The organism is Acetobacteraceae bacterium (genome assembly GCA_004843345.1).
GTDB lineage: Bacteria > Pseudomonadota > Alphaproteobacteria > Acetobacterales > Acetobacteraceae.
In genome coordinates, this window is sequence record CP039460.1 from 1,270,001 (window position 1) to 1,327,671 (window position 57,671).

Sequence of the window (57,671 nt, forward strand, 5' to 3'; positions counted from 1 at the left end):
AAGACGGGGATGAACTGTGGCTAGGGGTGAAAGGCCAATCAAACCCGGAGATAGCTGGTTCTCCGCGAAATCTATTGAGGTAGAGCGTTATGTATTACTAGAGGAGGTAGAGCACTGAATGAGCTAGGGGGACTCACCGTCTTACCAAACTCAATCAAACTTCGAATGCCTTTAAGTAGAGCATAGCAGACACACAGTGGGTGCTAAGGTCCATTGTGGAGAGGGAAACAGCCCTGACCGCCGTCTAAGGTCCCCAAATCGCAACTAAGTGTGAAAGGAAGTGGGAACTCCAGGACAGCCAGGAGGTTGGCTTAGAAGCAGCCATCCTTTAAAGAAAGCGTAATAGCTCACTGGTCTAAATAAGAGTTCCTGCGCCGAAAATGTAACGGGGCTAAAGTTGTGTACCGAAGACGCGGATGTATATGATTTATCATGGTCATATACGTGGTAGCGGAGCGTTCCATAGGCTGATGAAGGTAGATTGTGAGATCTATTGGAGGTATTGGAAGTGCGAATGCTGACATGAGTAGCGATAAAAAGTGTGAGAGACACTTTCGCCGAAAGTCCAAGGTTTCCTGCGCCAGGTTAATCCGCGCAGGGTGAGCCGGCCCCTAAGGTGAGGGCGAAAGCCGTAATCGATGGGAATCAGGTTAATATTCCTGAGCCTGCTAGAAGTGACGGATCTGAAATGTTGTTTATTCTTAATGGATTGAATAGGCTTTTTGAGGATTCCAGGAAATAGCTCTAGCGTATAGACCGTACTCTAAACCGACACAGGTGGACAGGTAGAGCATACCAAGGCGCTTGAGAGAACGATGCTGAAGGAACTAGGCAAAATGCTTGCGTAACTTCGGAAGAAGCAAGGCCATTTTAAGGGAAACCTTAAGGTGGTGGCACAGACCAGGGGGTAGCGACTGTTTAGTAAAAACACAGGGCTCTGCGAAATTGAGAAATGACGTATAGGGCCTGACGCCTGCCCGGTGCCGGAAGGTTAAGAGGAGATGTTAGCGCATTGAATTGAAGCCCCGGTAAACGGCGGCCGTAACTATAACGGTCCTAAGGTAGCGAAATTCCTTGTCGGGTAAGTTCCGACCTGCACGAATGGCGTAACGACTTCCCCGCTGTCTCCAGCATCGACTCAGCGAAATTGAATTCCCCGTGAAGATGCGGGGTACCCGCGGTCAGACGGAAAGACCCTATGAACCTTTACTGCAGCTTTGCAGTGGCACCAGGAAGATTTTGTGTAGGATAGGTGGGAGACAATGAACTTAGGGCGCCAGCTTTAAGGGAGTCACTGTTGAAATACCACCCTGAATGTTTCTGTTGTCTAACTGAGCCTGTTTAGCACGGGCCAGGACCCTGCATGGTGGGCAGTTTGACTGGGGCGGTCGCCTCCCAAAATGTAACGGAGGCGCGCGATGGTAGGCTCAGTCCGGTTGGAAATCGGATTTTGAGTGCAATGGCATAAGCCTGCCTGACTGTGAGAGTGACAGCTCGAGCAGAGACGAAAGTCGGCCATAGTGATCCGGTGGTTCCTTGTGGAAGGGCCATCGCTCAACGGATAAAAGGTACTCTAGGGATAACAGGCTGATCTCCCCCAAGAGTTCACATCGACGGGGAGGTTTGGCACCTCGATGTCGGCTCATCACATCCCGGGGCTGAAGCAGGTCCCAAGGGTTCGGCTGTTCGCCGATTAAAGTGGTACGTGAGCTGGGTTTAGAACGTCGTGAGACAGTTCGGTCCCTATCTGCCGTGGGCGTTAAGACTTGAAAGGATTTGTTCCTAGTACGAGAGGACCGGAATGAACGAACCTCTGGTGCACCAGTTGTCACGCCAGTGGCATGGCTGGGTAGCCAAGTTCGGAATGGATAACCGCTGAAAGCATCTAAGCGGGAAACCAGCCTTAAGATAAGGTCTTTTTGGGGCGTTGAAGACCACAACGTTAATAGGTCTGGTGTGAAAGTCCAGCAATGGATGAAGCTTACAGATACTAATCCCCCAGACCTCTCCAGCTTTGTATTCAATACAAACCAAACGCATCTCTTAATAACTTCTTCAATCTTACTTCTCTTCTATAACAATCCCTATCAGATGTGCCTCAGCGGCGGGGGGTTATGGCGAGGGTCCCAAACCCGATCCCATCCCGAACTCGATGGTTAAACCCCTCAGCGCCAATGATACTTCGTCTCAAGACGCGGAAAAGTAGGTCGCCCCCCGCTACTAAGGCACATCTCTTAAAACAAACCCCCCACTCAATTAACGCAAGTGGGGGGTTTGCTTTGCAAAAAAAGAATTAAGGGGGAGCTAGCACAAGTAGACCTTTAGTTCTTGTCTGCTCACTCAAAGAGTTTGGAAGACTATTGGGAAAAGTAACAAGAAAAAGGAAGCTGGGATTTATTCAAGATTGAAAAAACAATCCCGTACCGCAATTAATCCTTCAGATAGAAGAGATTTTGCTGAGGTTTCCAGATAATCATAAAATACTCTTAGAAGAACTTGTTTCTCTTCAGTAAAGTAATTCGGATATTTGCGGTAGAGGCGTAACAGCTCAGAAGGGAAGCGTTTCTTTTTCCCTTCTAAAATTGTATGCAAAACACCATTCATCAGGCTCCAAGCCTGATAGTAAGGAGTTCTGTATTTTACGATAAAGTTATTTTGATCTTCGAAAATATATCCAGCATCCTCGCTGCTTTCAGCTTTTTTGAGAAAGTGGAGGAACTCTTCTTTTGTTTTTAGCGTCGCTATTCTTTTTGAATAAGGGAGTCCTAAAAATTCTGCAATTTCAGGAAGCGCTTCATAAGGAAGTTTTTTAAAAGCTTCTTCTCGGTAAATGATATCTAAAAGAAGGAGCTGAGGGTGATCATATTTAATGATATTTGGAAACTGATCTGGATCAATGACTTCAAACAGGCAAGACACGCCAAAAGTTTCATTGAGTGTGAGAATCTTATTTCCGAGATCTTCTGTGACTTTTTCAGCAAAATTTTCTGCAAAAGGACCTGTGAGATAATTGCGTGAAGCCAGGAGAAGGTGGTTATCACCGTCACAACCTGTAAGTCCTATAAAGCCGTTTTCTTTACGCCTTACAGAGACAGGGTACGCAAACCGTTGTGTCATTTTTTCTAAGGATTGCTTACCACCAATATGCGTAAATTTATTATAGGAGCGTGCAAGAATAATATTTGTCTTTTGATTTAAAAAGAGACCTTGAGGTTTTAGAGGAGTAACTTTCTCTTTTTCATTATTTTTTTTAAGACGTAATGAAATAATATCCTGCCAGCCTTTTTGCGGTGTAACTTGGACATTTTTTTCGGCTTTTAATTCTTCAAAAAAAGCAGCATCACAATGTGGGCAGGATTGTTCCGTGAAAAGTGCTTTGATGTTTTCCGGAACAGGGACAATATCGTATTTTTGCTGCGTGCTTTCAATGAGGACACTTGCTGAAAAAGGCATGAAATCGTTTTCAGTATGGCGTATTGCTCGCAACTCTCCACCGAACTCTACTTTTCCAACGAGATTAAAAGAGATATTTGTAGCGAGGGTTGGATAGTTTAGCGCATTGCGGTGACCATGAATTTGGTAGATCTCTCTCCCAGTCATATTTTTGGAAAAGATCCGATCAATATCTGTATCGTGATTTCCCCATCCTTTTTCAAAATCTTTTGCAGATATTTTCCAAAGAGATTCAATTAAAGCAGGAACACCTGCATGGGATAGAAATACTTTTTTTTCATGGAATTTATAGCAAAAACAGGAAGAAAGAGATTTTAAGAAAATCTTGAACTTATCTGTCGAGGGATGCCAGTTGCTTTTTAAAAGCTCTGGGCGCGTTCTTCCTGTAAATTCATCACTGTCGAGTTTTTCATTGTTTAACCAAGCTTGTAAATAGCGTTCATGGTTTCCTGCCAGCAGAATAACATTGGATTTTCGGACGTTTTGCTGAAAACAATTTTGCCAAAGCCAATTCATCACGCCTGCATTGTCGTAACCACGATCTAAGTAATCTCCGACAAAGATGTAGAATTTATTCTCTTCAATTCCATTCGGAAGGAGTTTTTCTAAATGTTGCCGGCAGCCGTGAATATCCCCGATAGAGATAATTTCTTGATAGGCGTTTAGGTCAGTGACTTTGAGAGAAAAATCTTTTTCAAGTGAAAAGGTGTCTGGCGCTTCAAAGCGTAAATATTTTTTGAGATTCTCTCGAGATGTTTGCGCCACATTCCAGAGATGTGTCACCTTCTCAGCTGGAAGGTAGGAAAGTGTTCCCCGACGATTTTCATTTCGTTCAAGACATGTTTGCAGCGCTGTTGTGAAATCTAGGACAAGAATTTTATAATGATAGAGGCGTGCAAGATTTGCCCAAGTGAGAATTTCACGATTGCTTGCAGTTGAATCAATAACCGTCGTTTCCCCCTTTTTTAGGCGCTCTAGAAGCTGTTTTTCGAGAAAGGAAGAAAGATGGCTCGAAATGCTATGATCGATCGCAAGCGTCCCATCTTCTTGAAAAGTGGGATTGGAGAATTGCAAGTTAATTTGCTCTGCTGAAAGCGTATAAGGCTGAAGGCCCCGTTGCGCAATCCAGCTGGACTTTCCACAGGAGGGAGGTCCTCTCATAATGAGCAAAATTCTCATGAATATTTCCGTTTCCTTTAGGTTACGCTTTTAACTTAATCTAATTTAGTATTTTAAGACTATTGCGGTACTTTTAATATCTATAAATGATTTATGTTGTCTTAAAGGGATAGGCTAGTTTTTATTTTATGAATATTTTTAAAAAATCTGTTTTTCTTGGGGGTTTAGCTTTTTCTGGTTTCTACGCTTTTTCCAGTTTGCCTACAAAGGCAGCTGAAATGCCTTCCAGTTGTGATAATAAGGCTTTCCTAAGGGCAGAAGGCGCAAATGAACAGAGTTACCGTAGAGCGCCAGATATGCCAGTGCATGTTTGCGGTGATGTCACAAGGACATTTCGTGCGAAAAAGACACGCAGCGGTCTTCATTTTTATTTTTTGTTAAATGTTGCGCCCCATCAGGATATTCGCATTGTCGTGAATTTAGATGAGCTTCAAGGACACCATCCTTATATTCGTGTTGGCGACAAGGTAGAGGTGCAGGGACGCTATTATTATGACAATCCACGCAGCCAAGGGATTGATTGGACACACCATGGCAAGAGTCAAAAATGGCCGTGGGAAGGTTTTGTAACCGTCAATGGTCAACGTTTTGCTTAAGAGAACGTTAAGCCGCTATTAAACCGATTATAAAAAAGGAGGCTTTAAAAGCCTCCTTTTTTAGTTATTTTTTTGTAGTGGTTTTCTTTTTTACAGAAACCTTTTTCTTAGAAACTGTTTTTTTCACCGAGGCTGCTTTTCTCGGTGGCTTCTTTTTAGGAGAAGGTTTTGGTGAATAGCTGAAATCAAGTACTTTTTTGCCTTTCCCATCGTCTTTTAAAGCAATTTTAGCAGATTGTCCGGCAACAAGATTTCTAAATGCCATCGCTTCAGCAAGAGGAAGTTTTAACTCTTTTTGAATGAGGCGACTCAATGGACGTGCGCCCATTTTAATGTCAAAGCTTTTTTTCGTAAGCCAGCTTGCCAGATTAGAAGCAAAATCCAGTTTAATCTCTTTTGCCAGTAATTCGTCTTTTAGTTCGGAAAGGAGCTTTTTGGCAATTTTTTCCAAAGCTTCTTGAGTCATAAGATTAAAAGGAATGACAGCATCTAAACGATTTCTAAATTCAGGCGTAAAGAGCCGTTTTAAACTTTCATTTTCCTCTTCTGAATCGGGTAGTTTTGAAAGGAAGCCAATAGATTCTTTTGTGAGTTCTTCAGCCCCTTCGTTTGTTGTCATGATGAGGGCAACATTTCTGAAATCAACGGTTTTTCCATTGCGATCTGTAAGTTTCCCATAATCCATGATCTGCAAAAGCAAACTAAAGAGATTAGGATGCGCCTTTTCAATCTCATCTAATAATAGAATGGCGTGTGGATTTTGGGCGATTTTTTCGGTTAAAGCACCACCTGTTTCAAATCCGACATAGCCAGGAGGGGCACCAATAAGACTCGAAGCTGCGTGGGCTTCCCGATATTCAGACATATCAAAACGAATTAACGGGACATCCATAGAATCGGCCAGCTGGCGGGCTAAGGCTGTTTTTCCGACACCTGTTGGTCCTGAAAAGAGATAGGAGCCAATGGGTTTTTCGGGATCTCGTAAGCCAGAACGACTCAGCACAACGGCTGAAAGTAACGTTTCAATCGCTTTCTCTTGTCCAAAGATGTTTTTGTGAAGGTTGTTTTTAAGATCTTTTAACCGTTCAGGTTCATCTCGGCGCAGGCGTGGAACAGGAATGTTCGCAATAATGGCTAAAACATCTTCAATTTCTTTTGTTGCAATTTTGCTAGGTGTTTTTCGGTTGGCAGGGCGTTTCAAGCGGCTTGCAGCCCCAGCTTCATCTAAAAGATCAATTGCTTTGTCTGGCAATTGGCGCTGATGAAGATGCCGGACAGAGAGCGCAACAGCACTTTCTAGAGCATCTTCTGAATAAAGAACTTTATGGAAACATTCGAGTTTGGGTTTTAATCCCTTTAGAATTTCGAGCGTTTCAGCCTCTGTTGGTTCTTTAATGTCAATTTTTTGGAAGCGTCTGCCTAGAGCAGGATCCCTTTCAAAAGAGTGACGGTATTCCTGATAGGTTGTTGCGGCGATACAGCGAAGCCTTCCTCCAGCAAGAGCAGGTTTTAACAGGTTGGCAGCATCTGTGCCACTGTTATTGCTGGATCCTGCTCCCATCAGGACGTGAGCCTCATCAATAAAGAGAAGGGCATTTTTATTGTCTTCAAGAGCCTCAAGAAGAGCGGTAATGCGTTCTTCGAAATCACCACGGTAGCGCGTCCCTGCGACAATAGCACCTGTATTGAGAGCAAAAATCTCAAGATTTTTAAGAATTTCTGGAACTTTTCCTTGAACGATTCGTTTGGCAAGCCCTTCTGCAATGGCTGTTTTTCCGACCCCAGGATTTCCGACAAGAAGGGGATTGTTTTTATGCCGGCGACATAGGATTTGAACGGTGCGGAAAAGTTCTTTTTCACGGCCAATAAGAGGATCAAGCCGGCCTTCTTTTGCCTCTTCGGTCAGGTTTCGGCAATAGAGCAAAAGCGGATTTTCATCAAGCTCATCACCTAGTTCATCATGATCGTGGAAAGGATTGCGTCCAGCCATCTTAGCCGTCTTCGACTGGCTTGAATTTGATTTGCGTCCTGTGATTTCAAGGGCTTCGAGGCGTGTAAAATCCCGTCTCATCAGCGTGTGAAGCGCAAAGCTTTCCTTTTCGCTAAAAAGAGAGACCAAGAGATCCATGCCAGAGACGGTATTTTCATTTTCTGCCTGCATGCGAATGATTGCACGCTGAATCACACGTTGAAAGGCAAGCGTTGGTGTTGGCGGAATTGCAAGCTCGCCTTTTGACGTTGGCACAGCAGAGGTTTTTAGAAACTCTCTGAGTTCTGAGCGCAGCTCATCAATCGAAATTTCTTTCTTTTGGAGTGCTTCTGCTGTTTCTTCATCTTCTGTAAGGGCGAGAAGTAAATGCTCCAGTGTTAAATATTCACTGAGCGTTTTTTCAGCTTCAATGAGCGCACGGCGTAAAGTTTTATCAAGCGCAGGGGAGAGCATTTGGAAATCTTTCCTTTGAACGTAATCTTTATATTAAAGTCAGGTAAAATCAGGCGTTAAGCCGTTCGAGGGTACATTGCAAAGGATAGCGTCCTTTACGGGCACTTTTACTGACTTGATCCATTTTTGTTTCGGCGACCTCATAACTGTAAACACCCCCGACACCAGAACCTTTGTTCTGAATTTCATTAATGAGTGCTTTGCTATCTTCTTCGCCATGTCCAAAACAATTTTGTAAAACAGCAAGGACAAAAGCCTCTGGCGTAAAGTCATCATTGAGAAGGATTACGCGGTAGAGAGAAGGCGGCTTTTTCATGGAGAGGTTTTGTGGGCCGAGAATCTTTGCTTTCAAAGATTGCGCATCCGCCACCCCTTTGACGTCTTCAGATGTTGCGGATGACCTGTTGCCTTCTTCTTGTGAGGCGCTCGCAGCTTGGGCATTTCCAGAAATGCGAGGGGTTTTTGGTTCGTCAGCGTGCATATTGTTCGTCATATTATTTTCAACTGGAGTGAATAGAGAAAGACTAATGATCGTCTATATGTATAGCATAATATTCTTTTGAAGGGGATTTTAGAAATTTATGGTTGCATTTCCCTTCATAGGTACTAAGGATATTTGGGGATACTTATGGGGAGCTGCAAGGGGGATTTGATATTTCACTGGCGCTTTTTACTTTTTTCTTTGAAAGAAGGTGCTTATAATATCCCTAAAACATACTATTCCTAAAGAGATTAAGAGTGAAGTAACATGGGGACTGCTGGGTGCTGACGGGAAGCTATTTTCAACGATTGCTTTTTATATTTTCTGCATTTTTAATGATAAATGCATGTTTTGTAAGAAGTGCTTCTGCTCAGTATGTGGGACAGATGTCCACCTTTGTCGCCAATGTGAAAACTGGGAAAGTTATTCGGGCAAGTAATCCTGATCTGCCACGTTATCCGGCCTCATTGACCAAATTAATGACACTTTACCTTGCTTTTGATGCCCTTAAGGCGGGTCGTTTGCAGCTTAATCAAAGGATTCCTGTTTCTCAAAATGCAGCGCATCAAGAGCCTTCCCGTTTAGGACTCTATCCTGGAAGTTATTTAACGGTTCAGCAAGCCATTTACGGCATTACGGTTAAATCTGCCAATGACGCGGCAGCTGCTTTGGGAGAGTATCTTGGTGGGGGAAGTGAAAAGCAGTTTGCCAAGATGATGACCGCTCAGGCGCATCAGCTTGGCATGTGGAGCACTTATTTTAAAAATGCTTCGGGGTTGCCTGATCCAGATCAGATAACGACAGCCCGTGATATGGCTCGTTTAGGGCAATGTTTACTTTCTCAATTCCCAGAATATTATCGTTATTTATCTGCGCCAGCTTTCACATTTCATCGGCATATTATTCAGAATCATAATCCGATCTTGAGCCTTTATGCTGGAGCTGACGGCGGTAAGACGGGTTATACGGTAGATGCAGGCCATAATTTGGTAACAACAGCCAATCGTCAAGGTGTTCGGGTGGTTGGGGTTGTTATGGGGGCTGCCACCAATGGCATTCGGACTCAAGAGATGATTTCTCTGCTGAATGCTGCCTATGAAAGTGCGGGGCAGGAGGCTTTACCGCTCGTTGTGAGGACGGCTCCGGCACGTCCAGCCCGTAAATATACGCCAGCGCGCCGGGTTCGCCATCGTCAACCACATCTCATTTTGGCCTCTTATCACAAAAAAGGTGCTGGGAAAAAGATTGTTCATGCTGCACCTAAGAAAAGCAGCGGACGCTTGCTTTCTGTGAAACGGGCATTGCATCTTAATCAGAAGCCTAAAGCAAAGAAATGAACAGAACAAACATTGAAGGGCCTTAGTTTCTAATGGTTAAAAGAAATAATAATTCTTGGTATCCTCAAAGCGATTTTCCAAAACTACATGCTGCAGGCCTTTTGGCCGCAAAAACGCTTGATATGATTGGGGAACATGTGCGTCCAGGGATTACAACTGGCGAATTAGACCAGATTGTTGCGGATTTTATTAAGGATAACGGTGGGACGTCTGCGCCTTTAAATTATCGTGGATTTCCAAAATCCTGCTGTATTTCCATTAACCATGTGGTCTGCCATGGGATTCCTGGAGAAAAGCAATTGCAGGAAGGCGATATTCTTAATATCGATGTGACACCGATTTTAGACGGCTGGTATGGAGATTCTTCTCGTATGTATGTCGCAGGAAAGGCTTCTCGAAGGGCCGCGAAGCTTATTGATGAGACTTACGAGGCATTGATGCGCGGGATCGAGGTTGTAAAACCTGGTGCAACGACGGGGGACATTGGGCATGCGATTGAGACATTTGCAAAGTCTAAGCGTCTTGGAGTTGTTGAAGATTTCTGCGGACATGGCATTGGAACAGTCTTTCATTCAGAGCCAAATATTTTGCATTATGGACAGCCGGGGACAGGCGTAACGCTTGAGGCAGGAATGGTTTTTACGATTGAGCCAATGTTGAATCTTGGGACACCTCGTGTCAAAATTCTAGATGATGGTTGGACAGCCGTAACGAGAGACCGCAAGCTTTCTGCTCAATTTGAGCATATGCTTGGGGTGACAGATAGGGGGTATGAAATTTTTACCCTGTCGCCAACAGGTCAGAACAAACCTATTTTCGAATAGGTTTTGAAGCAATTTTCTTCCAGAATAGCGTAATATGTCCTTTTTAAAATATTTGACCTGTCTCTCCTTAGGCGGATGTTTGTTCCTTTCTTCAGGGAAGGCTTTCGCAGGCTCTCATATTGCTTATGATCCTTTGCTTGTTGGGCCAGCGAAGCCAGATAAAGCGAAGCTCGTTAAAGGGCAAAAAGGGATGGTTGTTACAGCACAGCATCTCGCTTCTGATGTTGGTGCGCAAATTTTAAGAGACGGCGGGAATGCGGTCGATGCCGCCGTTGCCGTTGGCTATGCCATGTCGGTGGTTTATCCTGCCGCGGCGAGCTTGGGTGGTGGAGGCTTTGCAACGATTTATTTGCCTTCTTCTGGTGGAAATCGGCAAAATCCAAAGGCTTTTTTTGTAGATTATCGTGAGCGTGCGCCTTTAAAATCGACAGAGAAAATGTTTCTTGATAGTGCAGGCAATCCCAGTGAAACAGATTCAAAGACGGGTTGGAAATCCGTTGCGACGCCTGGTGTCGTTGCTGGCCTTGAAGAAATGCGGCAAAAATGGGGAACATTTTCTCGTGAAAAATTGATGGCGCCGGCGATAAAGCTTGCGCGTGAAGGCTTTGTTTTAGAGCAGGGTGATATTGATTTGTTTGAAACTTCCTTGGTGGCCTTTCGTAGAAATGAGGCCGCTAAAGGTGTTTTTCTTGATAAAATGGGAGCGCCTCTAAAGGTTGGTGATCGCTTGATTCAGACGCAGCTTGCCGAAACGCTGGAACGGATTGCGGAAAAAGGGAGAGAGGGCTTTTATAAAGGGAAGGTTGCAGATTCAATTGTAGAAGACAGTCAAAAATCTGGTGGTGTTCTCTCCAAAAAAGATTTTGAGCAATATCGTGTTCGCGAATTTTCGCCACTTCATTGTCGCTATCGTGGAAATGACATTTATACGGCGCCTTTACCAAGTGCTGGGGGTGTCGCTCTGTGCGAAATTTTTGGGATTTTGGATCATTATGATCTGGGGAAGTCAGGTCTTCATTCTGAAAAATCGCTTCAGTTACAGATTGAGGCTATGCGTCAGGCTTATTGGGATCGCCGCTCTTTAGGGGATGGGGTTGCGCCTGAAGTTATTCAGCATTTTCTTAATCCCATTTATTTAAAGAATATTGCTGATCATTTGCCACAGGAAGCACCCAAGGATTTATCTGCTTTCAAACAGGCCTCGTCTGAAAAACAGGAAACGACGCATTACTCTGTTATCGATTCGAAGGGAATGGCGGTTTCTATTACGGTCACTTTAGATGGCTGGTTTGGTGGGGGTGTTTTGGGCGGAAACACAGGCGTCTGGATGAATGATGAAATGGATGATTTTAGCTTAAAGGCAGGCGCTCCAAATATGTTCGGCATTCCTGGCGCAAAAGCCAATGCGATTGCGCCAGGGAAAACTCCCTTATCTTCTATGGCCCCAACAATTGCGGTTAATCCGAATCACAAAGCTATTTTGATCACAGGAAGCCGTGGAGGCGCACGCATTCCAACGATTGCGCTTTCTGTTTTGACAGGTGTTTTCGATTATAAAATGGATATTGCGAGTGCTGTTTCTCTGCCCCGTTTTCATGAGCAGTGGGCGCCAGATGTGGTGGAGATGGAACCTAAGGCGATTTCAAAATCCATTCAGAAAAAATTAGAAAAAAAAGGATATTCTTTCGCAGAGCGCCATCCTTGGGGCGGTGCGGCAAGTATTTTTGTCTCTCCGTCTTCTCTGGAAAGGCATGAGAAGGGATCGAAAAATGTCCGTAAGGTTTTTGGCGCAGCAGATGCGCGGAGTCTTGGTGGGAGCGCTGTTGCAGAATAAATTTTCCTTTTTCGGAGCTTTTTGATTGGCTATTTGGAGTGAAACTGCTAAAAGAATCTCCGGAAGGCGCCTTTGGACGCTGTTCTCTGTGAACCCGGTCAGATCCGGAAGGAAGCAGCCGTGACAGATGGGTTGCGGGTCAGAGTGTGTCTTCCACTTTATTTAGTCTCTCTCCGCTTCTCCTGTATTTGAAAGGGGATTAAACAGCGTTATGGATGAGGATGAAATCCCCATTCCCCCAACAGAAGAGAGTTTTTCCTTGCTTTTAGACGAGGAAGATTCGTCCACATCTGAAATGTTGGAAACTTCCGCACAAGCTGAAGAAGCGCAGGATGAGGCCTATCAGGTTTTAGCCCGAAAATATCGACCAAGAGAGTTTTCTGATCTCATAGGTCAAGAGACAATGGTGCGTATTTTAAGACGCTCCTTTGAATTGAATCGCGTTGCCCATGGCTTTATGTTGACAGGCGTTCGTGGGGTCGGGAAGACAACAACAGCAAGAATTATTGCTAGGGCTTTAAATTGTATTGGTCCAGATGGTAAAGGCGGACCAACAGCAGATCCTTGTGGTGTGTGTCCTGAATGCCAAGCTATTTTAGCAGATCGCCATCCAGATGTTTTAGAGTTAGACGCCGCCTCCCGAACAGGGGTGGATGATATGCGTGAAATAATTGAAAGTACCCGATTTCGTCCGATGCAAGGGCGTATGAAAGTTTTTGTGATTGACGAGGTACACATGCTTTCAAGGGCAGCCTTTAATGCCTTGCTGAAAACGCTTGAAGAGCCTCCGCCACAAGTTACTTTTGTTTTTGCCACAACAGAACTCCGAAAAGTGCCTGTAACGGTTCTTTCACGTTGCCAGAAATTTAATTTAAGGCGTGTCCCTGAAAAATTGTTGGCACAGCATCTGACAAAAATTGCAGGGAAGGAAAAAGTTTCCTTTGCGCCAGATGCGATTACCCTTTTAGCGAGAGCTGCAGAAGGATCTGTGCGTGATGGGCTTTCTTTACTGGATCAGGCCATTGCGCAAGGTGCTTCCGATGCCAAGCAGATGGAAGAAATGCTGGGTCTTACAGGGCAGACACAGCTTTATGAGTTGTTGGAATATATTCTTCTAGGGAATATGGAGGGTATTTTAGAGCTTTCTGCTAAGCTTTATGCCTTGGGGGTAGAAGCAAGGGCATTGATTGCCGATTTGATGGAAGCCATTCATCAAATTTCACGAATGAAAGCCATTCCAAGCCTTTTAGAAGAAAGCGAGTTTTCTCAAATTGAGAAAGAGCGTGGTGGCGCTTTGGCAGAACAGCTTTCGGATGCGGTTTTAGGGAGGGCTTGGCAGATTTTGCGTCAAGGTCTTGATGAAGTTGAGGGAGCTCCTGATAGCCATCAAGCGCTTGAGATGCTCCTTATTCGTCTTACCTATGCAAGTTCTCTTCCGACGCCCGATCGCTTAGCAAGAATGATGCAGGCAAAGGCGCAACTTGAGAAGAATTCGCCGCCGCAAGCCTCTTCTTCTATCCCTCCACCTGAACCGAAGCATTCAGGAGGAGAGGGAGCAGGAAAAAAATCCTCTCCTGAGCCAGTCGTTTCTCCTGCGCCGGCTTTAGGAAAAATAGAGGAGAAACCTTCTTTTCCACCGACATGGAAGGCTTTTGTTGAACGTGTACGGGAAGAAGATGCAGAAAAAGATATTTGGCTAAGAACAAAACTTAGCTGCGATGGGCGAGTGGTTGAATATGCGCCTCCTTATCTCTGTATTCAAATGGATGTTTCTGATTCAGCTATCCGCCAACGTCTTGAGGATGGGTTGCGTCGTGTTGTACACCAATTATGGCCAGATCAAAAATGGGAATTATGCTTTGTTACTGCTGGTGGCGGCGCTACTTTAGACGAGCAGAAAGCTGAAGCAGACCGTCAGGAACTCGAGGTAATGGCAAAAGACCCTTTAGTGGCGCAATGTCTTGAAGCTTGGCCGGGGGCAAAGTTAAAAAAATGGATTGAGCCAGAAAAGGAAGAGTCTGACTCATCGGTGGAATGATCTCTTTTAAGAGATTGTTATAGAGGGTATTGTCGCTCTCTAAAAATATAAAAAAGGAAAAAGAATACGTGAAAAACCTAGCAAATTTAATGAAGCAAGCAGGGCAGATGCAATCCCGTATGAAAGAAGCCCAAGAAAAGCTTAAAGGGATGGAAGTCTCTGGTGAGGCTGGCTCTGGCTTGGTTTCTTTAACGCTTACAGGCAAAATGGAAATTAAAGATCTTAAAATTGATCCGAAACTGGCAGATCCAGAGGATATGGAAACGCTGCAAGACTTGATTGTGGAAGCGTATGAATCTGCGCGCAATAAAGTGCAAGGCGCAAGTCAGGAAGAAATGAGGAAAGTGACAGGTGGCATGCCATTGCCTCCAGGAATGGGAGATATGCCTTTCGGCATGTAAGTTACCTTGTCAGAAACAAGTCCAGAAATTCGGGAGCTGCAATTCCGCCTTGCAAAATTGCCAAGTTTAGGCCCTCGTTCGGCACGGCGGATTTTATTATCTTTGCTTGAAAATCCAGAGGCAAAGCTTTGGCCGTTGATTCATGCGCTTCAAGATGCGGCGGAAAAGATAAAAACATGTGCTTCCTGTGGAAATTTGGATACGCAGGATCCGTGTTACATTTGTCAGAATCCAAAACGGGATTCGAGTATTATTTGTGTCGTGGAATCTGTGGGGGATTTGTGGACTTTTGAACGGACTGGGCTGCATAAAGGCCTTTATCAGGTCATAGGAGGCTGTCTCTCCGCTTTGGGCGGGAGGCGGCCTCAGGATCTGAATTTAAAAGGTTTGTTGGATCGGATCGCCCGTCATGAAGTAAAAGAGATTATTTTAGCGCTTCCTGCGACTTTAGAGGGAGGCAATACGGTACACTGGCTGCACCATCAGGTTAAAGATACGGATATTCGTGTCACCCGTTTAGGGCAGGGTGTTCCAGCAGGCGGTTCTGTTGAAATTTTGGATGATGGGACGCTGGCTTCGGCACTTTTATCTCGTTGTCAGATTGAGAACCGTTCTCGCAATGATAAAGAATAAGGAAGCGTTACCAAAGGTTGCCTTGGTAACAGGGGGCGCAAAACGAATTGGGCGTGCCTTAGTCCGACGCCTTGTCGATGAAAAATTTGCAGTTGCAATTCATTATCACCACTCCCATGAAGCAGCGGAGAAACTTCTCAAAGAAATTCATCAAAAAGGTGGAAAAGCATGCCTTCTGCAAGGGGATTTGTCTCAGAAAGGGATTGCTGAACAACTGATAAAAGAGGCGTGTCAGCATCTTGGAGAAGTGGGGTTGCTGGTAAATAATGCTTCTGTTTTTGAAGGAGATCTTATTGAAACGGTAAGTGAGGAGACGTGGGAGAAACATTTAAGGCCAAATGTGACCACGCCTTTGTTTTTAACACAAGCTTTTGCGAAACAGCTTACAAAAGGTAAAAAAGGAATGGTCTTAAATTTACTAGATCATTCTATTTTGAAATTGCCAGCCGATTTTATCAGTTATACGGTTTCGAAATCGGCTTTATGGACATTGACGCAAACGCTGGCTTTGGCTTTGGCGCCGTCTATTCGGGTGAACGGAATTGCGCCAGGCGCTGTATTAATTGCACCTCGCCAAACAAAAGAACATTTTGAAAAAATGTGGAAAACTGCGCCTTTGGAATCTAAAACAACGCCAGAAGAAATCGCAGAGGCGATGATGGCTTTTTTGAATCTGCCTTCTGTTACAGGGCAGGTTTTGGTACTAGATGGCGGACAGCATTTAAAGTAAGGATAAAAAAAGGCCTCGTTTTATGAGGCCTTTTCTATTTTAAGATTTAAGTGAGAAATTATTCGTCACCGTCATCTTCTGGTTTTGCAGAACGTGGCGCAACGTCAATATCCTGGCTGATGTCATCATCGTCGTCGTCAAGATCATCGTCGAGATCGTCATCATCAGCGAGCAAGTCATCCTCATCCGAATCGGTATCAGGATCTGCAACATCAAAAGAAGAGGCCTTAGAAAGGGACTGTTCTTCTGTTTTGCGTTTGAGACGGGAAACAGGCTCTTGCAGAATAGCGCCACAAGAAGGACAGGTAATAGGGGTGCGGTTAAAGTCATAGAAACGGGCACTGCACTCTGTGCAGATATGTTTGTGACCGAGTTCAGCGTCTGCCATAAAGTGTAAACCCTTTACATCACTCGAAGAAGATGGAGTGAACAATATAGTACAAAATGATTATTCAGAATTTGAGTAGGTTGAAAAATGCCAGTGGATGCGCATAGGGTCAAGTCGGCTTTAGATAGTTTTATATAATCCGACAGTGAATGTGCTAATTTTAATCGAATTTAAAGATTTTTGTTAGAGGTTTTAAGAAAAGAAAAATGCAACAGCTTCTAAAAATTGCAATTGATGGCCCAGCAGGCGCAGGAAAAGGAACATTGGCTAAGAAGCTGGCTTCTGCTTTGTCTTTGCCTTATTTGGATACAGGTCTGCTTTATCGTGCTGTGGCACGTTTAGCCCTAGATGATGGAGCCAACCCTGAAAAAGAGGGAAGTTATTATATAGAGGCTCTTTCCCAAGAGTCATTTAAACGGACAGATTTAAGGACTGCAGAGGTTGATGAAGCAGCCTCTTTGGTGGCAAAGGATCCACTGGTGCGACAGGGACTTGTTGCGTATCAAAGGACGTTCGTTGAAAAAAATGGCGGCGTTTTAGATGGGAGAGATATTGGCACGGTGATTTTGCCAGAAGCAGATGTAAAATTTTTTATTACGGCAGATTCTAATATCCGTGCTTTCAGACGTTTTCTCCAAAGGGAAGGGCGAAGGCCTTCTGAAACAGAGTTAATAAGAGAAACGCAGCGGATAGAGGCTCGCGATCAAGGAGATTCTCAAAGAAAAACAGCGCCCTTACAGAAGGCGGAAGATGCGATTGAAATTTCCAGTAATACTTTAAGCGCTGAAGAAATGCTTGTGCTTGCCTTGGAACATATCAAAAGAACTTGTCAGGAATCGTAAAAATCTCTTGACAGAAAGCGTCTAGTGATGTGTTGCTGATATTTCATAATACTATTGTGTGCGGGTGGTTTCGGTAAAACACGCACAGGAGATTCCTAGGAGTAGGAATTTCTAAATAGAATTTTATTTTAGAGCCCTTATTTTGCCGAAATAGGGTAGTCGTGAACACGAGGCCGAATTTTAATGGCCCTGTTGAGCGCAAAGTCTTAAGCGGCTGTTTTCTGTCTTATTATTGCATTGGCAGTCGTTTTAAAATAATTGGAATTATACTACATGACAAAAATTTCTGAGGTTGACGCCAAGGCCCCAGCTTCTCTTGAGGAAGATTTTGCAGCACTCCTAGATGAATCTCTAGGTGCGGATGAAGGCTTTGAAGGTTCTGTTGTAACCGGTCAGGTCATTCGGATTCTTGATGATGTCGCACTTATTGATGTTGGATTGAAAAGTGAAGGGCGTGTTTCCCTTCGTGAATTCGGTGATTCTGAAATAAAGCCTGGCGATTTCGTTGAACTTTATATCGAACGCTATGAAGACCGTGATGGCGCTGTTGTTCTTTCTCGTGAGAAGGCACGTCGTGAGGAAGCATGGACAGCTCTTGAACGTGCATTTGCAAATAATCAGCGCGTTACAGGTTCTATTTCCAGCCGTGTTAAAGGTGGCTTTACCGTTGATCTCGGTGGTGCAATGGCCTTCTTGCCAGGTAGCCAGGTTGACATTCGCCCTGTAAGAGACCTCGGTCCTCTTATGAATCAGCCACAGCCTTTCCAAATCTTGAAAATGGATCGTGCTCGTGGAAATATCGTTGTCTCCCGCAGGGCCGTTCTTGAAGAAACAAGAGCAGAACAGCGTTCTGAGCTGATTAAAGGTCTAAAAGAAGGTATGATTTTGGACGGTGTTGTCAAAAATCTAACCGATTACGGTGCCTTTGTTGACCTCGGTGGGGTTGATGGTCTGTTGCATGTTACAGATATTGCTTGGAAGCGTATCAATCATCCTTCCGAAGCCCTTACTATTGGACAGCAGGTTCGTGTTCAGGTCATCCGTTTTAACTCTGATACACAACGTATCAGCCTTGGTATGAAACAGCTTGAGGCTGATCCATGGGAAAATGTTGCGGTTAAATATCCTGTTGGCGGGCGTTTCAATGGCCGTGTGACAAATATTACAGATTACGGTGCCTTTGTTGAGCTTGAAGCTGGAATCGAAGGGCTTGTCCACGTTTCCGAAATGTCTTGGACAAAGAAAAACGTTCATCCAGCGAAAATGGTTTCAACTTCTCAAGAAGTCGAAGTCATGGTTTTGGATATGGACAGCGTCAAACGCCGTATTTCCTTAGGTCTCAAGCAGACTCATCGCAACCCATGGGAACAGTTTGAGGAAGAACACAAAGTTGGTTCTGAACTCGAAGGTGAAATCCGTAATATTACAGAATTCGGCCTCTTTGTTGGTCTTTCTGCTGATATTGATGGCATGGTGCATATGTCAGACCTTTCATGGGATCTGGCTGGCGAAGCTGCCTTGGCAACATACGAAAAAGGTCAGACGGTTAAAGTCAAAGTCCTTGATGTCGATGTCGCAAAAGAACGCATCAGCCTTGGCATTAAGCAGTTGGAAGAAGATCCAGCGGCTGGCTTGCTCGCCAATGTGAGTGTTGGAGATGTTGTGACATGCGTTGTTACATCTATCCAGACGAATGGGATCGAAGTTAAAGTTGACGATGCGTTAACAGGCTTTATCCGCCGTGCCGAACTCGCTCGTGAGAAAAATGATCAGCGCACAGACCGATTCGCTGTTGGTGAAAAAGTGGATGCGAAAATCGTTGGTATTGATCGTTCTTCCCGTAAACTGAACTTGACCATTCGTGGCCGTGAAGTTGAAGAAGACCGTCAGGCGATTAATGAGTACGGTTCTTCTGATGCCGGGGCTTCTCTGGGAGATATTCTTGGAGCTGCTATTCGTAAGCGCCAGGGTGAAGATGATACAGAAGAAGCTTAATTGAAGTTTTTGGACTTCATCTGTTTCTCTCTTGAAATCGCAGAAAAGGGCATTCTTCGGAATGCCCTTTTTGTATTTAAAAATCCAGCTAGAGATTAAGACATTAACAGTCTATGATGTCGTAGCTCAGGGCTTTCCGCTGGCAGGTTAACATTCATTAAGAAGGGTGTAAGGAAATGGAAAAAATCGTTCCAACAAAGCAACAGCCGACTATTCCTCAAAATGTAACGGGGGATGCTTTGAAAAAAGCTATTTTCCTGATTGTAACAATTCAGGAGGGCCAGAAGAATCTTAAAAAAGTTAAATCTTTTTTGTCAGGCGTCTCCGCATTACAACGTGCCATCGGTTTTCGTGATCCCGCAGCTCAGTTGACCTGTGTTACAGGTATTGGCCGTAAAGCTTGGGATCTCCTTTTTGGTGCGCCACGTCCGCATCATCTTGAAGTTTTTAAAGAAATTAAGGGTGCAAAGCACACAGCGCCGGCAACACCAGGGGATTTGCTTTTTCATATTCGTTCAGATCGCCAGGACCTTTGTTTTGATTTCGCATTGCAAATTCTCAAGGCTTTAGGGGATTCTGTTAAAGTTGAGCATGAAATTCATGGTTTCCGTTACCATGATGATCGTGATCTTTTGGGATTTGTGGACGGTACAGAAAATCCAGCGACGAAAAAAGATCGTAAAGTGGCTGTGGTGGTTGATGAAGAGCAGGATGCTGAGTTTGCGGGCGGAAGCTATGTGATTACCCAGAAATATCTTCATGATTTGGAAGGCTGGGAGAAGCTTAAAGTTGAGCATCAGGAAAAAATTATTGGCCGGACAAAGCTAGAGGATATTGAATTGCCAGAAGATCAGAAGCTTTCTGTCGATGGAAAGCCTTCTTGTGCGCATAATTCACTCAATTCTATTGAAGTGGATGGCGTGGAAATGGATATTTTGCGTGACAATATGCCATTTGGAAATGTGAGTGAGAAAGAGTTTGGCACTTTCTTTATTGGTTATGCCGCACAGCCCGCTGTAACGCTTCAAATGCTCCATAATATGTTTATTGGACGGCCTGAAGGCAATTATGACCATATTTTGGATTACAGTGTTGCAAAATCTGGTAATCTATTTTTCTGCCCTACCCAAACTTTCTTGGATGAGATAGAGGATTAATCTCTATTCGTTCTAGCAAACAGTGTTGAAAAAGAATGTTCCGAGCATAGGATTATAAAATAAAGGCTTATGCTTGGGGCATCTTTTATTTATAAAACGAAAATACATCTCTATTCTCAGAGAATATTAAATATTTTAGCTTTGGTGAATAATTTCTATGGTTGTCCTCTATAATTCAAATGATACACATAATCCCAATGCTTATATTACATTAGGAATAAATTGGGCGGCCCAAGAGGTTTTCTCAAAAGAGAATGTTGTTCTTGCAGATACCCATACGCTCGCAAAGATTGCGGCTCAGGGAAGGCATTCCACGTTAATTGTTCTCGATGGCCAGCGATTAGACCGTGCTTTGATTCGTCGCATTAAGCCTGCTTTTTCCACATTGATTTTATGGACTTTTGAAGATCCTTTTATGCAGGACTTCAATCTTGAAAATGCCGGTCTATTTGATTTTATTTTTTCAAATGATCCAGAATCTGCATTGGCTTACGGAAATAAAGGTCATTATTTGCCTTTAGCGGCTTCGACAAAACTTCATACCCGTGCGATTAAAAATGCTTCTGAACTTGATTATGATATCTTTTTTGCAGGTACAATGTGGCCAAACCGCACCCGCACACTGACGGAAATTATTGATGCTTTTCCAGATGCACGCTTAAAGCTTATTTGTCCGGTTAATCCTTATTTGCCACCGCTGACGGATAAAATTTCGTCTTTGGCGCTTCAAAGACCGATCAGCCATGAGGCTTTTGTTGATTTTGCCAATTCCAGTGCTGTGACGCTCACTTTGTTTAGAGATTATGCCAGTCATGGAGATGTTGGCCAAGCAACAGCGCCGGGCCCCCGTTTTTTTGAGCTTGCTTTAGCAGGTACAGCCCAGGTGGTTGAATCTGTTCCTAAAATGAATAGGGAATATTTGGATGTCTTAGAGGGCGTTCAGCTTGCAGATAATACTTCAGATTTAATAGAAGAAATCCGTAAAATCTTGGAGAATAATGCCCACCGAAAACGTCTGGCAAAAAAATCTCAAAAATCTGCAGAAAAGCTTCATCTCTATGAGCATCGTCTGCAACAGATTGCTGAAATCAGCCGCGCTAATTTTAAAGTTAAATCTGAAAACGAAGTTGTTCCTTTAGTTCGCCGTCGTCGTTTACGTGTCTTGCTTTGCACGCATTCAACGATTTATGAAGCCGATTGGGGTGGTGTTGAGGTTTATCAGCAGACAATTTGCGGGCTTTTGGGACGTGAAGTTGAATTTTTCTACTGGTTGCGCCGCAATGGTGCTTGCCGTTTAGTCGATGCCTCTGGTGTTGATGTTGATCGTTTTGATCTTGCAGATGCAACCCCTTGGGATGATGTTCTTTGTGATGCGGCTGAAGAGCGTCTTTTTTCAGGTGTGATTTCCCAATTTAACATTGACGTGGTGCATTTTCAGCATTTGGGGCATCATGCGCTGTCATTACCGATGATTGCCAAGGCTTCTGGCGCTGGTGTTGTTTTTAGTATGCATGATTATTGGCTGATTTCGGCACGTTATAATCTGCTTAATCCAGAAATTCGTCATAATGAGGAAGAGTTTAAATCTGTCCTCTCCATGGATATGATGCATCATCGTGCCGAAAAAATTCCACCGGGAGCAGAGCAAACACGAAGAGCATTTATTTCCCGTATGATTCATGATGTGGATGCTTTTTTGTTTGGAACAGAGATTTCAAAAAGACTGCTTTTAGATGTCTATCCGATGGCTGGTGAGAAGATTTTAGAGGTAAATGGCATTCCAGCGCCAGAAGGCACTTTGTTGCCCCCCCGTAAAGTTTTTGAGCCTTTGAATGGCCGTCCGCTTAAAGTTGTTATTCTTGGAAACTTTTTACGCTCTAAAGGCGCAGATGCTGTCCTTTCGTTACTTGAGATGGCAAATCCACGACATTTTGAATTTCACATTTTGGGATTTGTGCATCCTGAATATGAGGGGGTTCTTCGGGAAATTAAAAAAGAAAATCTTCATATTTGGGGACGCTATGATGTGGGAGATATGCAGGCGTTAAAAGAAGCAGATGTGATGCTTGCCCTCTCAATTTGGCCGGAAACCTATTGCATTTCACTTTCTGAGGCATGGCAATATGGGCTTATTCCATTTGTCAGTGATATTGGAGCTTTGGCTGACCGTGTTGAGGAAGGGGTTACAGGCTTCAAAATCCCTGTTGCTCGTCCAGATGTGTTGGTTCAAAAGTTAGAGTATTTGCGGAGTAATGATGTTTTAAGAAAGAAAATCCTTGAAGGACTTTCTTCCAAATTGTGGGTTGATAGTACGCAATATGCGACAGGTTTGCTAGCATTGTATCAACAGGTTGCGCCACGCACCGAAATGGGCGCTGCGGAAATGGCTTTGGATATGGGAAGGCTTCATTACTTGCCACATCCCTCATGGCGTCGCCAGGCACCGCCACGGCATATTTTTGATCCTCCAGTAACGAGAGATATTGGTCTAGATTTGCCAATTACGGTAACGGATTGGCAAGGGATTCAGGGCTCGGAATGTTATTTGGATGATATTTGTCATCAGCTGACAGACAGTGAGAGTTTAGAAGAGTTTAAACCTGCAGAATCTTTCCATATTCGGGGATGGTTTTTTACGCCAAGCGTTGGATCAGCGGGGCGCTTGTTTGTAGTCTTACTTCCAGAAAATCAAATAGATTTCCCTATTTTTATGGAAACGGCAAGAGAAGTGCGTGGGGATATTTCTAAAATTTTTGCAGAAGCTCCAAGACGTTCGGGATTTTCGGGAGAATGGGCTTTAAGGGGAAAATGGTGTGAAGGAACACATCGTATTGCCGTTGTGAATGTGGTGAATGGGCGTGCTTCTTATCAACTTTTCCCATTTAAAATTAAAGTGAAAGAAGGCAAGGTCGCCGCAGCTTCTTATCAACGTTGTTCAAATGAAGAGGTTTCCCGCAGCTTTGAACGCATTTCTCAGTGCAATGGGATTAGTCGATCTATTCGTTTACCTCATTTGCCAGGAGAAGAGCATTATCTGAGATCAGGGCTTTCGCCGATGTATTTTATTGATGATTTCTCTGTTGTTACGCCAGAGGAAACCGATGAAAAAGCACAAGAATCTGGTCAGTTATTCTTGCGAGGATGGGTCTGTTTCAACGGGCTTGATCGGGCAGGAGATTTTTTTGCCACGCTTGTGAATGAAGAAACGGAAGAGGTTGCGTTTATTGCATTGAACAGAACCCCTCGAGGGGACGTTCGGGTTATCCATACCGAAGCGCCTCTTTGCTGTGGTTTTGAAGGCTATATTAAAGGCTGGAGAGGGTGTGAAGGCAGCCAAAAAGCGCTTAATGGTAAATATCGTCTTGTCTTGTTGACTCTTGTCGGGGAGGGATATGCTTTTGTCCCAACGGAATTGACCGTTGATTTTGCGGAAGGGCGTGCTTCCCAAACTGAAAAATCTGCAGGAGATGCTGGAAAAATTGGGGAACTGATTTTGAAAGCGGTTGATAAGAAACAAGAAACATTGCCAGCGGCTTTTCTAGATCAATCTGGAGACTTGGATTCTAGCGCTGAGTAAACATTCCGTTCGGGGAGGCGGTTTCGTATGGGCGGAAAAATTTTTCTTTCTTTAAATTTTTCCGAGGATACCACACCGTCTCCTTGGCGCTATTTTGACGTTGAATGGTATGCGCAACATTACGATGGCATTCAAGAAGCGATGCTTGCGCACGGTTATCAGGAAGATGATTACGTTCGCTTTTATCAAGAGATAGGGGCGGGATGGGGACATTCTCCAAATGTTTTTTTTGATGAAATCTGGTTTCGCTCTTCTTTACCAGAGGAAAAATTAGAAACGGAAGAGGGAAGGGCTCTTTCTGGCTTTGCGTTTTATTGTCAAAAAAAAGGTCAGGAGCAATCACCTCATTGGCTTTTTGATGAAAATCTTTATACAAAAAGAGCTTTTGTTTCAGGTGGGGTGAATTTCCAAGCGCTCGGATTTGAAAATGGCTGGGCGCATTATTTAAAAAATGGAGAACAAGAGGGGCTTTCTCCAAGTCCTTTTTTTGATTTACAGCTCGTTGGAAGACTTGCCCGTCTTTTCCCTGCTTATTTTAAGGGGCGGGGACTTCTTGAGGGTTGGTTAAATCTTCCAGCAAAAATTTCAGATTTATATCGTGTCTCTTGGTATTTTGATCCCTGCTTTTATTTGGAGTATTATCCAGAAGCCGCCCAAGAGATTGCGTCTGGCAAATATATCAATGCGTTGCATCGTTATCTTTCCCTCGCACCTTTTAAAAAAGATAATCCTTCTTCAGATTTTGATGAGATTTACTATCGGGAGGCTAATCCAGATATTGTTCCTTTTATTAAAAGAGGAAATTTCCGTAATGGGTTTGATCATTTTTTGCGTTGTGGCGCTCGGGAAGGGCGTTCCCCTTTAAAAGATGTTTCCCTTCGGGCTTATGGCGCATTGCCGATTGTACGCTCTCAATGTGAAAGTGGCGCTTGGGATTCTATTTTTGCCCGTTTTGTTGCTGAGAAAAATGGCTATGCCGCAGAAAGTGGCTTTTTCAGTTCAGAGTTTTCTGAAAATCAAACGAAAACTTATTTTCGGGAAACGGCCGAAGAAGTCTCTAAAAATTTGCTTTTAACGGCTTTTGAAGGCGTTAAAATATTAGATTTTTCTGTGAGAGAAGCGCCTGCTGTCAGCGTTCTGATTGTTGCGCACAATCAAGTTTCTTTGACATTGCAAACGCTTCTTTCTTTACGGAAAAATTATCAGGGCGCAATGGAGGTTATTCTCGTTAATAGCGGATCTGATGATTTCATTAAGGAGATTTCAATTCTTCTTAAAGGCGTTAGAATTGTACATTATGAAGAGAATATAGGTTACCTAAGAGCCTGTAATGAGGCTTATAAACTGGCAAAAGCGCCAAAAATTCTGTTGTTAAATAATGATATTCGTTTTTTTCCGAAAGCTGTGGAAAACGCTTTAGAAATTATGGAAAAAGAGCCTTTGGCTGGCGCTATTTGCGCACGTTTGGTTCGTACGCATATGATGTTGCAGGAAGCTGGATCTATTCTGTGGGAGGATGGTTCGGCTTATGGTTATCGCCGAGAAGATGAGGCGAATGTGCCAGAAGCACTTTTCCAACGGGAAGCTGATTATGGTTCGGCGGCCTTTTTGCTGCTCTCCCGCTATTGGATAGATAAAGCAGGAGAGACACTTTTTGAAACGCTTTATCTTCCAGCCTATTTTGAAGATACAGATTTATGTACGCGGCTTCGAAAAGCTGGTGCAAAAGTTATTTATTCGCCTTCTTGCCTCGTCGAACATTTAGAATTTGGGACGTCAGGCAATAATGATTCGCATATTCTGATTCAGATGAATCTTAGAAAATTTATTGCGCAGCATCGGGAATGGCTTTCGGAGCGTCCGACAAGAAGTGTTTTAAATGCGTCGAAAAGCAGAGATCCAAGCCTTTTTGGAAAAAAAGGGAAAGAACGCCGGCAAATTCTCTTTATTGAAGATTATGTGCCACTGCATCGTTTAGGTTCTGGTTATGGGCGATCAGCAGATATTATTGGGGAAATGGCGACACTTGGCTGGCAGGTAACTATTTTTCCTATTTTTAAAACGACAGAACCTGTTTGGCGGTTTCAGGATGCTTTCCCTGAAACGGTCGAAATTATGTCAGAATGTGGCTTGGAGGACTTGGCGCAGTTTTTAGAAGAACGTGCCGAAATCTATGATCTTGTTTGGGTTGGGCGGACACATAATTGGCATCGTGTTCAGCCTTTCTTTAAACAACAGAATTTAACGATTGCAGCTTTACCTGTTATTTTAGACACAGAGGTGATTGCAGCGCCACGTTTGCTGGCTTATGAAAATTTATATAAGCAAAATTTTGGAAAATCATTCTCAATTTCGGAAATGCGGGATGTAAAAAATCCTCGTTTATTAGAAGAATTAGAAAGAGAATTGCAAGTAACACATCATTGCACAGAAATTGTTTGTGTGAATGCAAAAGATGCAAAACTTGCTGAAGAGGTTGCATGGCCGCCTGTCAAAATATTGGGGCATTTAATGCCGCATTTAGATGTCGGGGGATCTTTCGAATCACGAGAGGGAATTTTATTTTTTGGCGCATTGCATAGCGAGGATTCTCCAAATTATGATTCCCTGTTATGGTTGACTCAAGAGATTTTACCCCTTTTAGATGAGATGAACGGTGGTGTGCCTTTACCTGTGACAATTGCAGGTTTTGTTGCTGAAGGGGTAGATTTGCGTCCGTTGAGTGGACGGAAAAACTTACGTTTTCTCGGCGCTGTTGAGAATCCTGAGTCACTTTTTAACCAACATCGGGTTTTTGTTGCGCCAACAAGATATGCGGGAGGGCTTCCTTATAAATTACATGAGGCCGCTGCGCGGGGCTTGCCGATTGTTGCAACAGATATGCTTGCAGCGCAATTGGGCTGGAAAGATGGGGAGGAACTTTTAGCTGCACCCATTGGTGATAGTCAGAGATTTGCAAAATTAACTTTAGTCCTGAGTCAGGATTCTGTATTGTGGGAAAAATTAAGACAAAAAAGTTTAGAAGCCGTACGTCAAGATTGTGATGTAAAGAAATTTCAACAGGCCTTAGAGGATATTCTCAAGGCAGCTTTAGACGAAAATTGAGTAGATAATTATGGGCGATACGCGACCAAAAGTTAAAGTTCTTATTTGCTGTGGCGGACATTTTGAAAGTCAGGCGAACCGTCAGGTGCGCGAAGCAATGCAAAGCGGGTTTGAAGATGTCTTGGGTGAAGAGCAAGTCATTGCGGTTGATATTTCAGGGGCTGCTTTTGCTATTTCCTCGTGGAAACCTGATCTTGTTTTTGCAACGGGTTCTTATTTGCCAGAAAGTACCTATTTTGGAGAGGTTTCCAGAACAGCGCGTGCGTGTGGTGCGGTAACTGTTTTTTGGGCAACAGAAGATCCTTATGAGCAAGATGCCCATTATCAAATCGCAGATGATTTTGATGTAATTTTTTCTTGCGATCGCTGGGGACATCACTTTTATCAGAGAGATCGTGTTTTCCATCTTCCATTAGCGGCAAGTCCAACCTTGCATTATGGAGAAATTGATTCTTCTGTTGAAAAAACAGTGGATGTGTTCTTCTGCGGGGTGGCGTTTAGCTGCCGAAAAGAAGTTGTGCGCTCGCTGATGCCTGAATTGCAAAAGGTCAAGGTTCGTTTTGTTGGGCCTGGATGGGGAGAATTTGGACCGGGATTCTCTGATGCACGTATTGAAAAGACTCAATTGATTGAACTTTACCGCAGGGCACGTATCGTATTGAATTTGGGGCGTTCGCTTCATTTTGAAAATAAGCGCTTTATGATTGCACCATCGACCCCCGGGCCACGTACATTTGAGACAGCTTTGGCTGGCGCTTTTCAGCTTTTTCATGAGGAAACTTATGAAATGCGGCGCTATTATGATGCCGATGAAATTCCTGTTTTTAACAACCGTCATGATTTCGCTAAATTATTAAAAACCTATTTGGGAAATCCTGAAAAACGTCAGGAGATGGCACGAAAAGCCCAGAAAAGAACGCTTGAAAATCATTTATACCGTCATCGGATTGAGACGATTATGCAGGTTCTTCGAGATGAAAATCTTTTAAAATCTTGAGATAAGTTCTTAAAGAAAATAAGCCCCCATCTTTTTTAAGATGGGGGCTTTTGTTATCCGCCTTATTTTTTAGTTATTTTGCTGACAGATTTTTGTTTAGGCGCAGGTCCTAAGGTAATCCTTGCGAGGTTTTCTGGATGAATCCAACGCTTAAAGGCCGTTTGCACCTGTTCAGGAGTCATGCCTTCAATCGCTTTCATTCTCTCATTCGGCGTATCCATTGGGAGGTCCAGGTCATTCAAAGACATCCAAAGACCTGCAATGCCACTAAAGCTTGCACGGCCAATAAGTGCTGAGCGCAGCAGGGCATCTTTTGCAAGATTGAGTTCATGCTCTGTGGGGGGGGCTTCTTGAAGCTGTTTTAAATCTTTTATGGCATATTTTTCTGCATTTATTGCCTTTTCTGGATCAGAACCAAATGCCATTAGGAAGTTTGCACGGGTCCGTGAATATTGGATAGCGCTGCCAGCACTATAGGCAAAGCCTGTTTTAACACGCAGGTCTTGCAGTAAGCGGGAGGAGAAGCCGCCAGCACCTAGGATTTGGTTTCCAACGGCTAAAGCATGCCGTTCAGGATTATGCACATCAATTTCAAGGTTTTCGACAAGTTTCACTTCATCTTGTGAGCGTCCAGGATCGAGGATTCTGGCCTGGGAAGCTTTGTTCAAGGGGAGTTTCGGTAAATCAATCTTTGGGGTATCACCTTCTTTTTCCCAATTTCCAAAATTTTTCAGAATTTCTTGATAGGCTTCATCTGGATCAATATTTCCGATGATGAAAATCGTTGTTAAGTCAGGACGATAGGCTTTTTTATAAAAATCTTTGATCTGTTGAAGTTGGATTTTTTTGATGGTTTCAGGGGTCGCCTCTCTGAGAGTTGGATCATTGGCAGGAACAAGGGCTTTACGAACAGCTCTGCCAAAATGATAGGCAGGGGATTTCATTTCACCTCTGCGGGCTTCTGCCGCTTCTGCCCGTGTTTTGGTGAATCCAGTTAAAGGGAAGGCAGGTGTAAGTTCATGTTCTGTCAAAAGTGAGAGCGCTTTATCAAAATCTGGCTTACGGGCAGATAGGCTAAAACTGCTCCCTGCGCTTTCAGAAGCGCAAAGCGCATCAAATTCTGTCGCAAGGGCTTTTTGGTCATGTTTCGTGCTGCCATAGAGGAAGAGAGCATCTGTTAAGCTGGAAACGCCTTCTTGACCTTTAGGTTCTTGAAGGGCGGCATTTTGACGGATATCGCCGTAAAGCTCAATGGTATTGCTTACTTTTTCGGGTTGAACGAAGAGTTTGAGACCATTTGGCAGAATATATGTTTTTGGAGGAGTCATTGTGGCTGGCGCATGCGCATGGCCTAAGGCTTTTTCAGCCCATTCTGGTAAAGTGACATCTTCTGCGCTGTCTGAAAGAAGATTTTCTGTCCCTCCAAAGCCTTGAGCCGCAATGGCATGGCCTTTTTCTGAGGGTACAAGAGAAGCTGTCACAACAGTTTGCGTATTGAGCCATTCGTGCAGAAGATCATCAACGTCTTTTTTTGTGACTTTCTCGAAAGCTTTAGAAAGATCGGTGGGGCTATTTAGATGTTGAACCGCTAAAGCCTCGGACCAGCTTTCTGCAAGGCCAGAGATAGAGTTTGCTCTAAACGCAAGGTTAGCAATTTCATTCTTCTTAGAGGCTTCGATTAACTCTTCAGGAATCCCGTTTTTACGATAATTGTTTAAAATAGTTGTGAGTTTGTTTTTTATTTTTTCTCTGGCTTGTCCTTTGGGATAGGCAATGAAGGCGAGGCCCATGCCGCCTTGCGCTTCTGCTTGGTAAGAGAAGCTGGATTCAAGGGCTTCTCCAGCAGGAACAAGGGCAAAAAGGTCTCCCCGTTCGCTGGAGAGCGCATCGGCAAGGATTTGCGCGGCCGCATAGTGAGGATCACGCATTCCTGGCATGCGCCATGCTTGAATTTCAAAAGAAACGGGATAATCCGTTGGGAGGACAATATCTTGCTGTTTAACTTTTTGTGGCTGGATTTCAGGCGCTTCAGGTAAACGTTTTGGTGTAAGATCCTCAAAATGTTTCTTTACCAATTCTAAGGTCTTATCTGGATCAATATCTCCGACAATGACAAGAAGCGCATTATTGGGCGCATACCATGTTCTATAAAATTTGTGGAGATCTTCAGCAGTTGTTTTGTCAAAGGAAGCGCGGTCACCAAGCGCATCACGCTCATAAGGGGTATTTTTAAAGAGAATGGCTCTAAGTTGACTGAGATAACGATAGGCAGGGTTGGAGAGATCCCTTGAAACTTCTTGCTCAATAGCCCCTTTTTCATGTGCCCATTCTTTTGAATCGAGAGAGATGTCTTTCATGCGGTCCGCTTCTATTTTAAGCAGAACTTCTAGATTTTCCGCAGGCGCTTCAAAATAATATTGTGTGACGTCAGAGGTGGTATCGGCATTATTCTGGTTACCGAGTCTGGAGCTGATGGCTGTGAGTTGTTTTTGGCTGATATTCGGTGTGCCGTTAAACATCATATGCTCAAGCGCATGTGCATTCCCCGGGAAATTTTTAGGCGCATTGGCCGATCCGACCGCATAATTGACCATCGTTTGGACAACGGGCGCAAGAGGATCTTGCACAATCGCAACACGCAAACCATTTGGAAGTGTATAGCGGAGTGCAGGTGTGTTGATTGTGTTAGAGGAGACGGCAGAGGTGTCTTTGTCTTGCGTTGTCGCCGCAGCGGGTGCTTGAGAGGGCTGTGATTCTTCTGCATTGACTGTACTGGTAATAAGAGCGGTCGCCATTAAAAATGCAGAAAGAATAGAAGAGCTTTTTAGCAAGGATTGGAATGAAATTTTTGTTGAGAGAGAAAAATGAGTCATAGGGCGTTAAAAGAACTTTCCTTGCTATAAAGGGAAGAATAAATAAAGAAATCTTTAAAGGGCAAATATACTAACGAGCTTTCTTTTTAGTAAAGCCAAGCTTTGTGAAAACTTCTGAGAAATTTTGGTGTTTAACCTAAGAAAAAGTCTTGAGGTGCTTCTCTAAGGCGCTAAAACAAGGCAATGTGGCGCAAGTCGTAAGAAAATGAAGAATTATTTAAGCGTTATGACGTTTAAGGAGACTGAAAGTAAGCATGGATAGAGATGAATTTGCACGAAAAGTTGGCGAATTTGTGCGAAACGGGGCGCAGAAAGCCGGCGAATTTGCGCATAAGGTTGATGATGGCCTGATTGACGGTGTTTTTCAGCCTATTATGGACAGGTTGCTTCCAGGAAAATCTCCATGGCGTTTAGGGCTTAATTTTCAGCTAGGTTCTTTGGTTTTTCTAGGATTTGCCTTTTTTATTTTGCTGATTATTGGGGCCGTTTCTTTAGCGCTTAACTTTTATAATCTTCTTTCTTTTGTGTTCGGACTTGTGCTTTTTCTTGGATTTTCGAGAATGCATATTGTGGAGAGATCCGGCATGGGAAACCCGATGCGTCCAGCACTTTTTGTTTGGCGCGTGCTTTTTTTGATCTCTTCTTTTTATGATGTTTATCAAATTTTATATGATAGAAGTCTTTTAGCGCTCCCCAATGATTTGCAATATATGAGTGATATTGCCTTTGGAATTGGCCTTTATTTCATGGCCTGCCGTGTTGCGCCGCCACGTCAAAAACGGAGAACAATAGAAGCCTATAGTTGGCAGGAAAGTCAGTAAATTCTTTTTCTAAGAACGCTTGGAAGAGAAAATTTTTAGTGATAGCTTAGCGTGCTTAGGGGATACGCTCCAGAAAATTTCTGCTGTGCGAACCATGGATGTTTAGCATCGCCCAGATTTACTGGATGATAAAAAGGTTAAAATGATGATTATTTCTTCCCCTAAAGATTATGAAAAAGTTGCTAAAAATGTCCTTCCACCCTTTCTCTTTGAGTATATTGCCGGGGGAGCAGGGAATGAAACAACCTTGCGCAGTAATCAAAGAGATTTAGCAAGAGTTGCTTTTCGACAGCGAATTCTCAGTGAAGCTGGCAACGTGGATCTCTCGACAACTTTATGGAATCAAAAGCTTTCTTTACCTTTGGTTTTAGCACCTGTTGGCTTAACAGGGATGTATGGAAGGTACGGCGAGGTGGCTGCGGCGCATGCTGCGAAAAAAAAGAATATTCCTTTCACGCTTTCGACAGTAGGGGTTTCACCTGTTGCTAAGCTTGCTAAAAAAGTGGGCCCAAGTCATTTATGGTTTCAACTTTATGTTTTAAAAGATCACGCTTTTATGCGTGATGTTTTGCAACGTGCTTGGAATTCTGGGGTTAGAACCTTGGTTTTTACGGTGGATATGCCAATTCCTGGAGCACGTTACCGAGATAGGCATTCTGGCTTAGAAGGTAATTATGCATGGTTTCACCGGGCCTATCAAATTGCAACTCACTGGAAATGGGCCATTTCTGTTGGGCTTTTAGGAGGGCCACATGATCTAGGCAATATTTCCACCTATATGGGAAAATCAGTCGGTTTGCTCGACTATATGGGCTATCTCAATAAGAATTTTGATCCGTCTATCGGTTGGAAAGATTTGGAATGGATTCGTTCTTTTTGGAAAGGAAAAATGATTCTTAAAGGCATTCTGGATAAGAAAGATGCCAAAGAAGCCGTGCAGTTCGGAGCAGATGGAATTGTTGTTTCCAATCATGGCGGAAGGCAATTAGATGGTGCAATTTCGACTGCAAGGGCACTGCCTGCGATCGCCGATGAGGTTAAGGGACAGATTAAAATTTTAGCCGATTCAGGTATTCGCTCTGGTTTAGATGTGATGCGTATGATTGCGCTTGGGGCAGATGCCGCAATGATTGGACGTTCTTATATCTATGCCTTGGCGAGTGCGGGGGAGGCTGGCGTCACAAACCTTCTCAATATTTATGAAAGAGAAATGCGGATTTGTATGACTTTAACAGGTCAGAAAAGTCTTAAAACGCTAGATCGAAATTGTTTGGCAGCATTGTCTTAAAAATAAAGTAAAAGATTTTGAGATAGAGACGGCGCTTTAAAAAGCGCCGTTTTTTGAGAATTAAAGAAGGAATTTAATGGCGTAGCTTGCGAACAAGCCAGTTCCCTGTCCATTGAATGATGCAGACCATCAAAATAAGCACCGCAACAACCCAGAGCATGACGGTCGTATTAAAACGCTGATAACCATAGCGAATAGCTAAATCACCGAGGCCGCCAGCGCCAATTGTGCCCGCAATAGCAGAGGCACCGACCATTGTAATCAGGGTGACTGTAAGACCCGCAATCAGGGAAGGAAGGGCTTCTGGAATAATCACATGTCGAATAATCGTCAGGCGTGTTCCGCCAATAGCCCGAACAGCTTCGACTAATCCGGTATCGACTTCTGCCATGGAAACCTCTGCAATACGTGCAAAATAGGGAATAGCGGCAATGGAAAGAGGCACAATCGCGGCCTCTGTTCCTAAAGACGTTCCCGCAATAAGGCGTGTGGTTGGAATCAGCAAGACAAGAAGGACGATAAAAGGAATGGCTCTAACAGCGTCAACAAAAAGTTCTACAATTCGAGGCACAACAGGCAGTTTCCAAAGTTTCGCAGGTCCTGTTCCAACAAGGAAGAGGGCAATAGGCCCTCCAAGAAGCACCGCAATAGCCGTTGAGGCGAAAACCATTTCTAAGGTTTGAAGCGTACCAATCCAAATGAGATGTAAAATTATGGGTGACATAACCATCCTAACACCCTGTACGCTTGGGCTCTTTGTGCAATCAATTGAATGGCTTCATCACATTTTTCACCAGTGATGCTGACAATGACGTCGCAGACGGATTCCTCTCCAAGTTCGCTCACGCCTCCCTGTAAAAGGCGTGTTTGTGTTCCAAATTTAATCGCAAGCTCTGAAAAGAGGGGATCTGTAATATGTTTCCCTTCAAGATAAATTCTTAAAACAGCTTCGTTGCATCCTTGTTGACGCATAGGCTGCAATTTTTGCAGCAGATTATCTGGAAGCTGTGGCTGAATTTCTGCGAGGAGCGGTTTTAGAGCAGGGTGATCTGGCTCATTACGTGCAAACTGGCTGAGCGTGCAGTCTTGAATCAGATTCCCATGATCCAGCACAAGAATACGTTTTGCAAAGCGTTTGATGACTTCCATCTCATGCGTAATCAGTAAAATGGTTAGCCCAAATTCTTTGTTAATATCGCTAAGTAATTTCAGAATAGACGCTGTTGATTCAGGATCGAGCGCAGAGGTTGCCTCATCTGAAAGTAAAACGTCAGGATTTGTCGCTAGGGCGCGTGCAATTCCAACCCTTTGCTTTTGACCGCCAGAAAGCTGATGTGGGTATTTTTTCTCTAATCCTCCGAGCCCCACCATTTCAATAAGGTCTTTAACACGTTTTCGAATTTCAGTGCGAGGAGTGCCTGCAATTTGCAGAGGCAGAGAAATATTGCCTTCGACAGTTCGGGAGGTTAGGAGATTAAAATGCTGGAAAATCAGCCCAATTTTACGGCGGACTTTGATTAAACCAGATTCTGGTAAGCCTGTAATATTCGTGCCGTTGACAATGATGTCACCAGCTCCTGGGCGTTCTAAGGCACAGAGGCAACGGATAAGCGTTGATTTTCCTGCACCAGAGCGACCAATTAAGCCAACAATCTCTCCTGTTTTAACAGAAAAGTTAATATCATTTAGCGCAGCCTGAGAGTTAAACCAATGCGAGAGGTGTCTAACCTCTAGCACGGTTTTTTGTTCTACAGCACCACGCAAAGCGGTGGTGGAATGAGTCATGCAGAAAAGGCCGGAATGGTTACGTCATGATAGGCTGTATGAATCGCTTGTGCGACGTCAGGCTGTTGGAAGGATTGCACCAGGATTTTAACCCATGGTTTGTTCAAATCACTATCATTGACAGCAATAAAATTGACGTAAGGATTTTCTTTTAATGCTTCGACACCAATACGGGATTTTGTAATATCGATGCCCGCTTTTTGTGCCCATTCTGTATTGACAACGGCCGCAGCAAGATCAGGCAGAGAACGGCCGACAATCCCAGCATCTAGTTCTTTGATGGTAATATTTTTGGGATTTTCAGTAATGTCCAAAGAGGTTGGATAAGCATCAATATTTTGAGCGAGCTTAATAACGCCTAAATTTTCCAAAAGATGAAGGGCACGGCCTTCATTAGAAGGGTCATTCGGAACGCCGATGACTGCATTTTTTTCTAACTCTTGAGGGGATTTATATTTGACAGAATAAAGCCCAATCGGTTGGAAATAGGTATCACCAATACGTGAGATATGGAAATGCTGTGTTTGTTTCTGTGCATCAAGATAAGGTTGATGCTGGAAGGCATTCGCATCTAAATCATGCTGATCTAAGGCAATATTTGGCGCTGTATAATCAGAAAAAGGAATAACCTGAATCGTTAAATTTGCTTTTTTCGCATTTTCCTGAACAACACGCCAGACATCTTCATCCTCTCCAGCCATGATGCCCACTTTGATTGTTTTAGGCTGTGGGAGAGTTAAGAGTTCTGATGTTTTTGCTGTGGTATCTGCTTTTTCCTGTGCAAAAACGGGACTGTTAAACATCACAGCGCACCCGCACAAAGCAAGGGCTGTGGCCGAAATGGTGCGAAAAAAACCACGGCGCGGGATGCTCGTCATAAGGTAACCTTTGTAATAGTGATAAGGGACTTATTAGAGGCCTATACGTAATTATCCTCTAATGAATTATCTGCTGTAATTTAAACAGTCTATGCAATTTTATACAATCCTCATTCTCAAAAAAAGAGATTTAAGGACCATCTTTTCTTGAAAAAGGAAAGAGATTCCTCTGTAATTCTAAGGATTTTGACTTTAAAGAGAGCGGATATTTTACGGGTTTATTTTCAGATGGCTTGGCCTTGCGCTTGTGAAGATAAAGAAAATATGGCAAAGTCTTGGGAAATTATAAAAATATGTTTTTAATTCAAGGTTTTTGAATGTCCTTAATCCCTTACATCGATGTAACAGCTGTGGGTACAACAATTACAGGCACACCCGTAACAGGTCGTTACGATGGGGAGAAAAAGGATTGCGCTCTGAAAGTTTAAAACTTTAGAAAAAATCAAAGAGCAGCTTAAAAACAGCCTAAAATTCTTCCCCGTCTTTCCTAGAGAGGCGGGTTTTTTTATTGCCTAAAGAAGAAAATTAAAGGATTAAGTAGATGACGCAAGTACCAGAAGTAGAAGCAAAGGCTTCGAAAAAAAAGGGGATGGGACCTTTACAGCTGATTGCGCTTGGGGTTGGTACATCTTTAGGTTCTGGTTTATTTGCGGTTAGCGGTATTGCTGCAGGTCAAAATAGTGGGCCAGCTGTCTCTTTATGCTTTATTATCGGGGCGATTGCCTGTGCTTTGGTAGGGCTGTGTTACGCTGAGCTTTCAACGATGTTTCCAAAGGCTTCTGGGGCATCTTATGCCTATATTTCAGCTGCGCTTGGGGAGTGCCCTGCATGGCTGATGACATGGTGTCTTGTTTCCTCTTACATTCTTTCGATTTCGATTGTTTCTGTGAGTTGGAGTGGCTATTTCGCAGCGTTTCTTGCAAAATGGCATATTTATATTTCTTCTCAAATTTTAGAACCGCTTGGAACGGTTTTGACGTTTGAAAATGGCAGCCATGTACTGGCTTATGGCGTTTGGCCAGGGGTGCTTTTGATTTCTTTGGTGACGCTGATGCTGAGTTCAGGAACAAAAGAATCTATTGGCTGGAATACGTTTTTTGTTGTTTTGAAGATTTCGGTGGTTATTCTTTTTGTGCTGTTTGCCTTGCCTGCGGTTTCTTCGGCAAATTACACGCCTTATATTCCTGCCAACCAAGGCACTTTTGGCCATTTTGGATGGAGCGGTGTTATTTCAGGTGCAGTACTGGTTTTCTTTTCTTACTTAGGATTTGATGTCGTTGCTTCGGCAGGCGCAGATGCACGTAATCCACAACGGGATTTGCCTATTGGGATTTTAGGTGCATTAACAACTTGCGCTATTTTAGCCGTTGGGTTTTCGGCTTGTCTTGTGGGGCTTGTGCCCTATTTAGACCTTGCCAATGATACGAGCCCATTGGCAACGGCAATGTCGCATCTTCAAATTCCGTTTTTAGCTGAATTCCTAAATCTCTGCATTTTACTTGGTTTTACGGCAGGTCTGTACGGGATTATTTATGGGCAAAGCCGTGTTTTACGTCATGTCGCTGAAGATGGTCTCTTGCCGGAGATTTTTGCAAAACGCAATAAGCATCAAGCGCCTTGGGTTTCGATTTTGTTTCTCTCTTTCATTGGGGCTGTTTTGGCAATTCTGATCCCTGTAAGATTGCTCGGTGGCGTGGCTTCTTTGTCTGTTCTTTTGACTTTTTCGAGCGTGTGTCTTTCTTTGATTGTCTTACGCAAACGTCAGCCAAATGCTTTGCGTTCCTTCCGTGTCCCTGGTGGAAAGTGGCTTATTCCGGGGGGAGGGATTTGTGTTTGTGGCACTGGACTTGTCACGGTAGAACCGATTTGCTGGCTTTACTTGGGGATTTGGCTTCTCGCTGGAGGTACGATTTACTTGCTCTATGGACGCAAGCATAGCCGTATGAAACGCAACCTTGCATAAAATTTAAACTCTCAAAATATATTATAAGTTTTTAGGATATTTATGACAGATGAAACACCATCCCACACAGGACGAAAAAAAGGGCTAGGGGCGCTAAATTTAATTGCGTTAGGTATTGGAAGCTCTCTTGGCGCAGGCTTATTTGCGATTACAGGAATTACGGCAGGGCAATTTAGTGGCCCCGCTGTTTCTTTATGTTTTATTTTTGCAGCGATTGCCTGTGGTTGTGTCGGATTATGCTACGCCGAGCTTGCAACCATGTTCACAAAGGTTTCCGGCGCTTCTTACACCTATATTTCAACGGCAATGGGCGAATGTGTTGCGTGGCTTGCAACATGGTGCCTCGTGGCAACTTATATTGTTTCTTTATCTTTAATTTCTGTGAGTTGGAGTGGTTATCTCGGCGCTTTCCTTGCGAATTGGCATGTGATTATTCCAGATAAATTCTTACTGCCTTTAGGGACATCTTTGCCTGCGGGTGGCATGGCTTGGGGCGTATGGCCTGCTTTGTTTATTTTTTCAGTTGTGGCGGCGATTTTATGTCTGGGAACAAAAGAATCTGCTGGATTAAACAATTTTTTTGTTTTTCTAAAAGTCGCTGTTGTGATTATTTTTGTTCTTTGCTGTGTACCCTTCATCATTCCTTCTTATTATGAGCCTTATATTCCTGTTAATCAGGGACATTTCGGCCATTTTGGATGGAGTGGGGTTTTAAGCGGAACGGCTTTTGTGTTTCTGTTTTATCTTGGCTTTGACATTGTTGCTGCCGCAGGGCCGGAAACAGAAAACCCCCGTAAGAATTTACCTATCGGGATTTTGGGGACTTTGTCTTGCTGTGCCTTGCTGGCAGCGCTTTTTTCAGGGGCAATGGTCGGCGTTGTGCCTTATTTAAATTTGGCAGAAGACAGCCATCCATTGGCAACGGCTATGCATGTTTTAAATATGCCTGTAATTGCGCAATGTTTAAATCTCGCCATTTTAGTCGGTTTTCTCGCTGGATTGTATGGGATTATTTTTGGGCAAAGCCGTATTTTGAGCCATATTTCGGATGAAGGATTGCTTCCAGCTGTTTTTGCACAGAAAAATAGCCGGCATGCGCCTTGGTTTGCAATTTTGTTCCTCTCTATTATAGCGGCGGTCTTAGCGGTCTTTCTGCCTCTAAAAGCGCTTGGTAATGTGATTTCGCTTGGGGCTCTTTTGACATTTTTAATGGTTTGCTTGGCCTTTATTATTTTGCGGATACGGATGCCGGATCATCCCAGACCTTTTCAGGTTTTTGGGGGAAATTATTTTGTCCCGATGATTGGGATTGTGTCGTGTGTCGTAGGGACGTTCACCATTGATTTTATAAGCTGGCTTTATTTGGGTATATGGCTTTTACTGGGATTTGCGGTTTATCTTTTTTATGGACGGCGCAAAAGTAAAATGCGCAATGAAAATGTTCTCTAAAAAGAAGAAATCTCTACACTTAACCTTCATGTTACAGGCGGTCGTCTTAAATTGATCTATTGATCTGAGGAAAAAATGAAAAAAGTTTTTGGTAAGCGTTTTTTTAAAGCAGCGCTGGTCGTTTCTTTAATCTGGCCAATCACCTTAACAAAGGTGCAGGCAGAGCAGAAAGGCGTTGTTGATGAGTGGTATGCCCATTTAACAATGGATTTAATGCTTGGGGCAAAATTAGAAGCGGCTGCAATTTATGAAAAGCGTGTGCCTTGGCTGTTTTATTTTTATCCTGCCTTGTCAAAGTTGACACGGGTTCCTGCAACAGGTTTCAATCCAGAGCAGATTATTACGATGAACCCAAAATATGTGGTTCTACCGATAACGTTTAAAGCGCAAGCAGAAACCTTACAACATGCCCATATTCAGGCGTCTGTTTTGGATTTTAAGGATATGGCTGGTTTACTTGCATGTGTTGATGAAAGTGCCAAGCTTGAAAACACCTCAGTCGCCTTTCAGAAAGCTGAAGCCTATCGTGCCTTTGTCACAGAAATTGTTGGCGCAGAGGTTCTTGAAAAAGAAAAAAAGGCTTTGCTAAACGAAAATCGTTTGCGACATTTTTCGTTTTTCTCAAAGAAAGATCAGAGTGATAGAAAGCGAATTTTACATATTTCGTCTTTAAATCCTCTAACCGTAGACGGCAAAGAGACAATCATTGATGAATGGATTTCTTTGGCAGGGGGACAAAATGTGGTTGAGGCTAAAGGAAATAATCATCCTGTGACTTGGGAGCAAGTTTTTGCTTCCAACCCGGATGTGATCATTTTAGGATCAGGTTCTGGCAGTTGGGAGAAAGGCACTGTTCCAAAAGGAGCTGAGTTTTTGCCAGCGATTCAGTCTGGTCATCTTTATCGCAATCCAACAGGAATTTTTCTATGGGATCGTTATGGTTTAGAGTTGCCGCTCCAAATTCTTTGGGCGAAGAATATTCTTGCAGGTAAAAATCCTGATAATTTAGAAATGCGCGAGAAGATGAAAGAATTTTATGGAAGATTTTTTGATCTTCACCCTTCAGAGGAAGTTTTAGGGCAGATACTAAAAGGGGAGACACCACACTGAGTGTTGTGCCTCCTTTTTAGAGAAAAGCCTTGAAAGAGACTTTTCTTATTTTGTTGGTGCTAGCACCATAATCATTTGGCGATTTTCAAGTTTAGGCAGAAGTTCTGCTTTTCCGATTTCGCCAACCTCTTCTCTGAGGCGCTCCATCATTTTTGAGCCGAGCTCTTGGTGTGCCATTTCACGCCCTTTAAAGCGGAGTGAAACTTTCACTTTGTCGCCAGCTTCTAAAAAGGATTGTACGGCACGCAGTTTGACTTGGAAGTCGTGTTCGCCTGTACCTGGGCGAATTTTAACTTCTTTAAGTTCAATGACTTTCTGCTTTTTACGGGCTTCATTTTTCTTTTTTTGCTGCTCGTATTTGAATTTACCGTAATCTAAAATTTTGCAAACGGGCGGAGTCGCCGTTGGACTAATCTCAAGCAAATCCATCCCTTCTGCGTAGGCACGCGCGATGGCTTCACGGATTGGCAAAATACCAATCATCTCACCATCAGCCGCAACAACGCGGACTTGTGGAGTACGGATTTCTTCGTTAAGGCGTGGCCCTTCCTTTGCAGGGGTTTGGGCATGTGGAAGTCGTGCTATGTTCAGATCCTCGCAAACGTAAATAATAACCTACCTTAGAGATTTTTGAATGAGTTAATCTCTAAGATGCTTCTTTATATCCTAAATATAGTCTCTCACCAAGGTGATTTACAGGGAAGAGGTTTAAGATAAATTTCCCAGCCTTTCAAGATCGGGGGCAATGGCTTTGTTTTTAAGCAAGTGAATCGCTTCTTCGAGGGGCATTACCGTATTCTTTTGTGACCCTAATTCACGAAGAGAAACAGTTTGCTCCTCGGCCTCTTTTCTCCCAATGGCAAGAATGAAAGGAATTTTTTGCAGACTTAAATCTCGGATTTTGGCATTGATTTTATCATTTTCAAAATGCCGCTGCACAGAGAGTCCGCTCGCTTCAAGTTTCCGTGCAACCTCTTCGCCGTAGTCGTTTGCATCGGAAACAATCGTTGCGATAGCAACCTGTGTTGGTGCCAGCCATAAAGGGAATTTTCCAGCATGTTCTTCAATTAAAATTCCTAGAAAACGCTCAAAGCTTCCTAAAATGGCACGGTGCAACATGACGGGGCGGTGACGGTTGCCATCACGGCCAATATAAGTAACGTCCAATCTTTCTGGCAGGACGTAATCTACTTGAAGCGTACCGCATTGCCATTCCCGTCCAAGAGCATCTGTTAGGACAAATTCCAGTTTAGGGCCGTAAAAAGCACCTTCCCCTTTATTGAGTTCATAGACGACACCGGCAAGTTCACAGGCTTTTTTCAAAGCGCCCTCGGAACGGTCCCATGTTTCATCTGAACCGGCTCTGGTCTCTGGACGGTCTGAAAATTTGACGCTGAAACTTTTAAAGCCCAGGTCTTTATAAGCTTCGGAGAGCATCTTAACAAAGCGAACCGTTTCGTCTGCAATTTGCTCTTCTTCACAGAAAATATGGGCGTCATCTTGTGTAAAGCCTCTAACACGCATAATGCCGTGTAAGGCGCCAGATGGCTCATAGCGGTGGCAAGAGCCGAATTCTGCCATGCGCAAAGGTAATTCACGGTAGGAGCGCAGCGTATGGCGGAAAATTTCGACATGGCAGGGGCAATTCATGGGTTTAAGAGCAAAGATCTTATCTTCGTCCTCAACCTGTGCGATATACATGTGTTCACGATATTTATCCCAGTGCCCTGAGCGCTCCCAGAAGGAGCGGTCTAAAAGCTGCGGGGTTTTAACCTCTTGATACCCATGGCGGACTTGAAGGCGACGCATATAATTTTGAAGCATTGTGTAAAGTTGCCAGCCTTTTGTATGCCAAAAAATTTGTCCAGGCGCTTCTTCTTGGAGGTGATAGAGATCCATTTGCTTGCCGATTCGGCGATGATCCCGTTTTTCTGCTTCTTCAAGGCGGTGGAGATAGGTTTTTAATTCTTTTGCGTCCCGCCAAGCTGTTCCATAGATACGGGTGAGCATGGGGTTTCGATGATCTCCACGCCAATAAGCGCCTGCAACACGCATAAGCTTAAAGGCTGTGCCAATATCGCCCGTATGGCGGAGGTGAGGGCCTCGGCAAAGGTCAAGCCATTCTCCTTGACGGTAGATAGAAAGATCTTCGCCAGCAGGCAGATTTTCAATCAGCTCACCTTTAAATTTCTCCCCTTTAGAGAGGAAAAAATCAAGCGCTTTTTTACGATCCCAGACTTCACGTTCAAATGGACGTTTGAGCGCAATAATTTCCTTCATTTTATTTTCGATTGCTTCAAAGTCAGCAGGCGTGAAGGGTTCTGCCCTTTCAAAATCGTAGTAAAAACCGTCTTTAATGCTTGGGCCAATGGTGACTTGTGTTCCAGGCCAAAGTTCCTGAACAGCTTCTGCGAGCACATGGGCTGTATCATGGCGGATAAGTTCCAGCGCTTCGGGGTCTTTTCGTGTGATAAAACGAACGGCCGCATTGTTTGAAATGCTTTCTGAAATGTCTTTTAAGTGCCCATCGACTTCCATAGCCAAGGCAGCTTTGGCGAGGCCTTCTCCAATGGACGAAGCAATCTCAGTTCCAGTTACAGGGTGACTGAATTCTTTCGTATTTCCATCTGGGAGAGTGATGACAACCATCTTAAAACACTTTCTTAAAGTTGAAATTCCAAGCTTAAAACTGATTTTATGAAAACTAGCCTAGTTTTTTTAATAAATGAAGGGCTGATTCTAGCACTTTTCTAAAAGAGAGAGAAGCTGTGTCTCTGGCTTGTAAAGTTGTCACATCTCCTGCCTTTAAGGGAATGGGGCTATGAAATCTCGGATCTGAAAAAGTAGAAAAAAGAACGAGGGTCGGGCAGCCGCAGAAGGTTGCCAAATGCATGCTTCCTGTATCTGCGCCAATGCAAAGGTCTGCTTGGCTCATGATTTTAGCCAAATCAGGAATGGTGGTTTTTCCTCTAAGATCAAGAATATTGAGTTTTGCAAGGCGCTCTTGGGATTTTAGAGGTGCCGCCTTTTTCCCAGTGAGAATGGGCTGAAATCCTTCCTTTGCGAGTAAAAAAGCAAGTTGAATAAAATTTTGCAAAGGCCAAGATTTATAACGGTGCTTTTCACTTGTTTCTGCGCAAAGAACAATATAAGGCCCTCTTGGATTTTGAGGCAGCTGGATTTTGCCCGCCTCAATAAGCCAATTGGCTTTTTGTGGGGCTAAAGGCGGAATATGCAGTTCTTGGAGATATTTTGCCTGTCGGATTAAAGCGTGAAGAGGTGTTTTTTTTCCGAGTTTCTTTAAAATATCACGTTTTTTCGCATGTCCGGAAAAAGAGAGATAAATTTGGCTTCTTAAAGATTGTTGTAAATCAATGACTAACGCATATTGCGAGATAATTTTTAGACGTTTCTGCAAGCAGCGCCATTTTGATAGAGAAAATCCTAGCCTTTCCCGTTGATCGGTTAAGATTTCATCGAAGTAAGGGGAAAGCGCCGCAATTTCTTTGAGAGAAGGATCGCAGAGAAGCGTGATATGTGCCATTGGGCACGTTTTGCGAATGGCCTCAAAACTTGGAAAGGACTGAATGAAGTCACCAAAAGCACCATGTTTTATGATGAGAATTTTAGGTTTGGAAACGTTTGGAGTCATTGTGAAAAATCCCCCAACACCAATGAAGGAGAGGGGGCTTTCTTTCGTTAAATTTCTACGGGGATTTATGAAGCACTTATTCTTCGTTTGCAGCTCTGCCTGTGGAGGAATCTGCAGCAACCACAACCATTGCAGGTTTAAGAAGGCGGTTTTTGAGTTTCCAAACAGGATTATGCGTCATCATGACATGGTTCGGCGCAAAATCTTCGGAATGCATTTGCTGTAGCGCCTCATGATGATTGGGGTCAAAAGGCTTTCCGACAGGGTCTTCCCGTGTGATTCCGTGGCGTTCTAACATTGAAAGGAAAGATTTTTCTGTGCTTTCCAAGCCTTTACGGATGGCTTTTAGATTTTTTGAATCCTCTTCAGCTTCAGCTTCAGCTTCAGCTTCAGCTTCAGGAGGAAGGGAGGCTAGGGCACGTTGGAGATTATCGATCTCGCCCACCAAATCTTTTGCAAATTTTTGAATGGCATAATCACGCAGATCCGCTTTTTCTTTCTCCGCACGGACAATAAAATTTTGTTTTTCGGCTTCGGAACGCTTCCAGCGGTCTTCCATTGCCGAAAGGTCTTCAGCCATGGTTGCAATGCGGTTATCTAAATCTTCTTGAGAGGCCAAATCTTCACTATTTTCAGCGCTATCTGATTGCGCTGTGTTTTCTGTATTTATTTCTTCTTCTGGAGGAACTGTGTGAGATTCTGAGGGGTGATGTTTTTTGCTCATAATATCGCCTAAAAGATGCCAGCTTAGAAAATTCAAAAATAAGGGAGATGCTCTTTTGGGAGGCACGCCTTACATTATATTGATAAGGAAATACAAGTTTCCAGTTCTATATCTTCCTAAAGAACTGGCAATCCTTTCTGCGGAAAACAAGGGGAAAAATATCTTTTTACTCTTGAAATCGCAATTAAGTACGATAATCTATACACCTGTCTCTCTATCTTCCTTAGATGAGACCATTTGGACATTAGTGGTTATGCAAGATTCTCCTTCTCTTCCCTCAAACGCGTCTCCTTCTGAAGAACGGCAGCATACACTTATTTTAAGTGGGCTTTCAGGGTCGGGGAAATCTTCTATTTTGGCGATGTTGGAGGATTTGGGCTATGAAGTTGTTGATAATCCACCTTTAGAATTCTTAGATGCGCTGGCAAAGCATGCCAGCCCTTTAAGGGCGATTGGTTTAGATGTCCGTTCTTATGGGTTTAAATCCGAAATTTTGCTTGAGAAGTTACAGCTTTTAAGACAGGACAAGCATGCCTGCGTTGAGTTGTTATATACGGCAGCCGATGAAGAAGTTTTAATGAAACGTTTCACGGCGACACGTCGCCGTCATCCTCTTTCGATGGGGTATAAAAGTGAAAATCAGGAAGAGGGCGCTTCTCTGAGGGAAGGCATTAAAAAGGAAATTGCGCTTTTAGATCCTGTTTGCCAAGCGGCGGATAATGTTTTGGATACGTCTGATTTAACGCTTCCTGTTTTGCGTCAGCTGGTTCAGAAGAGTTTTGGCGGTAATAGAGATTATAAAATGAGTGTCACGGTCATGTCTTTTGCGTTTCCGCATGGACTTCCGAGAGAAGCAGATATGATTTTTGATGCCCGTTTTTTACAAAATCCTTATTATATTGAATCCTTGCGAGAAAAAACGGGATTAGATCAAGACGTTGTGGCACATGTTGCTGAAGATGCGGATTATGAAGAATTTTATCAGGAAATTCTTAAAATGATGCGTCTCGTTTTGCCCCGTTTTGCGAAAGAGGGGAAAAAATATGTCACCATTGGCATTGGATGTAGTGGCGGACGGCATCGCTCTGTTGCGCTGACGGAGCGGCTAAGCAAAGATTTAAATGCTCTAATGAAAGCGGGCTTGCCAAGGGAAATCGATTTTTCATTGGCGGTTGTGCATCGGGAATTAAAAAAACAGCAGTCTTTTTAGAGACTGCTGTTAAAGTTTTAAGGACTAACCTTTAATAATGACATTGTCATATTCGCCTTCTTTCTCAAGCTCTGCGTAGAGTGCTTGGAGGAAGATGCTTTTAATCTTGGCCGAACTGCCATTGCTTGGATACCAGAAGCGTAACATGAAGTTCATATCTCCCCCATAGATTGCCCGTGTCAAAATAGAGGGCGGAGGAGAGACCAAGATGTCTTTTTGAAGTCCAGCTACTTTGAGAATAATCTGATTAATCTTGGCAAAATTTGCGGAGGTCGGGAAATCAAAATAGATTGCCATACGGTTCGGATTGTTGTTGTAGGTGCTGTTCTTCACGACAGAGGTAATAAATTGTGAGTTTGGCACAATCAGCATTTCACCGTCAGGCAGGGCAATATTCGTTGCACGCATAGCAATCCGTTTCACCTCTCCAGAAGCGCCACTGACTTCAATTGTATCGCCTGGTTGAATGGGACGTTCGGCTAAAAGCATAATGCCAGAAACGAAATCTTTGACGATGGATTGCAAACCAAAACCCACACCAACAGAGAGAGCTGAAACAACCCAAGTTAAACTGCTGACAGACACACCAAGGAGTGTAAGGCAGAAAATGCCAGACAAAATCCATGTCGTGTAGGTTAAAATGGTAATGATAGAGCTTTGCGCGCCATTACTGAGCTGCGTTGTGGGGAACAGACGTGAGGTTAACCATAAGCAGGCAAGCTGAATCCCATAGTAGGTGCAGAAGAGTGTCAGGACACAAGAGAGAATCATTTTTGGCGAAATGGGAATATCGACAAATAAAGCCCCTAAGAAGATTTTTTCTAAACGGTCATAGAGTTCTATAACAGAGAAATGCACGCCATTAGCACAGATAGCGATAGTGAGGGCACATAAGAAAACGAGACCTGCCGCTCCTGCCAAGACTTTCATTTGATCAATACGGTTCTGTGAAAGGCCGAGTGCATGGAGTTTCCGAAGGACAAAACGTCCAGGGGAAAGGGTGAGTGCCAACATTTGTTTCCAAGAGCCGACAATCAGACAGACGAGCGCAATCGCATAAACGAGAACTAAGAGCTGTGTATTAATGATAAACGCTAAGGTCATATAGCCAGCAGTGATGGCGATTAATGTCAGGACAAAAACGATATTGCTTAGGACATGAAAAACAGACCATCTGCGCACGAGAATGGCTTCAAATTTTTGGCGTCCTGTGAGATCGGAATTATCTAAGGAGGAGGTGGAATCGATCCCTTCGGGCGCTTTTTTCATTCTAAAAAGAAGACTGAGGGAGAACGCATCAAGCAAAGCAACCGCACCTTGTAAAAAGGCGGAGAGATTTGGCGCAATCACTTCCCTTTCTAAAAGGCCAACAAGATTGGAGGCGAGGACAAGACTAATCGCCATGAGAAAGCTTGAAATCGGGCGGGGCATTCCCCGTGTCCAGCCTAAAAGCGGCGCACCAGCCCCCAAGATAAACGCACAGGCTGGCAGACAGTTATTTACGACAATTGCTAATCCGCAAGATTCGCCATGAATAAAGAAAATCCAGAGATTCCAAAGGATAAGCGCTGTTGCAACACAAATAATACCGATGAGGAGTTGTCCTAATGTCCCAAGTGGAACAGCATTTAGCTCTTCCCGCAGAAGAATTTTTTCTTCCTCTTCCAGCATTTGAAGCTTTTTTGCTTTACGATCGGCTTCCCGTGGAGAAAAGACTTTACTGATAATGGAAAGGTTTGAGCCTGCATTGAGGGTGACATCGATATTTGTTTTTGCCCAAGCCCGAAAAATTTTTGGGAAACTACGTCCCAAGAGATGGCTTAGTAAGAGAATGAGGCAGAAGGTTGCCGTTGCACCGCCAAAAAGCAATATGGTCATATCCAGACCGCCATTATCTTTGATAAGCGGATTGCTGAGGCTTTTTTCTGCAATAACCCCTTCCCAGAAAGCAGGGTTAAGAGGACTAAAGGTTCTTTTGGTTAGAATTTGCTGGTGTAATTTGTTTAAGAGATTTTGTGTAAAATCTTCTAATTGATGCGCTTGCATCTGATAAAGCTTCGCTTCTACGAGAGAAGCCCGAACAGCACGCTGGCCATTTTGGACGTAGATACGTTGTTTTGTGATGGCGGTTTCTTCATTGGGTGTCGGCTGGTCGCCAAGCACCTGCATGAGCGAAGTAAGAGAGTTGGAATAATTTTCCATCTGACTGACAAGCGTGTCGAGATTGCTTGAAACGTCTTTAAGCGTGTGGCGTGTATGTTGTAATTTAATAGAGCTGAGTGCTGTTGAATCTTTTAGAAGAAGAAGCACATTTTTAAGGGTTTGTTTTGCCTCGTTAATTTGTGCCTGCTCATCTGCGCCAATACCTTCCCGCCCCATCTGAATGACAGAAAGTTCTGTTTTTGTCAGACTTTCAGAATCTGGTGTTGTTTGTTTGTGGCTTGCTTTTGGAGTGGTAGGGGCGCTTTCTGTTTCAGGCGTAAGAACCGGAAGCAAGGGGTTCTGCTGTTCTGCCGCAAAAACGGAGGAAAACGCCACAAAGCAAAAAAGAAAAAGGGAGAGAGGAAGATATTTCTTCAAAGGGGTATGTTTCATGCATCCACTCATTGTGAGAGGTGAAAGGATTTTTTGATGTCTGAAAGCGTTTGAATTCTTTCTTGATCCATTGCTGAGAGTAACTCTTTTTTTAATTTTTTCAAAAGGGGTGTGCCTTCATAAATAAAGGCCGTGTAAATTTGAACGAGATCCGCCCCAGCTTTGAGGCGGGCAAGAATATCGTCCCCTGTTTCGATACCGCCACTTGAAATCAGGGTGAGGCGGTTTTTGCTGAGGGAAGCAACCAGCTTCAGGACTTCTAATGAACGTGCTTTTAAAGGCGCTCCAGAAAGGCCGCCAACCTCCTCTTTGTGTTTTGAAACAAGATTAAAATCACGGGATTTTGTCGTGTTGGTAAGAATAAGCCCTGTTGCGTCAAAGTGAATACAGGTCTCAATCAAGGGCGCAAAGGCCGTATCCTCAAGGTCTGGTGAAAATTTAATAAAAATAGGAAGTTTGCGTTGATTAACGTCCTGAACCCCCTTTAAAAGCTTTTCTAAAAAAGCTGTATTTTGCAAATCTCTTAGGCCAGGTGTGTTCGGGGAGGAAAGGTTAATGGTGATATAACTCGCATAGGGAGAAAATCTTGCCACCAGTTTCGGATAATCAGAAAGGGGCTCTGCGCCCACTTTGTTAATTCCAATATTGATGCCCAAGGGGAAGCCAAAGGGAAGAGAGGCTTCTTTATTTTCCGGCGGTAAAAGCGCTTTTTTTAAATTATCTTCAAAAACAGCTTCGCCAGGACTGTTAAAGCCCATACGGTTAATAACGGCACGATCTTCGGTAAGCCGGAAAAGACGTGGGCTTGGATTACCAGACTGCGGACGGGGCGTTACAGTGCCCGCTTCGACAAAGCCAAATCCGATGCAATTAAGGGCATGGATCGCCTTGGCATCCTTGTCAAAGCCAGCGGCCATGCCAATAGGATTTTCAAAAGGAATACCCATGACATTGACATGGAGACGGGAAGTATCTCTTTTACGTGGAAGATGTTTCCAAAGATTTTTTTCCATCATGCCAAGCGCCGCATGATGGGCGGTTTCTGGATCGAAAAGATGAAAAAATTTGGTGGATAGGGTCGATAATTTCGAGGAAACAAGACAATTTAGAAGATTGCTCGGACAAAAACATTTAAAAACAGACATGAGCAAATCCTACCAAAAAATCGTTATATTATGAAAAATATATGCTAAAATGTGAGCCATAGCCTCGAAATAGGCCAAATAATTTTAGAGGAAATCGGCCTGTTTTTAAATAGAGGCGTAAAAAATAGTGGATGTGTGGGGTTTGGGTAAGAAAGCCCTTTAGGAAATGGATGCCAGACGTAAAAGAAAAACAACATAAAATTTTACCTCCGATTGCGCTTGGAAATGGCGTGGTGATGAAGGACCCTGTTATCTTAGCGCCGATGGCAGGGGTAACGGATTTGCCCTTTCGGGAACTCTCACGGGAAATGGGCGCAGGCTACCTGATTTCTGAGATGATTGCCTCTTGGGCCATGATTAGAGAAAACGAGGCAACCTTAAATATGGCACGTCCAGCTTTAGGTGAGGGGATCAATGCGGTTCAGCTCGCAGGCTGTGATCCAGAGGCCTTGGCGCAGGCTGCAAAAATGGCAGAGGCAGGGGGAGCAGACGTGATTGACATCAATTTTGGCTGTCCTGTGAAAAAAGTTGCGGTTGGCCAAATGGCGGGATCGGCTTTGATGAAAGATGAAAAAAAAGCCTGCCAGCTTTTAGAAGCCGTCGTCGGGGCAGTTTCTGTTCCTGTAACGCTTAAAATGCGCATGGGCTGGGATCATGAACATTTAAATGCACCGGAACTTGCGAAATTAGCGCAGGAAATTGGAATCAAATTGGTAACGATCCACGGTAGAACACGCCAAATGCTCTATCGTGGCAAGGCCGATTGGCAGTTTGTCTCTCGGGTGAAGGAAAAGATAGATATTCCTGTCTTAGTCAATGGCGATATTAAAACGCTTCAAGATGCGAGAGAGGCTCTGAAACTCTCGGGGGCAGACGGCATTATGGTCGGACGTGCCTGCTACGGTAAGCCATGGTATCCAGCGGAACTCGCAGCAAGAATTAGAGGGGAGGATTTTTCTTCCCCAACCTTGACCGAAGAGCGTGATATTCTCCTCAAACATTACGAAAAATCGCTGGAATGTTTTGGCGAGCGTGCAGGTGTGCGCCTGTGCCGAAAACATGCGAGCTGGTATTCCGCAGGCTTGAGAGGCTCAGCTGGCTTCCGGTCGCAAGTCAACCGCTTGGAAAATGCGGACGAGGTAATGAATCTCATTTCGGAATTTTACAGCGAATTGATTGAAGAAGGGTTTGAGCGTCCAGAAAATGCGATGTTCGCCGAGACCGTACAGGAAGAGGCTTAAATGCACGCTTTCCTTAATCCGTTGCTGGAATGGCTGCAGCGTCTTCTGATTAAGGTCACAACGCCACGCTCGACCGTGACATTGCTCTCTTTGGCGGTATTTTTAGCGATTGTCACTTTTGTGGCTTTGGCAGGCGGAATGTCACTTTCCCGCTATCCGCAGGCAGAGGCGCTCCTCTTCCTTTTTGACTGCATTATGCTGGCGTTGCTCACCTTGCTTTTGGCACGCCATGTCGGACGGGTTCTTATTCAACGGCGCTTAGGACACGCAGGGGCGCGCCTTCATATCAAGCTCATGCTGCTCTTTGGTGTGGTAGCCTCTGTCCCAACGATGCTATTGGGGATTTTGGCAGCGCTGTTTTTCCATTTTGGGGTGGAAATCTGGTTTTCAACACGGATTACAAATGCGCTGGTTGAGGCGCAATCTGTGGCCGTTGGTTATTTAAGGGAGCATAATGAAAATGCGAGAGCCGATGCGTTCGGCATTGCGAATGCCCTGCTGACGGCTGAAAATGACGCTATTTTTGTCCCGGGTTCTGATTTTTTCCATGATAATAAACGCTTAGAATCCTTTTTAGGGGAGGAAGTGACGGCCAGAGGTCTGAACAGCGCTGTTCTCTTTGATCCTTTTACACGGCGTATTCTGGCCTCCGCAGGGCTGTTTTGGCGGGATAAAAGAGCGACGGAAGAAGCAGCGGAATTACCTTCAAAATCTTTGGTCGCCATGGCACAGGCAGGGGGGGCTGTGGTGCATGACCAGCCTGATTTGCAGGAGGTCGAGGCGCTGGTTCGGGTCGGGAATACAGGCTTGATGCTCATGGTAAAACGGCCTGTTTCCCATGAAATTTCCTCACATGTCCAGCACATGGCTGAAATTATCCGCAATTACCAGCGTTTGCTGGCCAATCGGGCGGAAAGCCAAATTGCCTTTGTCAGTATTTTTGCGTTGCTGGTTTTTTTGATTCTGGCGATTGGGACATTGATTGGACTTTCGCTTGCAACAGGAATCGTGCGTCCGCTTGGCTTGCTCATTCGAGCTTCCCAGCGTGTGTCTTTGGGAGATTTAGCGGCGCGCGTTCCGATTAAAAAAAGCGATGCGAGCCGGGGAGATGAGGTGACAATCCTCTCCAGAGCTTTTAACCGCATGACCGATCAGCTCGCCAGCCAGCGAAATGAGCTGGTGAAGGCCTATAATACTTTAAATGAGCGCACACGTTTTACCGAGGCCGTTCTTTCAGGTGTTTCTGCAGGGGTGATTGGATTAGACAAAAATCAGTCGGTGGAGCTGTTTAACCGTATGGCAGAGGAGATTCTTGGCAGAAGCCTCGAACGCTGTAAGGAAAGAAAATTGGTCGAGTGCCTGCCGGAACTCAAGGATTTATTAGACGAGGCCAAGGCGCACCCTGCCCGATCCCATACAGCAGAAATTCAGATTGACAGCGAGAATCTTCCAGCCCCGGGAGGGCCGGGCGCTGGCGCAGGAGCTGGCGCAGGGCGTACCTTATTTGTGCGGATTGTGGCGGAAAGAGAAGCGCTTGCCCCAGATCACAGCGCTTATGAAGGTTATGTTGTGACCTTTGACGATATTACCGACCTTCAGGCCGCACAGCGTAAGGCCGCATGGTCAGATGTCGCACGCCGTGTCGCTCATGAAATTAAAAATCCGCTCACGCCGATTCAATTAGCGGCAGAACGCTTGCGCCGTCGTTTTTTAAAGGAAATTCAGAGCTCCCCTGAAACATATAGTGAACTTGTCGATACGATTATTCGGCAAGTGGGCGATATTGGCAAAATGGTGGATGATTTTTCGGCCTTTGCCCGTATGCCTGATCCGTTTATGGAGCGCTATAATCTCGCCACTTTGTGCCAAGAGGCTTTGGTGTTGCAGCGTGCGGCACATTCTGAAATCAAATACGAGACCAAGGGATTAGGCGGAGAAAGCCTATGGGTTCTCTGCGACAGACGTCTAATTGCACAGGCTTTGACAAATCTTTTGCAAAATGCGGCAGATGCGATTGAGATGCGCTTTGAAGAAGAGGAAAAAAAGACACAGCAGCAGATCGGGGCAGAGGAAATGATGGAAAATGAAAATTTTGGGAGAAAAAAAGAAAAATTTCCACCGAAAAAAAATATTGGCAGAATTGCCCTCTCCCTTTGGCAAGAGGAGGGATATGCGGTAATTGGGTTGGAAGATGATGGCATTGGCCTGCCGGCAAAAGATAAATTACATTTATTAGAGCCTTATGTGACTTTTAAACCAAAGGGAACAGGTTTAGGTTTAGCTATCGTAAAACGAATTATCGATGTGCATCATGGCAAGTTAGATTTGACAGATGTAAAAACAGGTTTAAGAGTAGAGGAAAGAGGGATAGATGCAAAAAAACACACAGGTGCGTTTGTGAGTCTATTTATTCCTTTGGTAGAAAATAATGTTCAGCCTGAGTTTAAAAGCATCGAACATAAGCAAGGAATGCAAGGGGTAGCATGAGCGCTGAAATTCTGATTGTTGATGACGAGCCAGATATCCGTTTTCTTTTAAAGGGAGTTTTAGAGGACGAGGGCTACCAAGCCTCTGTTTCTGCTGGCTCTAAAGAGGCGTTGGTTCTTTTCCATAAACGCAGGCCTGCGTTAATTATCCTCGATATTTGGCTGGAGCATTCCGAGCTTGACGGGCTGGAACTTCTTAAAATTTTTGCGCAGGAAGCGCCCGAAGTTCCCGTTGTGATGATTTCAGGCCATGGCTCGATTGAAACCGCTGTTGCAAGCCTGAGAGATGGCGCTTACGACTTTATTGAAAAGCCTTTTCAAACAGAACATCTGCTTTCCATCGTTCGCAGAGGGCTGGAGGCCTCACGCCTTCAGCGTGAAAATGCGGAATTAAGACACCGTACAGGCGCAGATGAGGAAATTGAAGGCACAAGCTCTGCGATTGTCGGTGTTAAAGCGCAAATTGACAGGGTTGCCCCCACAAATTCACGGGTGCTGATTACAGGGCCTGCCGGTGTTGGAAAGAATCTGGCCGCCCGTATGATTCATAAACGCTCGGCACGTTCAGACCGTCCTTTTGTGGTGTTAAATTGTGCGATGCTTGCGCCAGAACGCCTCGAAGAGGAGTTGTTCGGCTATGAGCGTGGGAGAGATGAAGCCCCCAGAAGAGGCGCTTTTGAACGGGCGCATGGGGGCACTTTGGTGCTTGATGAAGTGATTGACATGCCCTTGGAGACACAAGGGAAAATCGTCCGAATGCTCCAAGTGCAGACCTTCCAGCGTGTCAACGGCGTTCAGAATATCAAGGTCGATGTGCGTGTTTTGGCGACCTCCACAGGCGATCTTCAACAGGCAGTTGCGGCAAAACGTTTCCGTGAGGATTTATTCTATCGCCTTGCGGTTGTGCCTCTTGAAATTCCACCGCTTCAGGAACGCAGAGAGGATATTCCAGCCTTAATTAAGATTTTTCTGCAAAAGGCCGCAGAGGTGACAGGGCTTCCGTTAAGAGAGCTTTCTGTCGATGCCTTGACCGCTTTGCAAACCTATGATTGGCCGGGTAATGTCCGTGAGCTTCGGAATCTGATGGAGCGTCTTTTAATCCTTGCCCCTCATGAGGGAGAGCCAGATGCGCCAGTTCGGGCGAATATGCTCCCTGATTTTGTCAATAAGGGCGCACCGCACCTTGTGGGAACGGCAACGCCTGACGGCGATATTATGGCCCTTTCTTTAAGAGAGGCTCGGGACGTTTTTGAAACGCAATATCTTCAGGTTCAGCTGATGCGTTTTGGTGGAAATATCAGCCGAACCGCTAGCTTTGTGCAGATGGAGCGCAGTGCCCTGCACCGTAAGCTCAAGCAATTAGGGGTAACGCACGAGGGAAGAGGGCGCTCGCAGTCCCAAGCAGCGAAAAAACTCCTAAAATCCTCTTCAGAAGGGGCTTTGGTAAAGGACGCCGAGTCTAAAAAAGAGAAAGAGGAAGACTGAATGACACAAGAGGCTTGCCTTCAGGATGACTTTCTCCGTCATCTTTCAAGTGAGAATCTGCCCGTAACCCTATTTTTAATTAACGGGGTGAAATTACAGGGGCATATTACAGCCTTTGATAAGGAAACGGTTTTATTACGGCGGGAGGGGCATGTGCAGCTCGTGTACAAACATGCGCTCAGCACGGTGATGCCTGTGGCAGCCTTGGCAGACTTCCCTGAAAAAATAAAATAATCATTATAGGAATAACATTTGGATAATCAGCAAGATTCTGGCCTTCTTGAAGAAGAAAAAGACCCTCAGAACGTTCTCGTTTTATTGCCATGGGGGCAGGGATCAGTGTCCTCACCACGGGCACAGGCACGCTTGGAGGAGGCTGTCGGCCTCGCAGGCTCAATCAATTTAAAAATTGTCTGGCAGGGGATTTTCCCATTGCGTGCGCCAAAACCAGCTACGTTGCTGGGAAGCGGACAGGTCGAGGAATTAAGAGAAATTGCGCTGGCCGCAGGCGCAGGCCTTGTCGTGATTGACCACGCGCTGACGCCGATTCAACAGCGTAACCTTGAAAAAGCCCTCGGCGCAAAAGTTATCGACAGAACAGGCTTGATCTTAGATATTTTTGGCGCAAGAGCTGCTACCAAAGAAGGTGTCTTGCAGGTTGAGCTGGCGCATTTGGAATATCAGCGTTCACGCCTTGTGCGCCTTTGGACACATTTGGAGCGCCAGCGTGGCGGATTTGGTTTTTTGGGCGGCCCGGGGGAAACCCAGATGGAAGCCGACCGCCGTATGATTGGCGCACGCATTATTAAAATTAAGAAAGAACTTGAGCAGGTTCGCAGGACTCGGGGACTTCACCGCCAGTCAAGGGAGCGTGTGCCATTCCCTGTGATTGCCTTGGTTGGCTATACCAATGCAGGGAAATCAACCTTGTTTAACTGCCTGACAGGGGCGGAGGTGATGGCGAAAGACCAGCTTTTTGCAACGCTTGATCCCACAATGCGGGAGGTGAGACTCCCTTCAGGGCGTAAGGTGATTTTATCCGACACAGTCGGCTTTATCAGCGATTTGCCTACCGAGTTGGTGGAGGCCTTTCGGGCAACTTTGGAAGAGGTCGCTTTTGCCGATGTGATTTTGCATGTCAGGGATATTTCCGCCCCTGATACATTGGATCAGAAAAAAGACGTGCTGGGCGTGCTGGAAAAATTAGAAGAGGATAAGTTCCTCGATGCGAATTGGCGCAACCGTGTTGTGGAGGTGCGCAATAAATGCGACCTTTTGCCTGAATTTGGCCTAGAGGACGAAACAGAACAGGAATCTTTGGAACAAGACAGAGATTCTCAGGGTGAGGATTCTAGGGAGTCTGCTCAAAATTTAAGAGTGTCTGCCCTGACGGGGGAAGGGTGCGAGACGCTTTTAAACACTTTGGATCACGTCTTAATGGCCAATTATACCGTGGAAACCTTTACCCTTCACCCAGAGGAAGGGGCAAAATGGGCATGGCTGAATCAGAATGGCGAAATTCTTAAAAAAGAGATTTCGGACGAGGGGGAAACAGCCCTGACCGTTCGAATCAGTCCTGCGGATTTAGACCGGTTTTTCTCTAAATTCCCTTCATAATTTCCTCGAGAGAGAGGAGAGAAAGCGCCCTTTGGCGCTTTTTGAAGTTTTGAACTGAAGGAAATGTGTGCTGCGCCCTTGGTAAAAAAAGAGGAAAAAATGTTACACTTTTTCGTTTTTACGCCTTTTTTAAGAGGGGGGTTTGCACATGTCTGTAAGGGCTTTTAAAGTAAACGGGATATAAGAAAATATGAAGTGAACTGTGTATAGAGCCTCCTTCATAAAAAGAGAGGGAAATCTGGGCTTTATATTGTTTTTCAAGGAAATAGCCCGTCTTGGGACTCCAAGAGGGCCAGATAGATATAAGCAATTTAAACGTCTTTTCCCTCAGCAAAGAGGATAACAATTAGGTATTTTATGGCAGACCAGAACAACCTCTCCGCAAATCAAGCAGATGAAAATTCAACCGCTATTTCTGATGGGGCGAGTGTTGCGCCAACGGGGCAGGAAACCGCGCTCGCTGCCTTGAGGCAGGCACAAGGCGTGTTTGCCGCAGGAATCGCAACGCCTGCAACGACGCATCTTGTAGATGGTGCGACAGTGACCGTTACGGGGACGTATTCTGGTAATAATGCTGGAGGGGCTGTTTGGAATGGCACCTATTATAACAGCATTGTCGATCAAACAGGCTCAAGCAATGATATTACGATTGAGGCTGGAACGGTTACCTCAAAGGGCGGTTTTTTAGAGCCAAATGGCACTTATGCAGGAGATGCAACCGTTAATGTCGGAGCTGGGGATGTTATTAACGGTGTTACAATTAATGGCGGAGCCATCAGCGCCCTTGCAGGCGGTACAGTAGATAATGCCGTGGCAGCCGCTTCTAAATATGCAGGCGGTCTCTTGGGTGCAGGGGCGGTAAATTTTTCTGGTGCAATTACAGCCGATGGTGCAAAGGCCGTTGTGAATGGGGCGACCGCAAATTCAGGCGCAATTATTCAGGCTATCAATGACGGTACAGTTGATAACGCTGTTGTGAATGCCAGCGGTGTCGCTGTTGCAGGTACAGCTGGTGTGATTGACGGTGCGGCTGTTAATGCTGGCGGTGTGCTGAGCGCTTCTGGCGGCGTCGTTGATAATGCGGCTGTTAATGGCGGATTGGCTGTTGCCAGTGCTGGCGGTATCATGGATAGTGCTTCGGCAATTTCGGGTGGTATTGTGCAGGCTGCGAGTGGCGGTATCGTTAATCATGCAGAGGCAAATGCAAACGGTATTGTGCAGGCGAATAGTGGTGTCGTTAATGGTGTCGATGTGGCTGCCTCTGGAACGGCCTATGCCACGGCGGGGGGTATTGTTAATAATGCCAATGTTGCCGCAAGCGGAACAGCCTACGCTACAG

General features: G+C 44.5%; 40 protein-coding genes, 2 rRNA genes and 1 other RNA gene (2 of these 43 running past the window's edge). 29 read left to right on the forward strand and 14 right to left on the reverse strand.

What is annotated here, in order from left to right:
- Nucleotides 1-2,001, forward strand: a 23S ribosomal RNA gene (locus tag FAI40_06405) (it extends 728 nt beyond the left edge of the window).
- 103 nt (nt 2,002-2,104) lie between these two features.
- A 5S ribosomal RNA gene (gene rrf, locus FAI40_06410) occupies nt 2,105-2,219 on the forward strand.
- Nucleotides 2,220-2,394: 175 nt separating this feature from the next.
- Here the strand turns inward: rrf and FAI40_06415 are convergent.
- Complete coding sequence (locus FAI40_06415) at nt 2,395-4,632, reverse strand: hypothetical protein (protein QCE34999.1); 2,238 nt, start codon at nt 4,630-4,632, stop codon at nt 2,395-2,397.
- A gap of 218 nt (nt 4,633-4,850) precedes the next feature.
- Here FAI40_06415 and FAI40_06420 point away from each other — a divergent pair, with 218 nt between their 5' ends.
- Complete coding sequence (locus tag FAI40_06420) at nt 4,851-5,228, forward strand: DUF3465 domain-containing protein (protein QCE35768.1); 378 nt, start codon at nt 4,851-4,853, stop codon at nt 5,226-5,228.
- A gap of 64 nt (nt 5,229-5,292) precedes the next feature.
- On the opposite strand, the gene FAI40_06425 is transcribed toward FAI40_06420, so the two are convergent.
- Both FAI40_06425 and FAI40_06430 read right to left on the reverse strand, forming a co-directional pair.
- Nucleotides 5,293-7,671, reverse strand: a complete 2,379-nt coding sequence (locus tag FAI40_06425) for an AAA family ATPase (protein ID QCE35000.1) — start codon at nt 7,669-7,671, stop codon at nt 5,293-5,295.
- A gap of 49 nt (nt 7,672-7,720) precedes the next feature.
- On the reverse strand, nt 7,721-8,164 hold the full coding sequence (locus tag FAI40_06430; GenBank protein ID QCE35001.1) for an ATP-dependent Clp protease adaptor ClpS: 444 nt from the start codon (nt 8,162-8,164) through the stop codon (nt 7,721-7,723).
- A 323-nt stretch (nt 8,165-8,487) separates the two neighbouring features.
- Here FAI40_06430 and FAI40_06435 point away from each other — a divergent pair, with 323 nt between their 5' ends.
- The 8 genes from FAI40_06435 (at nt 8,488) to FAI40_06470 (ending at nt 15,949) form a co-directional block, all read left to right on the forward strand.
- Complete coding sequence (locus tag FAI40_06435) at nt 8,488-9,489, forward strand: D-alanyl-D-alanine carboxypeptidase (GenBank protein ID QCE35002.1); 1,002 nt, start codon at nt 8,488-8,490, stop codon at nt 9,487-9,489.
- 32 nt (nt 9,490-9,521) lie between these two features.
- Nucleotides 9,522-10,313, forward strand: a complete 792-nt coding sequence (gene map / locus FAI40_06440) for a type I methionyl aminopeptidase (protein QCE35003.1) — start codon at nt 9,522-9,524, stop codon at nt 10,311-10,313.
- Between the two features lie 34 nt (nt 10,314-10,347).
- On the forward strand, nt 10,348-12,147 hold the full coding sequence (ggt, locus tag FAI40_06445) for a gamma-glutamyltransferase (GenBank protein ID QCE35004.1): 1,800 nt from the start codon (nt 10,348-10,350) through the stop codon (nt 12,145-12,147).
- Between the two features lie 60 nt (nt 12,148-12,207).
- Nucleotides 12,208-12,306, forward strand: an RNA gene (gene ffs / locus FAI40_06450) — signal recognition particle sRNA small type.
- 52 nt (nt 12,307-12,358) lie between these two features.
- On the forward strand, nt 12,359-14,185 hold the full coding sequence (locus tag FAI40_06455) for a DNA polymerase III subunit gamma/tau (protein ID QCE35005.1): 1,827 nt from the start codon (nt 12,359-12,361) through the stop codon (nt 14,183-14,185).
- A gap of 68 nt (nt 14,186-14,253) precedes the next feature.
- Entirely contained in the window at nt 14,254-14,586 is a 333-nt protein-coding gene (locus FAI40_06460; GenBank protein ID QCE35006.1) for a YbaB/EbfC family nucleoid-associated protein, read from the forward strand.
- A gap of 27 nt (nt 14,587-14,613) precedes the next feature.
- Nucleotides 14,614-15,219 carry a recombination protein RecR gene (gene recR / locus FAI40_06465; GenBank protein QCE35769.1) on the forward strand — a complete coding sequence of 202 codons (606 nt, stop codon included), beginning with the start codon at nt 14,614-14,616 and terminating at the stop codon, nt 15,217-15,219.
- Nucleotides 15,206-15,949, forward strand: a complete 744-nt coding sequence (locus tag FAI40_06470; GenBank protein QCE35007.1) for an SDR family oxidoreductase — start codon at nt 15,206-15,208, stop codon at nt 15,947-15,949. The genes recR and FAI40_06470 overlap by 14 nt, the downstream gene beginning before the upstream one ends.
- Nucleotides 15,950-16,007: 58 nt before the next feature.
- On the opposite strand, the gene FAI40_06475 is transcribed toward FAI40_06470, so the two are convergent.
- Nucleotides 16,008-16,337, reverse strand: coding sequence for a TIGR02300 family protein (locus FAI40_06475; GenBank protein QCE35008.1), 330 nt, complete (start codon nt 16,335-16,337; stop codon nt 16,008-16,010).
- Nucleotides 16,338-16,543: 206 nt separating this feature from the next.
- Here FAI40_06475 and FAI40_06480 point away from each other — a divergent pair, with 206 nt between their 5' ends.
- The 6 genes from FAI40_06480 (at nt 16,544) to FAI40_06505 (ending at nt 28,010) form a co-directional block, all read left to right on the forward strand.
- Complete coding sequence (locus FAI40_06480; protein QCE35009.1) at nt 16,544-17,179, forward strand: (d)CMP kinase; 636 nt, start codon at nt 16,544-16,546, stop codon at nt 17,177-17,179.
- 273 nt (nt 17,180-17,452) lie between these two features.
- Nucleotides 17,453-19,174: a 30S ribosomal protein S1 gene (locus FAI40_06485; GenBank protein ID QCE35010.1), complete on the forward strand. Its 1,722-nt coding sequence runs from the start codon at nt 17,453-17,455 to the stop codon at nt 19,172-19,174.
- Between the two features lie 176 nt (nt 19,175-19,350).
- The gene (locus FAI40_06490; GenBank protein ID QCE35011.1) at nt 19,351-20,331 is read left to right on the forward strand and encodes a Dyp-type peroxidase; all 981 of its coding nucleotides are present in this window, start codon (nt 19,351-19,353) and stop codon (nt 20,329-20,331) included.
- Between the two features lie 157 nt (nt 20,332-20,488).
- A complete protein-coding gene (locus FAI40_06495) occupies nt 20,489-23,908 on the forward strand; it encodes a glycosyltransferase (GenBank protein ID QCE35012.1) in 3,420 nt (1,139 codons plus the stop codon).
- A gap of 27 nt (nt 23,909-23,935) precedes the next feature.
- Nucleotides 23,936-27,013 carry a glycosyltransferase gene (locus tag FAI40_06500; protein ID QCE35013.1) on the forward strand — a complete coding sequence of 1,026 codons (3,078 nt, stop codon included), beginning with the start codon at nt 23,936-23,938 and terminating at the stop codon, nt 27,011-27,013.
- Between the two features lie 10 nt (nt 27,014-27,023).
- Nucleotides 27,024-28,010 carry a hypothetical protein gene (locus FAI40_06505; protein QCE35014.1) on the forward strand — a complete coding sequence of 329 codons (987 nt, stop codon included), beginning with the start codon at nt 27,024-27,026 and terminating at the stop codon, nt 28,008-28,010.
- A gap of 62 nt (nt 28,011-28,072) precedes the next feature.
- Here the strand turns inward: FAI40_06505 and FAI40_06510 are convergent, their stop codons facing one another.
- On the reverse strand, nt 28,073-30,841 hold the full coding sequence (locus tag FAI40_06510; GenBank protein QCE35770.1) for an insulinase family protein: 2,769 nt from the start codon (nt 30,839-30,841) through the stop codon (nt 28,073-28,075).
- A gap of 296 nt (nt 30,842-31,137) precedes the next feature.
- Between FAI40_06510 and FAI40_06515 the strand changes: the two genes are divergently transcribed.
- Nucleotides 31,138-31,704, forward strand: coding sequence for a hypothetical protein (locus tag FAI40_06515; GenBank protein QCE35015.1), 567 nt, complete (start codon nt 31,138-31,140; stop codon nt 31,702-31,704).
- A 145-nt stretch (nt 31,705-31,849) separates the two neighbouring features.
- The gene (locus FAI40_06520; protein QCE35771.1) at nt 31,850-32,992 is read left to right on the forward strand and encodes an alpha-hydroxy-acid oxidizing protein; all 1,143 of its coding nucleotides are present in this window, start codon (nt 31,850-31,852) and stop codon (nt 32,990-32,992) included.
- A 73-nt stretch (nt 32,993-33,065) separates the two neighbouring features.
- Here FAI40_06520 and FAI40_06525 read toward each other — a convergent pair whose 3' ends face one another.
- Genes FAI40_06525 through FAI40_06535 form a run of 3 tightly spaced genes read right to left on the reverse strand, consistent with a single transcriptional unit; the run spans nt 33,066 to nt 35,580 of the window.
- Complete coding sequence (locus FAI40_06525) at nt 33,066-33,716, reverse strand: ABC transporter permease (GenBank protein ID QCE35016.1); 651 nt, start codon at nt 33,714-33,716, stop codon at nt 33,066-33,068.
- On the reverse strand, nt 33,704-34,777 hold the full coding sequence (locus tag FAI40_06530) for an ATP-binding cassette domain-containing protein (protein QCE35017.1): 1,074 nt from the start codon (nt 34,775-34,777) through the stop codon (nt 33,704-33,706). The genes FAI40_06525 and FAI40_06530 overlap by 13 nt, the downstream gene beginning before the upstream one ends.
- Nucleotides 34,774-35,580: a MetQ/NlpA family ABC transporter substrate-binding protein gene (locus FAI40_06535; protein QCE35772.1), complete on the reverse strand. Its 807-nt coding sequence runs from the start codon at nt 35,578-35,580 to the stop codon at nt 34,774-34,776. Before FAI40_06535 ends, FAI40_06530 begins: the two co-directional genes overlap by 4 nt.
- A gap of 616 nt (nt 35,581-36,196) precedes the next feature.
- Here FAI40_06535 and FAI40_06540 point away from each other — a divergent pair.
- From FAI40_06540 to FAI40_06550, 3 genes are all read left to right on the forward strand, one after another.
- A complete protein-coding gene (locus FAI40_06540) occupies nt 36,197-37,618 on the forward strand; it encodes an amino acid permease (GenBank protein ID QCE35018.1) in 1,422 nt (473 codons plus the stop codon).
- Nucleotides 37,619-37,660: 42 nt separating this feature from the next.
- On the forward strand, nt 37,661-39,067 hold the full coding sequence (locus tag FAI40_06545) for an amino acid permease (protein ID QCE35019.1): 1,407 nt from the start codon (nt 37,661-37,663) through the stop codon (nt 39,065-39,067).
- A 75-nt stretch (nt 39,068-39,142) separates the two neighbouring features.
- Nucleotides 39,143-40,177: a hypothetical protein gene (locus FAI40_06550; GenBank protein ID QCE35020.1), complete on the forward strand. Its 1,035-nt coding sequence runs from the start codon at nt 39,143-39,145 to the stop codon at nt 40,175-40,177.
- A gap of 45 nt (nt 40,178-40,222) precedes the next feature.
- On the opposite strand, the gene FAI40_06555 is transcribed toward FAI40_06550, so the two are convergent.
- From FAI40_06555 to FAI40_06570, 4 genes are all read right to left on the reverse strand, one after another.
- Nucleotides 40,223-40,762 (reverse strand): translation initiation factor IF-3, encoded by a 540-nt coding sequence (locus FAI40_06555; GenBank protein QCE35021.1) that lies wholly within the window; start codon nt 40,760-40,762, stop codon nt 40,223-40,225.
- Between the two features lie 123 nt (nt 40,763-40,885).
- The gene (gene thrS, locus FAI40_06560; GenBank protein ID QCE35022.1) at nt 40,886-42,826 is read right to left on the reverse strand and encodes a threonine--tRNA ligase; all 1,941 of its coding nucleotides are present in this window, start codon (nt 42,824-42,826) and stop codon (nt 40,886-40,888) included.
- A 55-nt stretch (nt 42,827-42,881) separates the two neighbouring features.
- Nucleotides 42,882-43,829 (reverse strand): glycosyltransferase family 9 protein, encoded by a 948-nt coding sequence (locus FAI40_06565; protein ID QCE35023.1) that lies wholly within the window; start codon nt 43,827-43,829, stop codon nt 42,882-42,884.
- Nucleotides 43,830-43,905: 76 nt separating this feature from the next.
- A complete protein-coding gene (locus FAI40_06570) occupies nt 43,906-44,589 on the reverse strand; it encodes a nucleotide exchange factor GrpE (GenBank protein QCE35024.1) in 684 nt (227 codons plus the stop codon).
- A gap of 217 nt (nt 44,590-44,806) precedes the next feature.
- Here FAI40_06570 and rapZ point away from each other — a divergent pair, with 217 nt between their 5' ends.
- On the forward strand, nt 44,807-45,763 hold the full coding sequence (rapZ, locus tag FAI40_06575) for an RNase adapter RapZ (GenBank protein ID QCE35025.1): 957 nt from the start codon (nt 44,807-44,809) through the stop codon (nt 45,761-45,763).
- Between the two features lie 24 nt (nt 45,764-45,787).
- Here rapZ and FAI40_06580 read toward each other — a convergent pair whose 3' ends face one another.
- Both FAI40_06580 and FAI40_06585 read right to left on the reverse strand, forming a co-directional pair.
- Complete coding sequence (locus tag FAI40_06580) at nt 45,788-48,370, reverse strand: mechanosensitive ion channel (GenBank protein ID QCE35026.1); 2,583 nt, start codon at nt 48,368-48,370, stop codon at nt 45,788-45,790.
- Nucleotides 48,367-49,503 carry a quinone-dependent dihydroorotate dehydrogenase gene (locus tag FAI40_06585; protein QCE35027.1) on the reverse strand — a complete coding sequence of 379 codons (1,137 nt, stop codon included), beginning with the start codon at nt 49,501-49,503 and terminating at the stop codon, nt 48,367-48,369. The genes FAI40_06580 and FAI40_06585 overlap by 4 nt, the downstream gene beginning before the upstream one ends.
- A gap of 170 nt (nt 49,504-49,673) precedes the next feature.
- Here FAI40_06585 and dusB point away from each other — a divergent pair, with 170 nt between their 5' ends.
- From dusB to FAI40_06615, 6 genes are all read left to right on the forward strand, one after another.
- A complete protein-coding gene (dusB, locus tag FAI40_06590; GenBank protein QCE35028.1) occupies nt 49,674-50,744 on the forward strand; it encodes a tRNA dihydrouridine synthase DusB in 1,071 nt (356 codons plus the stop codon).
- Complete coding sequence (locus tag FAI40_06595) at nt 50,745-53,231, forward strand: HAMP domain-containing protein (GenBank protein QCE35029.1); 2,487 nt, start codon at nt 50,745-50,747, stop codon at nt 53,229-53,231.
- Nucleotides 53,228-54,715: a sigma-54-dependent Fis family transcriptional regulator gene (locus FAI40_06600; protein QCE35030.1), complete on the forward strand. Its 1,488-nt coding sequence runs from the start codon at nt 53,228-53,230 to the stop codon at nt 54,713-54,715. The genes FAI40_06595 and FAI40_06600 overlap by 4 nt, the downstream gene beginning before the upstream one ends.
- Entirely contained in the window at nt 54,716-54,949 is a 234-nt protein-coding gene (gene hfq, locus FAI40_06605) for an RNA chaperone Hfq (protein QCE35031.1), read from the forward strand.
- A gap of 18 nt (nt 54,950-54,967) precedes the next feature.
- Nucleotides 54,968-56,332 carry a GTPase HflX gene (hflX, locus tag FAI40_06610; protein ID QCE35032.1) on the forward strand — a complete coding sequence of 455 codons (1,365 nt, stop codon included), beginning with the start codon at nt 54,968-54,970 and terminating at the stop codon, nt 56,330-56,332.
- A 357-nt stretch (nt 56,333-56,689) separates the two neighbouring features.
- On the forward strand, nt 56,690-57,671 hold the start of the coding sequence (locus FAI40_06615) for a hypothetical protein (protein ID QCE35033.1). 4,946 nt of this gene lie beyond the right edge of the window; 982 of the gene's 5,928 nt are visible here — the first part of the coding sequence; its start codon is at nt 56,690-56,692; its stop codon lies beyond the right edge, outside the window.

Excerpts from the sequence above, each read along its gene's own strand:
- FAI40_06420 (QCE35768.1), top strand. The coding sequence starts at position 4,851 with ATGCCTTCCAGTTGTGATAATAAGGCTTTCCTAAGGGCAGAAGGCGCA.
- FAI40_06595 (QCE35029.1), top strand. The coding sequence starts at position 50,745 with ATGCACGCTTTCCTTAATCCGTTGCTGGAATGGCTGCAGCGTCTTCTG.
- FAI40_06580 (QCE35026.1), bottom strand. The coding sequence starts at position 48,370 with ATGAGTGGATGCATGAAACATACCCCTTTGAAGAAATATCTTCCTCTC.
- FAI40_06565 (QCE35023.1), bottom strand. The coding sequence starts at position 43,829 with ATGACTCCAAACGTTTCCAAACCTAAAATTCTCATCATAAAACATGGT.
- ggt (QCE35004.1), top strand. The coding sequence starts at position 10,348 with ATGTCCTTTTTAAAATATTTGACCTGTCTCTCCTTAGGCGGATGTTTG.
- hfq (QCE35031.1), top strand. The coding sequence starts at position 54,716 with ATGACACAAGAGGCTTGCCTTCAGGATGACTTTCTCCGTCATCTTTCA.
- FAI40_06415 (QCE34999.1), bottom strand. The coding sequence starts at position 4,632 with ATGAGAATTTTGCTCATTATGAGAGGACCTCCCTCCTGTGGAAAGTCC.
- FAI40_06500 (QCE35013.1), top strand. The coding sequence starts at position 23,936 with ATGGGCGGAAAAATTTTTCTTTCTTTAAATTTTTCCGAGGATACCACA.
- dusB (QCE35028.1), top strand. The coding sequence starts at position 49,674 with ATGCCAGACGTAAAAGAAAAACAACATAAAATTTTACCTCCGATTGCG.
- FAI40_06540 (QCE35018.1), top strand. The coding sequence starts at position 36,197 with ATGACGCAAGTACCAGAAGTAGAAGCAAAGGCTTCGAAAAAAAAGGGG.
- FAI40_06550 (QCE35020.1), top strand. The coding sequence starts at position 39,143 with ATGAAAAAAGTTTTTGGTAAGCGTTTTTTTAAAGCAGCGCTGGTCGTT.
- FAI40_06520 (QCE35771.1), top strand. The coding sequence starts at position 31,850 with ATGATTATTTCTTCCCCTAAAGATTATGAAAAAGTTGCTAAAAATGTC.
- FAI40_06525 (QCE35016.1), bottom strand. The coding sequence starts at position 33,716 with ATGTCACCCATAATTTTACATCTCATTTGGATTGGTACGCTTCAAACC.
- FAI40_06470 (QCE35007.1), top strand. The coding sequence starts at position 15,206 with ATGATAAAGAATAAGGAAGCGTTACCAAAGGTTGCCTTGGTAACAGGG.
- FAI40_06425 (QCE35000.1), bottom strand. The coding sequence starts at position 7,671 with ATGCTCTCCCCTGCGCTTGATAAAACTTTACGCCGTGCGCTCATTGAA.
- FAI40_06435 (QCE35002.1), top strand. The coding sequence starts at position 8,488 with ATGATAAATGCATGTTTTGTAAGAAGTGCTTCTGCTCAGTATGTGGGA.
- FAI40_06490 (QCE35011.1), top strand. The coding sequence starts at position 19,351 with ATGGAAAAAATCGTTCCAACAAAGCAACAGCCGACTATTCCTCAAAAT.
- map (QCE35003.1), top strand. The coding sequence starts at position 9,522 with ATGGTTAAAAGAAATAATAATTCTTGGTATCCTCAAAGCGATTTTCCA.
- FAI40_06600 (QCE35030.1), top strand. The coding sequence starts at position 53,228 with ATGAGCGCTGAAATTCTGATTGTTGATGACGAGCCAGATATCCGTTTT.
- FAI40_06475 (QCE35008.1), bottom strand. The coding sequence starts at position 16,337 with ATGGCAGACGCTGAACTCGGTCACAAACATATCTGCACAGAGTGCAGT.
- FAI40_06485 (QCE35010.1), top strand. The coding sequence starts at position 17,453 with ATGACAAAAATTTCTGAGGTTGACGCCAAGGCCCCAGCTTCTCTTGAG.
- FAI40_06480 (QCE35009.1), top strand. The coding sequence starts at position 16,544 with ATGCAACAGCTTCTAAAAATTGCAATTGATGGCCCAGCAGGCGCAGGA.
- FAI40_06495 (QCE35012.1), top strand. The coding sequence starts at position 20,489 with ATGGTTGTCCTCTATAATTCAAATGATACACATAATCCCAATGCTTAT.
- FAI40_06430 (QCE35001.1), bottom strand. The coding sequence starts at position 8,164 with ATGACGAACAATATGCACGCTGACGAACCAAAAACCCCTCGCATTTCT.
- FAI40_06515 (QCE35015.1), top strand. The coding sequence starts at position 31,138 with ATGGATAGAGATGAATTTGCACGAAAAGTTGGCGAATTTGTGCGAAAC.
- FAI40_06545 (QCE35019.1), top strand. The coding sequence starts at position 37,661 with ATGACAGATGAAACACCATCCCACACAGGACGAAAAAAAGGGCTAGGG.
- FAI40_06535 (QCE35772.1), bottom strand. The coding sequence starts at position 35,580 with ATGTTTAACAGTCCCGTTTTTGCACAGGAAAAAGCAGATACCACAGCA.
- rapZ (QCE35025.1), top strand. The coding sequence starts at position 44,807 with ATGCAAGATTCTCCTTCTCTTCCCTCAAACGCGTCTCCTTCTGAAGAA.
- FAI40_06585 (QCE35027.1), bottom strand. The coding sequence starts at position 49,503 with ATGTCTGTTTTTAAATGTTTTTGTCCGAGCAATCTTCTAAATTGTCTT.
- thrS (QCE35022.1), bottom strand. The coding sequence starts at position 42,826 with ATGGTTGTCATCACTCTCCCAGATGGAAATACGAAAGAATTCAGTCAC.
- FAI40_06455 (QCE35005.1), top strand. The coding sequence starts at position 12,359 with ATGGATGAGGATGAAATCCCCATTCCCCCAACAGAAGAGAGTTTTTCC.
- FAI40_06530 (QCE35017.1), bottom strand. The coding sequence starts at position 34,777 with ATGACTCATTCCACCACCGCTTTGCGTGGTGCTGTAGAACAAAAAACC.
- FAI40_06505 (QCE35014.1), top strand. The coding sequence starts at position 27,024 with ATGGGCGATACGCGACCAAAAGTTAAAGTTCTTATTTGCTGTGGCGGA.